The sequence below is a fragment of the Bradyrhizobium sp. Rc2d genome (assembly GCF_900099855.1).
Taxonomy (GTDB): Bacteria; Pseudomonadota; Alphaproteobacteria; order Rhizobiales; family Xanthobacteraceae; genus Bradyrhizobium.
In genome coordinates, this window is the sequence record NZ_FNCU01000027.1 from 54,156 (window position 1) to 105,874 (window position 51,719).

The 51,719-nt window shown below is 65.4% G+C and carries 49 protein-coding genes, 1 tRNA gene and 1 pseudogene (1 of these 51 only partly in view); 24 read left to right on the plus strand and 27 right to left on the minus strand.

Translation table 11 applies throughout. The annotated features are described in order from the left end of the window. The 3 genes from BLV07_RS28345 to BLV07_RS28360 all read right to left on the minus strand — a co-directional run. Window positions 1-686, minus strand: partial view of an MFS transporter gene (locus tag BLV07_RS28345; RefSeq protein ID WP_091892533.1) — the 5' portion only. 508 nt of this gene lie to the left of the window's left edge; only the first 686 of its 1,194 coding nucleotides appear in the window; its start codon is at window positions 684-686; its stop codon lies beyond the left edge, outside the window. A gap of 52 nt (window positions 687-738) precedes the next feature. Next, window positions 739-1,293, minus strand: coding sequence for a TetR/AcrR family transcriptional regulator (locus tag BLV07_RS28350; protein WP_244551235.1), 555 nt, complete (start codon window positions 1,291-1,293; stop codon window positions 739-741). 441 nt (window positions 1,294-1,734) lie between these two features. Further along, complete coding sequence (locus BLV07_RS28360; protein ID WP_091892539.1) at window positions 1,735-2,694, minus strand: N-carbamoyl-D-amino-acid hydrolase; 960 nt, start codon at window positions 2,692-2,694, stop codon at window positions 1,735-1,737. 234 nt (window positions 2,695-2,928) lie between these two features. On the opposite strand from BLV07_RS28360, the gene BLV07_RS28365 reads away from it, so the two are divergent. After that, a complete protein-coding gene (locus BLV07_RS28365; protein ID WP_091892541.1) occupies window positions 2,929-3,153 on the plus strand; it encodes a hypothetical protein in 225 nt (74 codons plus the stop codon). A 218-nt stretch (window positions 3,154-3,371) separates the two neighbouring features. Then, complete coding sequence (locus BLV07_RS28370) at window positions 3,372-3,698, plus strand: hypothetical protein (protein WP_091892543.1); 327 nt, start codon at window positions 3,372-3,374, stop codon at window positions 3,696-3,698. A gap of 112 nt (window positions 3,699-3,810) precedes the next feature. On the opposite strand, the gene BLV07_RS28375 is transcribed toward BLV07_RS28370, so the two are convergent. Next, complete coding sequence (locus BLV07_RS28375; RefSeq protein WP_091892545.1) at window positions 3,811-4,059, minus strand: hypothetical protein; 249 nt, start codon at window positions 4,057-4,059, stop codon at window positions 3,811-3,813. A 311-nt stretch (window positions 4,060-4,370) separates the two neighbouring features. Further along, a tRNA-Pro gene (locus BLV07_RS28380) sits at window positions 4,371-4,447 on the minus strand. A gap of 68 nt (window positions 4,448-4,515) precedes the next feature. Between BLV07_RS28380 and BLV07_RS28385 the strand changes: the two genes are divergently transcribed. From BLV07_RS28385 to BLV07_RS28410, 6 genes are all read left to right on the plus strand, one after another. Beyond that, on the plus strand, window positions 4,516-5,505 hold the full coding sequence (locus BLV07_RS28385) for an L-threonylcarbamoyladenylate synthase (protein WP_143035510.1): 990 nt from the start codon (window positions 4,516-4,518) through the stop codon (window positions 5,503-5,505). 23 nt (window positions 5,506-5,528) lie between these two features. Further along, window positions 5,529-6,956 carry an FAD-binding oxidoreductase gene (locus tag BLV07_RS28390; RefSeq protein WP_091892549.1) on the plus strand — a complete coding sequence of 476 codons (1,428 nt, stop codon included), beginning with the start codon at window positions 5,529-5,531 and terminating at the stop codon, window positions 6,954-6,956. Window positions 6,957-6,964: 8 nt separating this feature from the next. After that, window positions 6,965-7,414: a GNAT family acetyltransferase gene (locus tag BLV07_RS28395; RefSeq protein ID WP_091892641.1), complete on the plus strand. Its 450-nt coding sequence runs from the start codon at window positions 6,965-6,967 to the stop codon at window positions 7,412-7,414. A 9-nt stretch (window positions 7,415-7,423) separates the two neighbouring features. Next, window positions 7,424-8,005, plus strand: a complete 582-nt coding sequence (locus BLV07_RS28400; RefSeq protein WP_091892551.1) for an NUDIX hydrolase — start codon at window positions 7,424-7,426, stop codon at window positions 8,003-8,005. 290 nt (window positions 8,006-8,295) lie between these two features. Beyond that, the gene (locus tag BLV07_RS28405; RefSeq protein WP_091892554.1) at window positions 8,296-9,225 is read left to right on the plus strand and encodes a glycine reductase; all 930 of its coding nucleotides are present in this window, start codon (window positions 8,296-8,298) and stop codon (window positions 9,223-9,225) included. Window positions 9,226-9,259: 34 nt separating this feature from the next. Continuing rightward, window positions 9,260-10,453, plus strand: a complete 1,194-nt coding sequence (locus BLV07_RS28410) for a CaiB/BaiF CoA transferase family protein (RefSeq protein WP_091892556.1) — start codon at window positions 9,260-9,262, stop codon at window positions 10,451-10,453. Window positions 10,454-10,567: 114 nt separating this feature from the next. On the opposite strand, the gene BLV07_RS28415 is transcribed toward BLV07_RS28410, so the two are convergent. Further along, window positions 10,568-11,335 carry an SOS response-associated peptidase gene (locus tag BLV07_RS28415; protein WP_091892558.1) on the minus strand — a complete coding sequence of 256 codons (768 nt, stop codon included), beginning with the start codon at window positions 11,333-11,335 and terminating at the stop codon, window positions 10,568-10,570. Between the two features lie 63 nt (window positions 11,336-11,398). On the opposite strand from BLV07_RS28415, the gene BLV07_RS28420 reads away from it, so the two are divergent. The 4 genes from BLV07_RS28420 to BLV07_RS28435 all read left to right on the plus strand — a co-directional run bounded on the left by BLV07_RS28420 (window position 11,399) and on the right by BLV07_RS28435 (window position 13,422). Next, on the plus strand, window positions 11,399-11,899 hold the full coding sequence (locus BLV07_RS28420; RefSeq protein ID WP_091892560.1) for a hypothetical protein: 501 nt from the start codon (window positions 11,399-11,401) through the stop codon (window positions 11,897-11,899). 3 nt (window positions 11,900-11,902) lie between these two features. Further along, window positions 11,903-12,337 carry an NUDIX hydrolase gene (locus BLV07_RS28425; RefSeq protein ID WP_091892562.1) on the plus strand — a complete coding sequence of 145 codons (435 nt, stop codon included), beginning with the start codon at window positions 11,903-11,905 and terminating at the stop codon, window positions 12,335-12,337. Window positions 12,338-12,542: 205 nt separating this feature from the next. Then, a complete protein-coding gene (locus BLV07_RS28430; RefSeq protein WP_091892564.1) occupies window positions 12,543-12,920 on the plus strand; it encodes a TIGR02301 family protein in 378 nt (125 codons plus the stop codon). Between the two features lie 235 nt (window positions 12,921-13,155). Continuing rightward, complete coding sequence (locus tag BLV07_RS28435) at window positions 13,156-13,422, plus strand: hypothetical protein (protein WP_091892566.1); 267 nt, start codon at window positions 13,156-13,158, stop codon at window positions 13,420-13,422. 178 nt (window positions 13,423-13,600) lie between these two features. Here BLV07_RS28435 and BLV07_RS28440 read toward each other — a convergent pair whose 3' ends face one another. The 5 genes from BLV07_RS28440 to BLV07_RS28460 all read right to left on the minus strand — a co-directional run bounded on the left by BLV07_RS28440 (window position 13,601) and on the right by BLV07_RS28460 (window position 17,883). Next, entirely contained in the window at window positions 13,601-13,921 is a 321-nt protein-coding gene (locus tag BLV07_RS28440) for a cupredoxin domain-containing protein (protein WP_091892568.1), read from the minus strand. 9 nt (window positions 13,922-13,930) lie between these two features. Beyond that, window positions 13,931-14,464: a DUF4142 domain-containing protein gene (locus BLV07_RS28445; protein ID WP_091892570.1), complete on the minus strand. Its 534-nt coding sequence runs from the start codon at window positions 14,462-14,464 to the stop codon at window positions 13,931-13,933. Window positions 14,465-14,555: 91 nt separating this feature from the next. Next, complete coding sequence (locus BLV07_RS28450; RefSeq protein WP_176945812.1) at window positions 14,556-15,245, minus strand: RNA polymerase sigma factor; 690 nt, start codon at window positions 15,243-15,245, stop codon at window positions 14,556-14,558. A gap of 255 nt (window positions 15,246-15,500) precedes the next feature. Next, window positions 15,501-16,364, minus strand: coding sequence for a sulfurtransferase (locus BLV07_RS28455; protein WP_091892574.1), 864 nt, complete (start codon window positions 16,362-16,364; stop codon window positions 15,501-15,503). Window positions 16,365-16,548: 184 nt separating this feature from the next. Then, entirely contained in the window at window positions 16,549-17,883 is a 1,335-nt protein-coding gene (locus BLV07_RS28460; RefSeq protein WP_091892576.1) for a dihydroorotase, read from the minus strand. Window positions 17,884-17,979: 96 nt separating this feature from the next. Here BLV07_RS28460 and ygfZ point away from each other — a divergent pair, with 96 nt between their 5' ends. The 7 genes from ygfZ (at window position 17,980) to BLV07_RS28495 (ending at window position 24,767) form a co-directional block, all read left to right on the plus strand. Further along, a complete protein-coding gene (gene ygfZ, locus BLV07_RS28465) occupies window positions 17,980-18,861 on the plus strand; it encodes a CAF17-like 4Fe-4S cluster assembly/insertion protein YgfZ (RefSeq protein ID WP_091892578.1) in 882 nt (293 codons plus the stop codon). Beyond that, on the plus strand, window positions 18,858-19,484 hold the full coding sequence (locus BLV07_RS28470) for a DNA-3-methyladenine glycosylase I (protein WP_091892580.1): 627 nt from the start codon (window positions 18,858-18,860) through the stop codon (window positions 19,482-19,484). Before ygfZ ends, BLV07_RS28470 begins: the two co-directional genes overlap by 4 nt. Next, window positions 19,481-20,098, plus strand: a complete 618-nt coding sequence (locus tag BLV07_RS28475; RefSeq protein WP_091892582.1) for a YfbR-like 5'-deoxynucleotidase — start codon at window positions 19,481-19,483, stop codon at window positions 20,096-20,098. The genes BLV07_RS28470 and BLV07_RS28475 overlap by 4 nt, the downstream gene beginning before the upstream one ends. A 205-nt stretch (window positions 20,099-20,303) precedes the next feature. Then, window positions 20,304-20,810, plus strand: a complete 507-nt coding sequence (locus BLV07_RS28480) for a tyrosine phosphatase family protein (protein ID WP_091892584.1) — start codon at window positions 20,304-20,306, stop codon at window positions 20,808-20,810. Further along, the gene (locus BLV07_RS28485; protein ID WP_091892586.1) at window positions 20,807-20,995 is read left to right on the plus strand and encodes a hypothetical protein; all 189 of its coding nucleotides are present in this window, start codon (window positions 20,807-20,809) and stop codon (window positions 20,993-20,995) included. The genes BLV07_RS28480 and BLV07_RS28485 overlap by 4 nt, the downstream gene beginning before the upstream one ends. Further along, the gene (locus BLV07_RS28490) at window positions 20,992-21,960 is read left to right on the plus strand and encodes an NUDIX hydrolase (protein ID WP_091892588.1); all 969 of its coding nucleotides are present in this window, start codon (window positions 20,992-20,994) and stop codon (window positions 21,958-21,960) included. The genes BLV07_RS28485 and BLV07_RS28490 overlap by 4 nt, the downstream gene beginning before the upstream one ends. A 107-nt stretch (window positions 21,961-22,067) precedes the next feature. Then, on the plus strand, window positions 22,068-24,767 hold the full coding sequence (locus BLV07_RS28495; protein WP_091892590.1) for a DUF2339 domain-containing protein: 2,700 nt from the start codon (window positions 22,068-22,070) through the stop codon (window positions 24,765-24,767). 3 nt (window positions 24,768-24,770) lie between these two features. Here BLV07_RS28495 and BLV07_RS28500 read toward each other — a convergent pair whose 3' ends face one another. The 7 genes and pseudogenes from BLV07_RS28500 to BLV07_RS28530 all read right to left on the minus strand — a co-directional run bounded on the left by BLV07_RS28500 (window position 24,771) and on the right by BLV07_RS28530 (window position 34,248). Next, window positions 24,771-26,459 carry a methyl-accepting chemotaxis protein gene (locus tag BLV07_RS28500; RefSeq protein ID WP_176945813.1) on the minus strand — a complete coding sequence of 563 codons (1,689 nt, stop codon included), beginning with the start codon at window positions 26,457-26,459 and terminating at the stop codon, window positions 24,771-24,773. Window positions 26,460-26,729: 270 nt separating this feature from the next. Beyond that, window positions 26,730-28,700 (minus strand): methyl-accepting chemotaxis protein, encoded by a 1,971-nt coding sequence (locus tag BLV07_RS28505; protein WP_091892594.1) that lies wholly within the window; start codon window positions 28,698-28,700, stop codon window positions 26,730-26,732. A gap of 197 nt (window positions 28,701-28,897) precedes the next feature. Further along, window positions 28,898-30,641, minus strand: a pseudogene (locus BLV07_RS49020) (methyl-accepting chemotaxis protein). A 201-nt stretch (window positions 30,642-30,842) separates the two neighbouring features. Next, window positions 30,843-31,088: a DUF6894 family protein gene (locus BLV07_RS28515; protein ID WP_091892596.1), complete on the minus strand. Its 246-nt coding sequence runs from the start codon at window positions 31,086-31,088 to the stop codon at window positions 30,843-30,845. A gap of 164 nt (window positions 31,089-31,252) precedes the next feature. After that, window positions 31,253-31,852: a hypothetical protein gene (locus BLV07_RS28520; protein WP_091892598.1), complete on the minus strand. Its 600-nt coding sequence runs from the start codon at window positions 31,850-31,852 to the stop codon at window positions 31,253-31,255. 114 nt (window positions 31,853-31,966) lie between these two features. After that, a complete protein-coding gene (gene acuI / locus BLV07_RS28525) occupies window positions 31,967-32,953 on the minus strand; it encodes an acrylyl-CoA reductase (NADPH) (RefSeq protein ID WP_091892600.1) in 987 nt (328 codons plus the stop codon). 41 nt (window positions 32,954-32,994) lie between these two features. Then, window positions 32,995-34,248: an MFS transporter gene (locus BLV07_RS28530; protein ID WP_091892602.1), complete on the minus strand. Its 1,254-nt coding sequence runs from the start codon at window positions 34,246-34,248 to the stop codon at window positions 32,995-32,997. Window positions 34,249-34,588: 340 nt separating this feature from the next. Between BLV07_RS28530 and nadA the strand changes: the two genes are divergently transcribed. The 3 genes from nadA to nadC all read left to right on the plus strand — a co-directional run bounded on the left by nadA (window position 34,589) and on the right by nadC (window position 38,374). Further along, window positions 34,589-35,719, plus strand: a complete 1,131-nt coding sequence (nadA, locus tag BLV07_RS28535) for a quinolinate synthase NadA (protein WP_091892604.1) — start codon at window positions 34,589-34,591, stop codon at window positions 35,717-35,719. Window positions 35,720-35,877: 158 nt separating this feature from the next. Then, window positions 35,878-37,485 carry an L-aspartate oxidase gene (locus BLV07_RS28540; RefSeq protein ID WP_091892606.1) on the plus strand — a complete coding sequence of 536 codons (1,608 nt, stop codon included), beginning with the start codon at window positions 35,878-35,880 and terminating at the stop codon, window positions 37,483-37,485. A 10-nt stretch (window positions 37,486-37,495) separates the two neighbouring features. Further along, window positions 37,496-38,374, plus strand: coding sequence for a carboxylating nicotinate-nucleotide diphosphorylase (gene nadC, locus BLV07_RS28545; RefSeq protein WP_091892608.1), 879 nt, complete (start codon window positions 37,496-37,498; stop codon window positions 38,372-38,374). A gap of 41 nt (window positions 38,375-38,415) precedes the next feature. Here the strand turns inward: nadC and BLV07_RS28550 are convergent, their stop codons facing one another. The 3 genes from BLV07_RS28550 to BLV07_RS28560 all read right to left on the minus strand — a co-directional run bounded on the left by BLV07_RS28550 (window position 38,416) and on the right by BLV07_RS28560 (window position 43,644). Then, window positions 38,416-39,855 carry a cell wall hydrolase gene (locus BLV07_RS28550; protein WP_176945815.1) on the minus strand — a complete coding sequence of 480 codons (1,440 nt, stop codon included), beginning with the start codon at window positions 39,853-39,855 and terminating at the stop codon, window positions 38,416-38,418. A gap of 597 nt (window positions 39,856-40,452) precedes the next feature. After that, a complete protein-coding gene (ppdK, locus tag BLV07_RS28555; RefSeq protein ID WP_176945816.1) occupies window positions 40,453-43,392 on the minus strand; it encodes a pyruvate, phosphate dikinase in 2,940 nt (979 codons plus the stop codon). Between the two features lie 96 nt (window positions 43,393-43,488). Continuing rightward, window positions 43,489-43,644 carry a DUF3096 domain-containing protein gene (locus BLV07_RS28560; protein ID WP_018648785.1) on the minus strand — a complete coding sequence of 52 codons (156 nt, stop codon included), beginning with the start codon at window positions 43,642-43,644 and terminating at the stop codon, window positions 43,489-43,491. 223 nt (window positions 43,645-43,867) lie between these two features. Between BLV07_RS28560 and BLV07_RS28565 the strand changes: the two genes are divergently transcribed. Further along, a complete protein-coding gene (locus BLV07_RS28565) occupies window positions 43,868-44,221 on the plus strand; it encodes a DUF1236 domain-containing protein (protein ID WP_091892615.1) in 354 nt (117 codons plus the stop codon). Between the two features lie 250 nt (window positions 44,222-44,471). Here BLV07_RS28565 and glyS read toward each other — a convergent pair whose 3' ends face one another. The 6 genes from glyS to BLV07_RS28595 form a co-directional block, all read right to left on the minus strand. Beyond that, a complete protein-coding gene (gene glyS / locus BLV07_RS28570) occupies window positions 44,472-46,571 on the minus strand; it encodes a glycine--tRNA ligase subunit beta (RefSeq protein WP_091892617.1) in 2,100 nt (699 codons plus the stop codon). Continuing rightward, window positions 46,571-47,509 (minus strand): glycine--tRNA ligase subunit alpha, encoded by a 939-nt coding sequence (locus tag BLV07_RS28575; RefSeq protein WP_091892619.1) that lies wholly within the window; start codon window positions 47,507-47,509, stop codon window positions 46,571-46,573. The genes glyS and BLV07_RS28575 overlap by 1 nt, the downstream gene beginning before the upstream one ends. Before the next feature lie 226 nt (window positions 47,510-47,735). Beyond that, entirely contained in the window at window positions 47,736-47,927 is a 192-nt protein-coding gene (locus BLV07_RS28580) for a hypothetical protein (protein ID WP_091892621.1), read from the minus strand. 105 nt (window positions 47,928-48,032) lie between these two features. After that, complete coding sequence (locus BLV07_RS28585; RefSeq protein WP_091892623.1) at window positions 48,033-48,941, minus strand: S49 family peptidase; 909 nt, start codon at window positions 48,939-48,941, stop codon at window positions 48,033-48,035. A gap of 214 nt (window positions 48,942-49,155) precedes the next feature. Continuing rightward, complete coding sequence (locus BLV07_RS28590; protein WP_091892625.1) at window positions 49,156-49,923, minus strand: tRNA1(Val) (adenine(37)-N6)-methyltransferase; 768 nt, start codon at window positions 49,921-49,923, stop codon at window positions 49,156-49,158. Further along, on the minus strand, window positions 49,916-50,143 hold the full coding sequence (locus BLV07_RS28595; RefSeq protein WP_080135683.1) for a putative signal transducing protein: 228 nt from the start codon (window positions 50,141-50,143) through the stop codon (window positions 49,916-49,918). The genes BLV07_RS28590 and BLV07_RS28595 overlap by 8 nt, the downstream gene beginning before the upstream one ends. Before the next feature lie 134 nt (window positions 50,144-50,277). Between BLV07_RS28595 and BLV07_RS28600 the strand changes: the two genes are divergently transcribed. Then, a complete protein-coding gene (locus tag BLV07_RS28600; RefSeq protein ID WP_091892643.1) occupies window positions 50,278-51,285 on the plus strand; it encodes a polyprenyl synthetase family protein in 1,008 nt (335 codons plus the stop codon). Window positions 51,286-51,719: the final 434 nt, after the last annotated feature.

Consider the following 51,719-nt stretch of genomic DNA (forward strand, 5'->3'; position numbering starts at 1 on the left):
GCCTGGTAGAGCGCGCGACGGCGCAGCAGCGGCGTCGTGCGCACCAGCTGCGGCATCGACAGCAGCAACGCGCCATAATGCATCCGCGCGACCGGCTTGCGCGTCGGCAGCGTCACCCAGAGCGCGGCTGCGAGCACGATCATCAGCGCGGCCGAGCCGAAGAACACCGCATGCCACGATAGCGCCGCCGTGACGAAGCTCGACACCGGGCGCGCCAGCATGATGCCGAGCATCAGGCCGGTCGAGACGTTGCCGACGACGCGGCCGCGGATGGCCTCGGGCGCCAGATGCGCGGCATAGGGAATGATGATCTGCACCGCGACCGAGCCGAGCCCGATGAACAGCGCGGCGATCAGGAATGGCAGTGCGTGGGTCGCGAGCGCCGCGGCAAGCAGTGCCGCCGCCCCAAGCGCGATGACCGAGCAGATCAGCGAGCGGTTCTCGACGAGGTCGCCGAGCGGTACGATGAAGAGAAGCCCCACGCCATAGCCGATCTGCGTCATGGTGACGATCAGCCCGGCGGCGGCATGCGACAGGCCGAGCGCAGCGCTGATCGGCGCGATCAGCGGCTGGGCATAATAGATGTTGGCGGCGACCATGCCACAGGCCGCGGCAAGCACGAAGGTCAGGCGCTGCGACACCGCATCCGGCGCCGGCGCGGTCTCGATCGTGGCATTCATCGTCATTCGCATAGACTCCAGAAATAGGGAATGACTATTCCCTATTATGACAAAAAATTCAGGCGAGCAGTTTCATCGCGACGGCGACCAGGCGCATCCCGTCGAGCGGCAGGCGCGCCTTGCCGATGACGCGCATGCCTTGCGTGATGCAGATCATCAGCCGCGCCGTGTCGTCGGCGGCGACATGGCGGGGAATCGAGCCATCGGCCTGCCCCTTGCGAATGAGGCCGGCGATAAAGCTTTCGTTTGTCTTGAGCTGCGCATTGACGCGGGCGCCGACCACCGGATCGAGCGCGGACAATTCGATCGCGCTGCCGACGACCAGGCAGCCGCGCCGCCCCTCGGTGCCCTGGGAATGCTCGACATAGGACAGCAACACGTTGCGGATTTGCTCGCGGCCGTTTGCGCCGCGCGCCGCAGCGCTGCGCGTCTGCTCCTGGCGCAGCGTGGTGTAGCGTTCGAAGGCGGCTAGGAACACGGCATGCTTGTCGCGAAACGCCTTGTAGACGCTCCCCGTGGCCAGCCGCATCGCCGCGGTGAGGTCGCCGATCGAGGTGGCATGATAACCGCGCTCGCGAAACACGCGCACGGCCCTGTCGAGCGCGGTGTCCATGTCGAACCCCCGGGGGCGGCCGGGAGGACGGGCGGCAGGCTGAGATCGGCGGGCGGCATTTTGCATCGCGGAATGATAGGAAATGATTGTTTCCGAATAAAGACACTTGGTTGTGAATGGAGGGGCGGCGGAGGGGCGCACGGACAAGCAGACCACCACGCTCGTGTCCCGGATGGCGGCACGGAATGCTCGGAGACATGGGCCCCGGCTCTGCAGCGCATCGCTGAAGGGCGCTGCGCTGCGTCCGGGGCACGAGAGAAGAGTGAGGCATGCTCTCTCAACGTCGTCATTGCGAGCGCAGCGAAGCAATCCAGAATCCCTCCGCGGCAAGACTCTGGATTGCTTCGTCGCAAGGGCTCCTCGCAATGACGGAGTATGGAGCATCGGCTCCGCCAGGACGACATCGGAAAAGCAGCGTCGCAAGGTAAGGCACGAGGCCAATCACGCCCTCGGCGGCACCGGCGTCCCATCCGCCATGGTGGCCACGCCCTTCCGCTCCACGATCATCCCATAGGCGCGTGGCTGGCGGTGAACGTCGAAATTGAACGTCGTCCGCTTGTAGGAATTGCAGAGATCGAGATCGCAGCGGGCGATCGCGATCTCGTCGCCGTTCGTCGTGCAACTCGCAACGATCTCGCCCGAGGGCGCGATGATGCAGCTGCCGCCGATGTGCTCCACGCCCTCCTCGATGCCGGCCTTGGCGACGCCGACCACGAAGGTGCCGTTCTGATAGGCGCCGGCCTGCATCACCAGATGGTTGTGAAACAGCGAGAGATGGTCGTGCTCCGGTGCGGGCGGATTGTGCACTGGCGTGTTGTAGCCGATCAGCACCATCTCGACGCCCTGCAGGCCCATCACGCGGTAGGTCTCGCTCCAGCGGCGGTCGTTGCAGATCGCCATGCCCATCACGCCGCCGAAGGCGCTGGTCACATCAAAACCTGCGCCGGGCTCGAAATAGCGCTTCTCCAGATGCTGGAATTTGCGCCACGGCTCGTGCTCGGCATGGCCCGGCAAGTGCACCTTGCGATATTTCAAGACGATCGCGCCGCTTCTGTCGACCAGGACGGAGGTGTTGTAGCGCCTGGCGATCCCGGCCTCGACCGTCAGCTCGGCATAGCCGAGATAGAACCCGATGCCGAGCTCGCGCGCGAGGTCGAACAGGCCTCGCGTCTCCGCCCCCGGCATTTCGCGCTCGAAGAATTTGTCGATTTCGGCCTGATCCTCAAAATACCAGCGCGGAAAGAACGTGGTTAGCGCGAGCTCGGGATACACGATCAGGTCGCAGCCGTCTGCGTGCGCCCGGTGCATCACGGCCATCAACCGCGCCACGACCTCGGTCCTCGTCTCGCTTTTCGCGATCGGGCCAAGCTGACCGGCCGCAACATTCACAAATCTCGCCACGCGTCTTTCCTTTGTTCGCTTTGCGGTTCGCCGATACCGCGGAAACGCCCTCGACTTCGCGGGTAGGAATCAAATTCTGTGCCTGCAGGTCTCATCATGCGATTGTGCGCCAAAACGAGGGAACTTCGTTGCCAATCTGCAACGGTTCCCCACCGTCTGAAGCCGGACAAAAGAAACTCCCATTCCGGCCACGAACCGCTCTCACAACGCCGTGAGACCAGCAGGGGAAATACGATGCGTGCACAGCGCGTTTGGAAAGTGAATGGGGCCGCCAGCATCGGGCAGCTCCAGTCGAGACTGGACGAGCTGAACAAGCGGCTCGGCCAACTCGAAAGCCAGCATCCCGAGAGCTGGAAGATCGAAGAGCTGAGATCGAGCGCGCTCAGCCTGTCGCGCGAGATCGACGACATCCGCTGCGCGGAGGCGACGGCCGCCCTGAGTGAGCTGCTGCGCAAGTAATCAGGGCAAGTCATCAGGCCTTTCGCGATTCGCGTGTGCCGCAAGGAACCAACCTCGCGCACCACCATTTCCATGCTGAACATGGAGCAAGACCATGACCAGGCATCTGTCGCGGGCCCATCTCGCGCGCGGCGTCACCGGCGCGATTTCCACGCTGGTGCTGTGCGCGACGGCGGCATTCACCATCGCGCGCCACTTCGCGCCGTGAGGGATTTCGCATGACGTCCGACCCCGAGGAGTCGGTGAGGCTGCAAGGCTATGGCGAGATGACGTTGCGCACCGCGATCGCGACGCTGATGGCGCTCGCGCCGCGCGACCGATCCGACGCCGCCATCTTCCGCGTCCGCGACGGCTCGCGCTTGGCCACGCGCGAGATCACCGACCTCGCCTCGGAATGGGGCATGACGCCGCTGGCCGACGTCAGGTCGCCAAGTCTCGTCCCGGCCCCGCACTGGCCCGACATCGTCCGCGGCATGGTGCGCGAAGCGCCGCTGCCGTCGCTGATGCTGGCGTTTTTGGTCGGCGTGCTGGTGACGCGGCGGTGATCTCGCTGTGCCTTGCGGCCCAGGCCGTTGCCGTGGGCGACGCGGGCCAAACAGCCGAAACAGGCGGCCGGTCAACCAGCCCAACGCATGGCGGACGGCCAGAACACCGACGTCACGCCGCCGCGCGGCCCGATTTCGCGCGTTGCTCCAGCGCGTTTATCGTCGACACGAGATTCTCACGTCGCGCGCGAAGGTTCATCGCGAGCAACGGATAGGACGGGTCCTTCACGTCAAACACCCCGGCCTTGGCCTCTTCTTCGAGGATGTCGGAATTCATGAGCTGAACGCGCCACCACAGATCCGCAATCAGCGCACTGAGCCGAAGCTCTCCGGTAGAGCCGAAACGGGACACTTCTTTCATTGTTTTGCCTCAACCTGAAACAGTCCCTCCGCTAGGGGCTGCCTTTGGTCCTGACTGAGCAAACAGAGTGCCAGGGCTGCGGGCGGGTCGGATGCGCCACCGTGCACGACCTCGCGACCTGGGCAGGATCGACCGCAATCGGCGTGGACGGAAAACGCCTTGATCCGCGCGAGCCATGCCACACGCACAGACGTCCCTGCTCGGGCCAAATCGGCCGTGGACCCGCCCCGAAAATCGTTGCAAAAAGGCGCTCCCGAGGCGCCGGCGGCCGGTTCGCCAAGCCTCTGGGAATACGTCGACTTTTGGAAGAATGGTCGGAGTGGCAGGATTCGAACCTGCGACCCCTGCGTCCCGAACGCAGTGCTCTACCGGGCTGAGCCACACTCCGACAAGAAGGCGGCTTATAGCGTCGGGTTTGGCGCACCGCAAGCGGCCGAGTTGAGGAATTTTATCCCTGTGAAAACGGGTCTTGAAACGCTGATTTTACCGGCCGGAGAGGCCGCGGCCGCGGCCGCAGCCCGGGCGCTCGCGGCCGGCGGGCTGGTCGCGTTTCCGACCGAGACGGTCTATGGGCTCGGGGCGGATGCCGCCAATGCCGCCGCGATCGCCCATCTCTACGCCGCCAAGGGGCGGCCCGCGTTCAATCCGTTGATCGCCCATGTCGCGGACGTTGCCGCCGCGCGGCGGATCGGCCGGTTCGATGCACGCGCCCTGAAGCTCGCGGAGGCGTTCTGGCCGGGGCCGCTGACGCTGGTGGTGCCGAAGACGGACGACTGCCCGGTGGCCGATCTCGCCACCGCCGGCCTCGACACGGTCGCGATCCGCATTCCCGCCCATCCCGTGGCCCAGGCGATCCTGCGCGCTTTTGGCGGGGCGGTGGTGGCACCATCCGCAAACATCTCCGGCCATGTCTCGCCGACGCTGGCCGCCCATGTCGAAAGCGACCTTGCGGGGCGGATCGACCTGATCGTCGACGGCGGGCCCGTCGAGGTCGGCGTCGAATCGACGATCGTCGGCTGCTTCGAGACATTGATGCTGCTCCGCCCCGGCGGGCTGTCGCGTGAGCGAATCGAGGCGGTGCTCGGCGCGCCCTTGGCGCGGCCGCCCGCGGAGGCCGAGAGCGAGGACAGCCAGCCGCTGGCGCCGGGCATGCTGGCCTCGCATTACGCGCCGCGCGCGGCCGTGCGGCTCAATGCGCGCGAGGTCGCGCCGGGCGAAGCGCTGCTGGCCTTCGGCCCGGCACGTCCGCCTGGCCTTGATGCCGCCGCCGCTGTCATGAATTTGTCGCCCGCCGGTGATCTCGATGAAGCCGCGGCCAATCTGTTCGGCTATCTTCGCGCCCTCGATGCCAGAGGGCCACGCGCGATCGCCGTGATGACGATCCCCGAAGAAGGACTCGGCGAAGCGATCAACGACCGGCTGCGTCGGGCTGCGGTTGCGCGATAAGAAGCTTGAGAAGAGACAACACCATGAACGTCAATAAGTCCGCCACCCTGCCGCTTGCGCCCGAGTTGATCGAACAATTTCGCAAGATCGTCGGCGAGCGCCACGCGATCACCGATACCGCCGACATCGAGGCTTACGTCACCGAGGAGCGCAACCTCTTCCACGGCCGCTCGCCGCTGGTGCTGCGTCCGGGCTCGACGGCTGAAGTCTCGGAGATCTGCAAGCTCGCCTCCGCGCACAGGATCGCGTTGGTGCCGCAGGGCGGCAACACCGGGCTCGTCGGCGGGCAGACGCCGCACAATGGCGAAGTGGTGGTGTCGCTGCGCCGGCTCGATAAGATCCGCGAGGTCGACACCGCCTCCAACACCATGACTTGCGAGGCCGGCGTCGTGCTGCAAATCGCGCAGCAGAAGGCGGCGGAGGTCGACCGGCTGTTTCCGCTGTCATTGGGTGCCGAAGGCAGCTGCACCATCGGCGGCAATCTCTCGACCAACGCCGGCGGCACCGCCGCGCTCGCCTATGGCGTCGCGCGCGAGATGGCGCTGGGGTTGGAAGTGGTGCTGGCCGACGGGCGCGTGCTGAACGTGCTGTCGAAGCTGAAGAAGGACAACACCGGCTACAATCTGCACAACCTCTTCATCGGCGCCGAAGGCACGCTCGGCATCATCACGGCGGCGACTTTAAAACTATTTCCGAAGCCGCGGGCAATCGAGACCGCCTTCGTCGGGCTGAAGTCGCCGGCGGCGGCGCTCAAACTGCTCACGATCGCGCAATGCGAGGCCGCCAATGCGCTGACGAGTTTCGAGCTGTTGTCGCAGATGGCGGTCGATTTCTCGATCCGCCACGGTATCGACGTGCGCGATCCGCTCGCAGAAAAGCATCCCTGGTACGTGCTGATGGAATTGTCCTCTCCGAGCGAGGATGCGCGCACGCCGCTGGAGACGATCCTGACCCGCGCCATGGAAGAGGAGATCGTCGACAACGCCGTGATCGCGGCCAACCTCACCCAGCGCGCCGGCTTCTGGAAGCTGCGCGACGAGATGTCCGCGGCACAGAAGCCGGAAGGCGGCTCGATCAAGCACGACATTTCCGTGCCCGTGGCCGCCGTGCCCGCCTTCATCGCCGAGGCCGATGCCGCCGTGGTGAAGCTGATCCCAGGGGCGCGGCCGGTGCCGTTTGGCCATCTCGGCGACGGCAATCTGCACTACAATGTCAGCCAGCCGGTCGGCGCCAACAGTGCGGACTTCCTCGCCCGCTGGCACGAGATGAACGCGGTGGTCTTCGAGATCGTGCTGCGCATGGGTGGCTCGATCTCGGCCGAGCACGGCATCGGCGTGCTCAAGCGCGACGAGCTGCCCGAGGTGAAGGACAAGACCGCGATCGAGCTGATGCGGTCCATCAAGGCGATGCTCGATCCGCTGGGAATCATGAATCCGGGGAAGGTGCTGTGAGAGCGTCGATCCCGCCTGCTCCGCTCGCGATCGCCGCCATCACGGATTCCGACATCGAGCCCGTCGTCGCGCTGTGGCAGCGCTGCGGCCTGACCCGTCCCTGGAACGATCCGCATGCCGACATCGCGCTGGCGCGGCGGCGCGACAACTCGACGGTCCTGCTCGGCCGCGACAATGGCGCGATCGTCGCCACAATCATGGTCGGCCATGACGGCCATCGCGGCTGGGTCTATTACGTCGCGGTCGACCCCGATAGCCAGAAGCGCGGTTACGGCCGCGTCATCATGGCAGCCGCCGAGGACTGGCTGCGGGCGGCCGGAATTCTGAAGCTCCAGCTCCTGGTCCGGCGCGAAAACGCGCAGGCCAATGCGTTCTACCAATCTCTCGGCTACGAGGAATCCACCTCGGTGATGTTCCAGAAGTGGCTCGACGGCCGCGCGACGATTCCAAGCAACTGAGATCGAGCCATGACCATTTCCGACCGTGTCCGCATCAAGGACGTCCGCGTGCTCTCGGACAACTGGACCCCGCTGAAGAACACCACGTTCGAGTACCGGCGCGCCAATGGCGAGTGGCAGACGCAGCACCGGGAAACCTATGAGCGCGACAACGCCGCCGCCGTGCTGCCCTACAACCGCGCCCGGCGCACGGTGATCCTGGTGCGCCAGTTCCGTCTGCCCGCCTATATTCGCGGCTACGACGATCTGCTGATCGAAGCGGCCGCCGGCGTGCTGGACGATGCCGCCCCCGAGGTGCGCATCCGCGCCGAGGCCGAGGAGGAAACCGGTTATCGCCTGCACGACGTCCACAAGGTGTTCGAGGCCTTCATGAGCCCCGGCGCCATCACCGAGAAACTGCATTTCTTCATCGCCGAATATGAGCCGGAGATGCGGGTCAGCGACGGCGGCGGCCTCGAACACGAGGGCGAGGACATCGAGGTGCTGGAGCTTTCCATCGACGAGGCGCTGGCGATGATCGCAGACGGCCGCATCATCGATGCCAAGGCGATCATGCTGCTTCAGTATGTGGCACTGCATGTGTTCAGGTAGGTGACGCTCTTCACCCTCCCCTGGAGGGGGAGGGTCGATCGCGCGCAGCGCGAGCGGGGTGGGGTGATCTTTCCACTCGGGCACTGTTGGATGTGGAGAGACCGTCACCCCACCCCGTCTCACATTTCGCTACGCTCCATGTGAGCCGACCCTCCCCCTCCAGGGGAGGGTAAGAGTCCGCGCCGCATCATCCTCATCTGCAATTCTGACCTGCGCCACCCCACTCCCCGTTGAGCAACTCGAAAACTATCTCTAGTCTGGCCTCCAACCAAGAACCAGGAGACGCGCCCATGTCCGCTCCGCGCGACGACGAATTTGGCTTTGCGCCCGACTACGATTCGCCCGTGCCCTACATGCAGCGCACGCGCGACTATTACGCGGCGATCGGCTACACCACGCCGTATCGCTGGGCGCATTACACGGAGGCACCGTTCCAGCCGCTGAAGAAGCCATTGGCGCAGTCGCGCGTGACGATCATCACGACAGCGGCGCCGTTCGATCCGGCCAAGGGCGATCAGGGACCGGGCGCCGCATATAATGGCAGCGCGAAATTCTACCAGGTCTATGATGGCGACACGTCGAAAGAGCACGACCTTCGCATCTCGCACATCGGCTACGACCGCAAGCACACCAGCGCGACCGACAGCGGCACCTGGTTTCCGCTGCCGCAACTCCTGAAGGCCAGCGCCGCAGGACGGATCGGCGAGGTCGCGCCGCGCTTCTTCGGCGCCCCGACCAACCGCAGCCATCGGGTCACGCTGGATACCGACGCGCCGGAGATCCTGGCGCGCTGCCTTGCCGACAAGGTCGACATCGCCGTGCTGGTGCCGAACTGCCCGGTCTGCCACCAGACCACCGCGCTGGTCGCGCGGCACCTGGAGCGGAACGGCATTCCGACCGTGATCATGGGTTGCGCCAAGGACATCGTCGAGCACGCCGCCGTGCCGCGCTTCCTGTTCTCCGATTTCCCGCTCGGCAATTCCGCCGGCAAGCCACATGATGTCGGCTCGCAGGCGCAGACACTCGAGCTCGCGCTAAGACTGCTGGAGACCGCGAGCGGCCCGCAGACGACGATGCAATCGCCGCTGCGCTGGAGCGAGGATACCTCCTGGAAGCTCGACTACAACAACGTGGCGCAGCTTTCGCCGGAAGAGCTGGCGCGCCGCCGCGCCGAATTCGACAAGCAGAAGGAGATCGCGCGCGGCAACCGCGCCGCCTGACGTCCTCCGATAACGAAGAAAAAGGGAGAGAGACGTGACGCGACCGTTCGAGGGCGTGAAGATCCTGGACTTCACGCAAGTGCTGGCCGGTCCCTATGCGAGCTATCAGCTCGCGCTGCTAGGAGCCGACGTCATCAAGGTCGAGCGGCGCGAGGGCGAGGACATGCGCCGCACGCCGCTCAGCCGCGAATGGGCCGAGCGCGGGCTGGCGCCGGCATTCCAGGCCATCAACGGCAACAAGCGGAGCCTGACGATCGATCTGCAGAAGCCGGAGGCGATCGCGATCGTGAAGAAGCTCGCAGAGACCGTCGACGTGGTCATGGAGAACTTCCGCCCCGGCGTGATGGACAAGCTCGGCATCGGTTACGAGGCGCTGTCGGCGATCAATCCGAAGCTGATCTATTGCGCCGTATCAGGCTTCGGCCAGACCGGCCCGGACCGCTTGCGGCCCGGCTATGACGGCAAGATGCAGGCGCTGTCGGGCATCATGGCGATCACGGGCCATCCCGAGACCGGACCGACGCGCGCGGGCTTTGCGGTGTGCGACGTGCTGTCGGGCGCGACCGCTGCATTTGGTGTGTCGAGCGCACTGTATCAGCGCGACCGCACCGGCAAGGGCCAGCTCATCGACGTCTCCATGCTGGAGGCGACGATGGCGTTTCTGTCTGGGCAGATCGCGGATTGGTCGGTCGCGGGCCATCGCCAGCAGCTTTCGGGCAATCAGGCGGTGAGCCGCAGGACCACGGCCAACCTGTTCAAATGCGGCGACGGCCACATCCTGCTCGCGGTCAACAACGAGAAGCAGTACCGCGCGCTGATGAGCACACTCGGCTGCGAGGATACGCTGACTGATCCGCGCTTTGCCGACTGGTTCTCCCGCAACGAGAACGAGGGCGCGCTCCGCGCCATCATCGAGGAAGCGCTGGCGGCCAAGCCGGCGCGCGAATGGGAGACGATCCTGGAAGACGCCGGCGCGCCCTGCGCCAGCATCTGGAAGGTCGAGGAGGTGATCGACCACCCGCAGATCAAGGCGCGCGGCGCGATCCAGGAGCTGGACACGCCCTACGGCCGCCTGCGCTTTGCCGGCAGCGGGTTCAAGCTCGCCCATGGCGGCGGCAAGCTGGATCGCATGGCACCGGAGCTTGGGGCGGATACGGATGCGGTGCTCGGCGAACTCGGGTTCGATGCGGCGGAGATCGCAGCGCTGCGGGCAAGGGAGATTGTATGAAACACCGCTGCCGTAGGGTGGGCAAAGGCGCACCGCGCCGTGCCCACCACTTATCCGCTTGCTCGGCGCGCAATGGTGGGCACGCTTCGCTTTGCCCACCCTACGGCACCGCAGCTAGAACAACGAGCCCTGCCCGTCATCCGCCGCCGGGCTAGCAGCAACCTTCGGCACCGCCTTCCTGGGCTTCACCGCCTCGGCCGCCGCCTCCATCCCCTCCGCACTGATCGGCAGCAGCAACTGCTCGTCGTCATTGGCGACGCGGTTGACGCGGGTGGAGACGGGGTGCCAGGCGAACTCGCCAATGCGCGGGGCGGCCATCAGCGGCAGGATCGCGTCGATTTCGTCGCTGCGGCAGTCGAGCCAGCGCTCGAAATCGCGCGGGCTGATGGTGATGGGCACGCGGTCATGCAACGCGGCGAGGTCTTCGCCTGCGGCCGCCGTGACGATCGCGACGGTGTCGAGTTCCTCGCCGTTCGGCCCGACCCATGTCTCGAACAATGCGGCAAAGCCGAGCGGCGCGCCGTCGGCGCCATGGATGAAAAAGGGCTGCTTGCGGCCACCCTCCGCCTTCCACTCGTAATAGCCGTCCGCTGGGATCAGGCCGCGCCGGCGGCGAACCGCCTTTTTGAAGGCGGGCTTCTCCAGCGCCGTCTCGGAGCGGGCGTTGATCAGGAGCGTAAATCCGCGGGGGTCCTTGACCCAGCCCGGCACGAGGCCCCAACGCATCAGACGGAAATGGCGTGCGCCGTTCTCGATCAGCACGACCGGAATCGGCTGCGTCGGGGCGACGTTGTACCGGGGCGGGAAATTCGGCTGCTCGACATAGCCGAACAGTTGCCTCAAAGCCGCGGGGGCCGAAGTTATGACGAAGCGTCCACACATCCTAGGGCGTCTATATAGGGTCCGTTCAGGTCCTTTTAACCCCGAACGTTAACACTGCGGCCGATGAGCTCAACGGTCTCCCAACCCGCGCGGACGCATGTACAGACGGGCCCCGAGGCCGCCGCCTGGGCCGAGCGACTGCGCGTTGCCAACATCAACCCGCGGACCGGGCTTGCCACCGACTATCTCAACCATTTCAATGAAGCCGTGATGCTGCTGGAAATGGTCCTCGACATGCCGGAATGCGCGGAAGATTTTCTGACCTGGACGCCGCTGTCCTATGCCGAGCATTTCACGGCGTCGAATTTCAGGGCGCGCGACCTCGCCATCGAGGCCTATGAGAAGGCCGATCCCAACGTGCGCGCCCAGTTCGACCACATCACGGATACTATGACCTCGATCCTGACCGCAGTCGGCTCGGCCATGCGCGCGGTCGAGAAGGACACGACGCGCGTCCGGCTCGCCGAGCAGGCCACGGCCTGGGTCAAGCCGCTGATCGCGGCCTGCGGCGGCATCATCAATGGCGGCGCCGAAGCCGACATCGACACCATCATGGCGAACTGAGCCGTGGTTTCGGCGGTCCAGCCTGCTCACCCCCAGATTGCGGTCAGTGCCGCGATTTTTCGCGACGGCAAGGTGCTTCTGACCCGCCGCGCCCGCTCGCCCGCAAAAGGGTTCTATTCGCTGCCCGGCGGCCGGGTCGAGTTCGGCGAATCGCTGCATCAGGCCGTGGTGCGCGAGGTCGATGAGGAGACCGGGCTCGCCATCGACATCATTGGCCTCGCCGGCTGGCGCGAGGTGCTGCCGGCCGCAGCCGGAGCCGGTCATTACCTGATCATGTCCTTTGCCGCCCGCTGGGTGGCCAACGAACCCGTTCTGAACGACGAGCTCGACGATTACCGCTGGATCGCCCCGGACGCCGTCGCTGGCCTCGGCGACCTCAAGCTGACCGGGGGACTGGAGGAGGTCATCCAGTCGGCGCGGCGTCTGATTGGGGCTTAGAGCGAGCCGCGAGTTCCGCTGCACCTCTCCCGCTTGCGGGAGAGGTCGACGCGCGAGAGCGCGGCGGGTGAGGGTTTTCTCCTCTTGGGGATTCTCGCCCGCGGAAGCACCCTCTCCCCACCCCTCCCCCGCAAGCGGGGGAGGGAGCGCACCGCTCCCGTGGCTCGCCTTGCGTCCATGGAGCGAAGGGGGCATACACCCGGCGATGTCCACGCGATTTCTGGCCATTTTCGCCCTGATTCTCGCCTGCGCCTCCGCGCCCACGAGGGCCCAGGAGGGGGCAGCGCCGTTTGACGGCGATTTGCAGCGGCTGGCGGAGATTCTCGGCGGGCTGCACTATCTGCGCGGCATTTGCGGGTCCAACGAGGGCAACAAATGGCGCAACGAGATGCAGGCGCTGATCGATGCCGAAACCCCCTCCGGCGAGCGCCGCACCCGCATGATCGCCGGCTTCAACCGCGGCTATAACGGCTTCCAGCAGACCTACCGGAGCTGCACGCCGGCGGCGACGGTGGCGATCCGCCGCTACATCGAGGAAGGCTCGAAGATCTCGCGCGATCTCACGGCGCGCTACGCGAACTGAGTTCTCTTCACTGGTCATTCCGGGGCGCGCAGCGCGAACTACGATGCGCAATTGCGCATCGTAGTTCGCGACTTCGTCGCGCCCCGGAACGACGGCGCCGCTGGAACCCTGTCATCGATTTTGTTCACAGCCGTTAACCGTTCTTAAAGATGTGGCCTAGCGGTCGTTAACGCCCGTGCTACACCTCTCGCACAGCGCATCGCCGTGGATCGCGCCCCAGCCCTGATCGAGTTTCATGAGCCAGCCGATTTCCTACGCCCCCGCCCGCGCGCCACTGCCCGATCACGAGCAGAAGCAGGCCGCACTGAGCTATCTCAATGAGGCATGGGCCGAAGCGCGCCATGAAGGTGTCGACGGCGACTGCCTGGCGCAGGCGAGCTTGTTCGCGGCCTTTGCCGAACTCGTTGGTACCTACGGCGAGGACGCGGTGGCGAAATTCGTCGAGGGCTTTCCTGGCCGCATCCGCAACGGCGAATTCTCGGTCAGCCTCTCCAGGCAATAACCGTTTTCGAAAAATGACCCCGCCACGGGACGGGGCCAGTTCACGGATGAATGACTTTGCCAAGTGCTCGCGAAGTCTGCCGCGATTTATCGCATGGAAGCGATTGAACGCGGACAAGCATTAGTCTGGCGATGACCGGGAGACGTTCCCGATGCGATCGGGAATGCACGCCCAGGCATCAGGGCTCGACTTTCAGAGTCGCCTTCATATTGGGATGATAGCGACAGTAGTAATCGACCGTTCCCGCTTTCTTCACAACGAACGTCGCCGACTTCTTCGGCAGCAGAGGGACGTCAAAATCGCCGTTGGTCGCAGTGGCGGTGTGGGCGAAGATGTCCTTGTTGATCCACTCAACGGTGTCACCGACCTTGGCCGAGATTTCGGCCGGCGAGATCACGAGATTGTCCATCGTGATTTGAATGGTCGCCGCACGCGCCGGGACGATCATTGACAGGAACATGACCGCAAGCGCGATCGAAGCGAGGCGTCCCGGCTTCATCGCACCCTCCTATTTCAGCTCGGCCGCGACGTGCTCGGCGTGCTGCTGATGACCCTGGAAGATCTTCAGGCCGGTCTGCAACAGGCTCTTCAGCTCGTTATTGCTCGCGGACGGAATGAGCTGGGTCTCCAACGCGCTATTGACCGCCTTGTGGTAGGCGACTTCGTTCTGGACATAGGCCTTGTCGAAGGCGGCGCCGCTCAGCTTGTCGAGCTCAGCCATCTTGTCGCTCGCCTGCTTCGACAGCGCCCGGCTGGTGTCGTTATCTTCAGGCGTGACGTTCAGCTTCTTGACCAGCGCGAGCGCCTGCTTGTTGACGGCCTCGTGGTCGCGCAGCATGTCCTCGGCGAAGGCCTTGACGTCCTTGTTCTTGGCTTTCTTCTGCGCCTGCTTGGCCGCGTTGATGTCGATCACGCCCGCGGTGTAGGCAATATGGGCGATCTGCGGATCGGTGGGCTTGTCGGCTGCGCGAGCGCCCTGCAGCAGCGCAGGACTCGACAGCAGGACGGCTGCGGCGATCGCCGCGCTCGATCGGAAGAACATGGCTTGATACTCCTGTGGTGCCGGACGTTTGGGCCGGCGCGTTGCTTCACAGGAGTTGGATGGGTATTTCGCGCAAACGTTCCCGAAAACTTTAGCTGCCGAAGCCGAGCCGCTTCAGCACTGCTTCAGTCAAGCGCTCACATCGCCACCCGGCGAACGGGAACGCATCCATCACCACCGGGCCGATCTCCTTCTCGACGTTCTCGCGCAGCATAGTGCGGGCGCGGTGCAGCCGCGTCTTCACGGTCTCGGGCTTGACGGCGAGCAGATCGGCGGTCTCCTCGATACTCATGCCTTCCATGACCCGGGCGACGAACACCATGCGGAAGACATCCGGCAACTCGTCGATTGCGCGTTCGACGACGCGCTGGATTTCACGTTGGGCCATGGTCCTTTCCGGATCGCCTGCGGGAGAAACGGGAAACTTGATGATCTGCGCGTCGAGCGCGGCATCTGGTATCGCGCCAAGTTCGACATCGGGCTTTCGGCTGCGCACCCGGCCGAGCGCCTCGTTGATGGCGATGCGCGACAGCCAGGTCGACAACCCGGCCTCGCCCCGGAAGCCGTCGAGATGGGTGAAGGCCCGGACATAGGTTTCCTGCACCACGTCCTCGGCTTCGCTGTCGCTGCGCAGGATTCCGCGCGCGAGGCGATAGAGCCTGCGGTTGTTGGCCTGCATGATCTCGCGCAAGGCGGCTTCGTCTCGGCCCCGCGCTCGGTCGATCAGCTCGGCTTCCAATGTCCTGACGCCGGCGGACAGGCCGGCTGCGGTCCGTTGCATGGCTGTTACCTGCTTGTTTCGCCTCGTTCCGGACATTGGATGCATGCCTAAACGAAAGGTTCCCAACATTCTTACTTGCCGCTCTCTTACCCTCCCCTGGAGGGGGAGGGTCGCTTCGCATGGAGCAAAGCGCAATGCGAAGCGGGGTGGGGTGATCTCTCCAAACGGGCACCGCCAATGGCGAGAGACTGTCACCCCACCCCGCTCGCGCTGCGCGCGACCGACCCTCCCCCTCCAGGGGAGGGTAAGTAAGCCCTAATCCGTCTCGATCGGCAGCGCCGGATCCCGCGCCCACTCGCCCATGGAGGCGTCGTAGAGCGTCAGCTGATCATAGCCGAGCTGCGTCAGCATGAGCAGGTCGATCGTCGCCGAGATGCCACCGCCGCAATACAGGATCACATTCTTGTCGCGCGTAACGCCTTGGGCCGCGAATTTGGCCTCGGCATCGGCCAGTGTCGTCAGCGTTTTGTCGGCATTGGTGAGCGACGCCGCTGGGACGTTGACGCTGCCCGGCACACGGCCGGGCCGGCCGTAGCGGCTCGGCTCGAGACCCTGATGAAATTGCGGACCGAGCGCGTTGACGATAACGGTCGCCGGATCGCCGATCCGGGCCTTCACGACGTCTTTGTCGACGAAATAGCCTGGGCGCGGCGCGGCCTTGAACGTCGCGGCCGGATAGCCCCTCGGCGCACCTCTCTCGACCGGCCGCCCCTCGTCCTTCCATTTGTCGAAACCACCATCGAGCACGCGCGCAGCGACGCCGAGCGAGCGCAGCATCCACCAGAACCGCGTCGACCACATCATCGTGCCGATGCTGTAGAGCACGATGGTCTTGGATGCATCGAGGCCATGCCGGCCGAAGGCAGCCTCCAGCTGGGCCACATCGGGCATCATGAAAAACTGTTGGGCGGAGGTATCGGAAAACTCGCCCTGCAGGTCGAGGAAATCGGCACCGGGGATGTGGCCGGCCGCAAACGTCTTGTCGCCGGGCACCGCACGATACGGCACGTCGCTGCCCGGCGGCACCGGCTCGTTGTAGGTCGTGCAGTCGTAGAGGCGAAGGTCGGGATCGCCGAGCATGCCTGCGAGTTGCTCGGTGGTGATGAGGGGTTGAGTCATAGAATGCTCTCCCATGCTTCCTCAATGTCGTCCCGGCGAAGGCCGGGATCCATACCGCGTGATCTATCGGTGGACGGAGGTATTCGGACCGAGGGAAGGCCCAGCAACGACTAGTCTTCGCCAAACGTCTCCCTGTGGTTATGGGTCCCGGCCTTCGCCTGGACGACATCGAGTGTGGAGCGGCCTACGCCTTCAGCGTCTCCAGAAACCGCACCGGCTCGCCTTGCGAGGCCGTCACCAGCTCGCCCTGCCACATCACGCGGCGGCCGCGGATGAAGGTGCCTACGGGCCATCCGGTGACGCGGACGCCGTCATAGGGGGTCCAGCCGGCTTTGGATGCGACCCATTTGTTGGTGATGGTCTCGCTGCGCTTCAGGTCGACGATGGTGAAGTCGGCGTCGTAACCGGCGGCGATGCGGCCCTTGCAGGCCATGTTGTAGACGCGCGCGGGGCCGGCGCTGGTGAGATCGACGAACCGTGCCAGTGACAGCCGGCCGGCATTGACGTGATCGAGCATGATCGGCACCAGCGTCTGCACGCCGGTCATGCCGGAGGGCGAGGCCGGATAGGTCTTCTGCTTCTCGTCCAGCGCATGCGGGGCGTGGTCGGAGCCGAGCACGTCGATGATGCCCTGCTCGATGCCACGCCAGATTCCGGCGCGATGTTCGGCGCCGCGCACCGGCGGATTCATCTGCGCCAGCGTGCCGAGCCGCTCGTAGCATTCGGGCGCGGCCAGCGTGAGATGATGCGGCGTTGCTTCGCAGGAGGCGACGTCCTTGTGGTCGCGCAGGAACTCGATCTCTTCCTTGGTCGAGATGTGCAGCACATGGATGCGCTTGCCCGTCTCATGCGCGAGCTTGACTAGGCGCTGCGTCGCCATCAACGCCGCGGTCTCGTCGCGCCAGACCGGATGCGAGCGCGCATCGCCCTCGATGCGCAGCGATTTGCGGTCGTTGAGGCGGTACTCGTCCTCCGCATGGAAGGCGGCGCGGCGGCGGATGACCTGGAAGATGCGGCGGAGGCTCTCGTCGTCCTCCACCAGCAGCGCGCCGGTGGACGAGCCAATGAACACCTTGACGCCGGCGCAGCCCGGCGCGCGCTCCAGCACCGGCAGATCCTGCACATTCTCGCGGGTGCCGCCGATGAAGAAGGCGAAATCGCAATGCATGCGGTGACGAGCGCGTTTCACCTTATCGGTGAATTCGGCTTCCGTCACTGTGAGGGGCGAGGTGTTCGGCATCTCGAACACGGCGGTGACGCCGCCCATCACGGCGCTGCGCGAGCCGGTCTCGAGGTCTTCCTTGTGCGTCAGCCCGGGCTCGCGGAAATGCACCTGCGTGTCCATCACGCCGGGCAGGATGTGCAGGCCCTTGCAGTCGATCACCTCCGCGGCGCTGGCTTGCGACAGCGTGCCGATCTCGGCGATGCGGCCACCCGTGATGCCGATATCGCGCAGGCCCTCGCCGTCCTGGTTGACCACGGTGCCGCCTTTGAGGATCACGTCGAAACGCTGGGTCATGGGACCTCTCTCATCCCCAAGCGCAGGGCTCGAGGTCTTGTCGTTTTTGCCTTGCGGGCTTACGTTCCGGAGCAACATGTCGCAAGAGATTTTCGCATGAAATCAGCGTTTCTTCCCGACCGGGGCGTGATCAAGGTCGCGGGCGAGGATGCGCGCAACTTCCTCAACGGCCTCGTCACCACCGATGTCGACAGGCTCAAGCCGGGCCTGGGGCGATTCGGCGCGCTGCTGACGCCGCAGGGCAAGATCATCGTCGATTTCCTGATCACGGAGGTGCCCGCCGGCCATGGCGGCGGGTTCCTGATCGATTGTCCGAAAGCGCTGGCCGAGGGCCTCGCTACCAAGCTGAAATTCTACAAGCTGCGCGCCAAAGTCACGGTGGAAAACCTCTCGGATGCTCTGGGCGTGCTTGCGGCCTGGGACGGCCAGCCTGCCGCCCAGCCCGACCTCGGCTTCGCCGATCCGCGCCACAATGAGCTCGGCTATCGCATCCTGATCCCCGAGGATCTCAAGCAGAAGCTGTCCGATCTCATCGGCGCCGAGCTGGTCGATGCCGCCGAATACGAGGCCCACCGCATCGCGGTCGGCGTGCCGCGCGGCGGGCTGGATTTCATGTACAGCGATGCGTTCCCGCACGAGACCAACATGGACCGGCTTGCCGGCGTCGATTTCGACAAGGGCTGCTATGTCGGCCAGGAGGTCGTCTCGCGCATGCAGCATCGCGGCACCGCGCGCACCCGCAGCGTCAAGGTGCTGCTCGAGGGACCCTCGCCCGAGATTGGTGCCACCATTCTCGCCGGCGACAAGCCGGTCGGCACCATCGGCTCGACCGCCGGCGGCAAGGGCATCGCGCTGGTGCGCGTCGACCGCGTCGCCGATGCGCTCGATGCGGGCCAGCCGCTCACCGCGGGCGGCCTTGCGCTGACACTCGCCGAACCCGACATCGTCCGCATTCCATCGAAGCAACCCATCGCATGAGCCGCTCCCCTCGCCTGCATCCCGACGGCCTGACACGCTGCCCTTGGCCCGGCGAAGATCCGCTCTATGTCGCCTATCACGATACCGAATGGGGTGTGCCTGAATATGACGACCGCGCACTCTACGAAAAGCTGATCCTCGACGGCTTCCAGGCCGGCCTCTCCTGGATCACGATCCTGCGCAAGCGCGACAATTTCCGCAAAGCCTTCGACGATTTCCAGCCGGAGAAGATCGCGCGCTACAGCGACAAGAAGGTGCACGCGCTGATGAACGATGCCGGCATCGTGCGCAACAAGGCCAAGATCGACGGCACGATCCTGAGCGCAAAATCGTATCTGGAGATCATGGAGAAGGGACCGGGCTTCTCGAAGCTGTTGTGGGACTTCATGGACGGCCGCCCCAAGGTCAACAATTTCAAGACCACCGCGAGCGTACCCGCCTCGACGCCGTTGTCGGTGCAGATCTCCAAGGAGCTGTCCTCGCGCGGCTTCAAGTTCGTCGGCCCGACCATCGTCTATGCCTTCATGCAGGCGACCGGCATGGTCAACGACCATCTGGTCGACTGCCATTGTCATGCGACCTGCGGCAAGACGCAGCGCAAGCCGCGCCTCAAGGCCAAATGACAGCCGAGAAGAAGACCGCGCGCGATGCGCAGTCCCGCGCCTGGCAGCGCATGCTGTCGGGCCGGCGGCTGGATTTGCTCGATCCGTCGCCGCTCGACGTCGAGATCGCCGACATCGCGCATGGCCTCGCACGGGTCGCCCGCTGGAACGGCCAGACCATCGGCACCCACATCTTCTCGGTCGCGCAGCATACGTTGCTGGTGGAGACCGTCATGCGGCACGAGATGCCGCGCGTCGACCAGCGCGTGCGACTCGCAGCCCTGCTGCATGACGCACCCGAATATGTCATCGGCGACATGATCTCGCCGTTCAAGGCCGTGCTCGAGGGCCATTACAAGGCAGTCGAGAAACGCCTGCTTGGCGCCATCCACGTCCGCTTCGGGCTGCCGCCCGTGCTGCCGGAGGAGATCACGCAGGCCATCAAGGCCGCCGATCGCGGCGCCGCTTATCTGGAGGCGACCGAGCTTGCCGGTTTCAGCGAGAGCGAGGCGAGGCGCCTGTTCGGCAAGGATCCCGGCCTACCCGACAGCGTCCGGCGCGACTATCTCACGCCCTGGACCGCGGCGCGGGCCGAGAAGCAGTTCCTGGAGCGGTTTGGCGCGGTGATTGCGTAGGGCAGTGGTGCCTCGATCTCTGCTGTCGTCCCGGCGCAGGCCGGGACCCATACTCCGGGAAGGGGTTTTGCGAAGACTGGGAGTTGCCACCGCCTCAGTCACGCCGGCCGGTGGTTATGGGTCCCGGCCTGCGCCGGGACGACGATGTGGGATGCTTTGCCCACCCTACGGCCGCTCGCTATAATCAGCGGCAAAAAGGTCCGCCATGATCCACGTCTGTTCCCTCGCCGCGCTTCCCGAAACCGTCCGCCTCACCGGCGCCAGCCATGTGCTGACGGTGATGGCCAATGTCGAGCAGGTGGCGCGTCCCGTGTCCGTGCTGCCGGCCAACCATCTCAAGGTGTCGATGGACGACATCACCGAGGAGATGGACGGCTTCGTCGCACCGTCGGAGACGCATATCGAGCAAGTGTTGAATTTCGTGCGCGGCTGGGACCGCAGCGCGCCGCTGGTGGTGCATTGCTACGCCGGCATCAGCCGCTCCACCGCCAGCGCGTTTGCAGCGGTATGCGCGCTCAATCCGAACCGCGACGAGATCGAGATCGCCAGGAAGATCCGCGCGGCCTCGCCGATCGCCTCGCCGAACCGGCGCATCGTCGGCCTTGCCGATCGTGCATTGGGACGCAATGGCCGCATGCTGCGCGCGCTCGACGAAATGGGCCCGGGCGCGATGATGGTCGAGGGCCGCCCCTTCGTGATCGAGCTCGAATGACAGCTGCGCGCGACAATGCAGGTGTTGCCGTCATGGCCGGGCATAGCCGTCTGAAGGACGGCGTCGCTTCGCTCGCCTATGTCCCGGCCATCCACGAACTTTCCAGCTGTACAAAGAACGTGGATGCCCGGGACAAGCCCGGGCATGACGAGTTTGCGGGAACACCCGCGATCATCATCGCATGAATGACAAGCTGCTGACGCCAATCGAGATTGGCCTGACCGCCGCGATCGTCGCGATCGAGGACCACGAGCCGCAGATCCTCACCGCACGCGGCGGTGACGGGCTTGCCGGCCTGCCGTTCGGGCCGTTCGATGCGCTCGCCCATCGCACCTTCGAGATCGGCCTACGCGCCTGGGTCGAGCAACAGGCGGGCCTGCGGCTCGGCTATGTCGAGCAGCTCTACACGTTCGGCGACCGCGGCCGTCATGCCGAAGCCGGCGACACCGGCGCGCATATGGTGTCGATCGGCTATCTGGCGCTGACGCGCGCCGTCGACGGCGAGCTCGCCGCGACCGGCGCGAGCTTCGAGCCATGGTATCGCTTCTTCCCCTGGGAAGACTGGCGCGAGCGGCCGCCAGAGATCATCGCCCGCGACATCATCCCGGCGCTGATGAAATGGACCGAGGAGGAGACGCCGGAGACCACGCGCGCGCTGCCGCGGAGGGATCGCGTGCGGTTCTATTTCGGTCTCGACGGTGCGCCGTGGGACGAGGAGCGCGTGCTCGACCGCTATGAGCTCCTGTACGAGGCCGGGTTGATCGAGGAGGCCCGGCGCGACGGCAGGCCTGCGGCATTAGCGCGCAAGTCGCTTCCCGCGCTCGGGACCTCGATGCGGTTCGATCACCGGCGCATCCTCGCCACAGCCATCGCGCGGCTGCGTGCGAAACTGAAGTATCGTCCTGTGGTCTTTGAACTTTTGCCCGCCGAGTTCACACTCACGGAATTGCAGCATACGGTGGAGGCCATCTCCGGCCGGCACCTGCACAAGCAGAATTTCCGACGCCTCGTCGAAACGGAAGCCCTGGTCGAACCGACCGGCGCGATGTCGACACAGACCGGCGGACGCCCGGCGGCGCTCTATCGCTTCCGCCGCGACGTGCTCCAGGAGCGGCCCGCGCCGGGCTTGCGCGTACGCTCCCGGCGCTGAGCATGGTCCGGAAAAGTGCGTAAGCGGTTTTCCGAGCAAGGTCATGCTCGAAACCAAGACTCTAAGATTTCGCGATCGGCCGTGCCCGCCGGTCGCCTGGAGGCTTCATGTTCGACGGCCCGTTTGACGTCTTTGCGTTGATCATTGCGATCGCCGCCTTCCTCGTCGCGATCAAGGCCTCCAGTCAGGCAGCCGAACTGCGCCGCCGACTAAGCTCGCTCGAAGGGATGTTTGACGCGCAGCGGCGGGTTCAGCCGCCGCCGCTCACGCCGACATGGGAGCAGGCGCCCGCACCCACGATGGCTGCGGCGGAGCCGCCGCCGCTTGCGCCGGAAGCTGAGCCCGCGCCCCCACCCGTCACCGAAGCTGTTTCGCCGCCGCCGCTCGAAACGAGCACCGAGGCCGCTGCACCGCCTCCGCTGCCTGCACCCGCGCCCGGCTTCGAGGAGCGACTCGGCACGCGCTGGGTGGTGTGGATCGGCGGGCTCGCACTCGCGCTCGGCGGCTTCTTCATGGTGCGCTATTCGATCGAGGCCGGCCTTGTCGGCCCCGGCGTGCGCGTATTCCTCGGCGGCCTGTTCGCGCTGGCGCTGTTAGGTGCCGGCGAATGGACACGGCGCAAGGAAAGCATCTCGACTATCCAGGCGCTGCCGATCGCCAACATCCCGGCGATCCTCACCGCGGCCGGCACGGCGGTGGCGTTCGCGACCATCTATGCAGCCTATGCGCTCTACGGTTTCCTCGTGCCCGCCACCGCCTTCGTGCTGCTCGGCCTCGTCGCGCTCGGCACGCTGGCCGCCGCGCTGCTGCATGGGCCCGCGCTCGCGGGCCTTGGCGTCGTCGGCGCGTTCGTGACGCCGGTCCTCGTCTCCAGCGGCAAGCCGGACTATTGGGCGCTCTACATCTATCTCGCGATCGTGACCGCCGCGAGCTTCGGCCTCGCCCGCATCCGGCTGTGGCGCTGGCTCGCGGTGACCACCATCGTCTTTGCGGTACTCTGGATCTTCGTGGGGCTCGAGCCCGAGTTGCAGGTGGCGCCGCACACCTTCCACGTCATTGCGGGCTTCACGCTCGCTGCGCTCCTCGTCGTCTGCGGCTTCATGTTCGGTCCGACCATCGAGGACGGCGAGATCGAGCCGGTGTCGTCGAGCTCGCTCGGCGCCTATCTGTTCGCAGCCATGATCATCGTGCTGTCGAGCGCGCATGCCGATCTGGCGCTGATCGCCTTTACCCTGCTGGTCGCGGGGACGCTGTTTGTCGCCTGGCGTGCGCCGGCAGCAAGCGGTGCGCTGGGCGCGGCCGCGGCGACCGTCTTCATCGTGTTCGCCGAATGGGCGGTGCGGGCCAATCCCGACATGCTGGTGCTGCCGGGCGGCCCGCTGCCGGGTGTCGGGCCAGCAGCGATCGACAGCTCCGTGACACTGCATCTGGTGATGGCTGCGGTCTTCGCCGCCGGCTTCGGCATTGCCGGGTTCCTCGCGCAGGGCCGGTCGAATTCGGTTGTCATCCCGGTGGTGTGGTCGGCGGCGGCGGTCGCGACGCCGATCGCGATCCTGGTTGCGCTCTATGCGCGCATCGCCCATCTCGACCGCTCGATCCCGTTTGCGATCCTCGCCGTGCTGCTCGCCGCCGCCTTTGGTGCTGCGACCGAATCGCTCACGCGCCGCGAGAACCGGCCGGGCATCATGATCTCCACGGCGCTGTTCGCGACCGGCACGCTCGGCGCGCTGGCGCTGGCGCTGACCTTCGCGCTGGAGAAGGGCTGGCTCACCATCGCGCTCGCGCTGATGTCGCTCGGCACCGCCTGGATCTCGATGCAGCGGCCGATCCCGTTCCTGCGCTGGCTCGCCGCCATCTTTGCCGGCATCGTCACCGCGCGCATTGTTTATGATCCGCGCATCGTCGGCGATGCCGTCGGCACCACGCCGATTCTGAACTGGCTCTTGTGGGGCTATGGCCTGCCGGCGGCATCGTTCTGGGCGGCGAGCATGTTCCTGCGCCGCCGCGGCGACGACGCGCCGCTGCGCATGGTCGAGACCGCCGCGATCCTGTTCACCGCGCTGCTCGCCTTCATGGAGATCCGGCACTTTGCGACCGGTGGCGACATGATCTCGCCGCCGTCGCTGCTCGAATTCGCCCTGCAAGTCTGCGTCACGCTCGCGATGGCCATCGGGCTGGAGCGCCTGCGGCTGCGCAGCCACAGCATCGTGCACAATGTCGGCGCGATCGCGCTCACCGCGATCGCCGCGCTCATCAGCGTGTTCGGCCTGCTGATCCTGGAGAACCCGCTGCTGCTCTCCAGCGTCAATGTCGGCGGCCTCGTGTTCAACCTGCTGCTGCTCGGCTATGCGCTCCCCGCGGTGCTGATGCTGCTGCTGTCCTACGCGGTGGCAGGACATCGCCCGGTCGCCTATGCCAACACGATCGCGGGCGGAGCACTGGTGTTCGCGCTCACCTACGTGACGTTGGAGATCCGCCGCTGCTATCACGGCCCGGTCCTGCTCTACGGCGGCACCACGGGCGCGGAGCAATACACCTATTCGATCGGCTGGCTCGCCTTCGGCGTGGTGCTGCTGGGCGTCGGCATCCTGGTGAATTCGGAGCGCGCGCGGCTGGCCTCTGCCGCCGTCATCGCGCTGACGATCCTCAAGGCCTTCGTCATCGACATGTCGACGCTGACAGGCGTCTACCGCGCGCTGTCGTTCATGTGCCTTGGCATCGTGCTGGTCGCGATCGGCTGGCTCTACCAGCGCATCCTGTTCCGGCGACAGGTCGCACCGCCGCCGGCTCCACAGACGGGCAGTTGAGGATCAGGCGGCGCGGACCGACTCCAGGAACTGCGCGACTTCGACCTTCAGACGGGTGCTGTCGGTCGCCAGCGATTTCGCCGCCGACAGCACTTCGGTCGAGGCCGAGCCGGTCTCGGTCGCACCGCGCTGCACGTCGGTGATGTTCATCGAGACCTCCTGGGTGCCGACCGAAGCCTGCTGCACGTTGCGCGAAATTTCCTGCGTCGCCGCGCCCTGTTCTTCGACGGCGGCGGCGATCGCCGCGGAGACCTCGGACAGCCGCTCGATGGTGCCGCCGATCTCCTGGATGGCGCTGACGGATTCCTGCGTTGCGGCCTGGATGCCCGACACCTGCGCTCCGATCTCGCCGGTCGCTTTCGCGGTCTGCTCGGCGAGCGCCTTCACTTCCGAGGCAACGACGGCGAAGCCGCGGCCGGCCTCGCCGGCGCGTGCCGCCTCGATGGTCGCGTTCAGCGCCAACAGATTGGTCTGGCCTGCGATGGTGTTGATGAGCTCGACGACGTCGCCGATGCGGGATGCCGCCTGCGACAGCGCGTTGACGCGTTCGTTGGTCCGCGCCGCCTGTTCGACGGCTTCCGCGGCCATCCGCGCCGAATCCTGAACGCGGCGGCTGATCTCGGTGATGGAGGAGGACAGCTCCTCCGAGGCGGAGGCCACGGCCTGGACGTTGGTGGAGGCCTCCTCGGAGGCAGCCGCGACGACGGTCGCGAGCTTCTGGCCGCGCTGCGCCGTGTTGGTCAGCGTCGTCGCCGAGGCCTCCAGCTCGGTCGAGGCCGACGACACGGTCCCGACCACTTCACCGATCATGGCTTCGAACTTGCGGGTGATGGCGTCGACGCGGCGGCCGCGTTCGATCTTGGCCTCGGCGTCGCGCGCCGCGGCCTCGTCGGCGGCTTTCTTGGCGATCAGCGCCTCCTTGAAGATCTGCAGCGCATCGGCCATCGAGCCGATCTCGGTCTTCTCGCCGCGATGCGGCACTTCGGCCGAGAGATCGCCTTCGCCGAGCGACTGCATCGGACGGATGATCGAAGCAATGCCGCGAGAGACGTCGCGCACGAGATAATAGGCGGCGCCGATCGCGATCACGACCGAGAGCACGATGATGCCGACCAGCACGCGGAAGATCGTGGCGTAGCTGTCGGCCGCCTGCTTCGTCTCCAGCTCGGCGCCCTGATTGTTCAACTCGATGCCCTTCTGGAGCAGGGGATCGGCGGCCTGAGCCATCTTCGCGACCTTGGTCTGCAACAGCTCGTTGGCATCGGTCGGGAAGCGGCCGACGCTCTTGCGCGACAGCGCCATCACGTCCTGAACGCCATTCAGATACTCGGCCCACGCCTTGGTCCATTGTTCGTAGAGCGAGCGCTCCACGGCAGCGGTGATCAGCGGCTCGTAGACCTTGCGGGTCTTCTCGATACGTTCGCGCAAGGAGGCCAGGCGCTTCTCTGCGGCTTCCTTGCCTTCAGCTGTGTCCTGCATCAGGTGCAGACGCAGCGCGACGCGCAACTCGTTGATGTCGGCGCGCATCGAGCCGAGCGCACGCACGCTCGGTAGCCAGCTCTGCGCAATCTCGACGGTGTGGGCGTTGATGTTCTGCATCGTGCCGATCGCCGTCACGCCGACACCGGCGAGCGAGAGCACGAGGACCGACAACACGGTCAGCAGCTTGAAGACGATCGACAACTTCGACATCACACGAATCCCGATGATAGCTGGCAGCGCGCACGTCACCTGCGCCACAGCGTCACGACGGACGACCGGGCGGAGGTCAGTTCAACAATGCTGGCTGGTTCTTATTCCGTAGAATTGCGCCCTATATTCGCAAGCAGGCGTTAACATGGTCCTACGTAAAACTATTGGACGTCCCGACAATCGCTATTTTCCCCGACCATCCGCTGCAGCTGCACAGATCTCGCGCGGCGCCGTGCTTCATGCACAGCAACATCGCCAGGGCCGACGTCGTCATGCCGCCCGCACCGACTCCAGGAAACGCGCCACTTCGCTCTTCAGCCGGTTGCTCTCCTGCGAGAGCGACTGGGCGGCCGAATGCACCTGCGCAGAAGCAGCCCCGGTCTCGCCGGCGCCGCGCTGGACATGGCCTATGTTCGCCGAGACCTCCGAGGTGCCCTGCGCGGCGTTTTGGATGTTGCGGGAGATCTCCTGCGTCGCAGCCCCCTGCTCCTCGACCGCGGCGGCGATGGTCGACGAGATCTCCGACATGCGCGCTATGGTGTCACCGATCTCCTTGATCGCGCCGACGGAGTCCTCCGTCGCGGCCTGGATCGCGCCGATGTGCTGGCCGATCTCGCCCGTCGCCTTGGCGGTCTGCTCGGCAAGCGCCTTCACTTCCGTCGCCACCACGGCGAAGCCCTTGCCGGCCTCGCCCGCCCGCGCCGCCTCGATCGTCGCATTCAGCGCCAGCAGGTTGGTCTGGGCGGCGATGGTGTTGATCAGATCGACCACGTCGCCGATGCGGCCGGCCGCTTTTGTCAGCTCGGCGACGCGCGCATTGGTACGCTGCGCCTGTTCCACCGCAACGTCGGCGACCCGCGCCGATTCCTGCACCTGACGGCTGATCTCGGTGATCGAAGAGGTCATCTCTTCACTTGCAGCCGACACCGACCGAACGTTGGCGGAGGCCTCCTCCGAGGCCGCAGCCACAGCCGTGGCGAGCCCGTTGCCGCGCTCTGCGGCCTCAGTCAGCGTGTTGGATGACGCTTCGAGCTCGGTTGCCGCCGATGATACGGTCTCGACGATCTCGCCGACCGCGCCCTCGAAGGCGTCGGCAAGCCGCTGCATGTCCGCCTTGCGCTGTTCACGCCCACGTGCATCGGCCTCCGCCTGCTCGAGGCGCAGCCGCTCGGCCTCCGCCATGCCGGTCCTGAACACCTCGACCGCGCCGGCCATCTCGCCGATCTCGTCCCTGCGTCCGACACCGGGAACGGCTATCGAAAGCTCGCCGCGCGCCAGCCGCGTCATCGCGCCCACCATGGCGCCGAGCGCGTTCGAGATCGAGCGTCCGAGCAGGAAGCCGACCGCCGCAAGCACGACGACGGTGACGCCGAAGGCGACCATCATCCACAGACGTACGGCATCGCGGGTCGCGGCCTCGGCAGCATCGGCCTGCTTGTACATGGCATCGACGGCGCTCTGCACTTCCGCCATGACGGGCTCGAGCTCGCGAAACGTCTTCATCATGCTGGCGTCGAGGGCCGCACTCTGCTGCGCGGTCTCCGCCCAGGCCGCGAACTCGGACTGGTATTTCTGCAGCTTGGCGGTGATGTCGTTCATCACCGCCGTAGGGACCGCGACGACTTCTATCGCCTTGGAGAATTCGGCCGCGGCCTTCTTCATCTCGGCAATGTATTTTGGATCGCGCCGCAGCATGAAGTCCTTCTCGTGCCGGCGCATCATCAGCATCCAGCTCGTCGTCCGCGGATCGTCGATCTGCTTCAGCTTGGCCTCGATGTCGTGCACCGCGGCGCGAAGCGAGCCGGACAGGCCGAGCGTCTCGCTCAGGCCGAGCCTGGTCTCGGCCGCCACCAGGGCGCCGAAATCCAAGGCATAGCGCTTGAAGCCGTTTTGAGCCTGCTTCATCCTGTCGGACAGCGCACTCATGCCGCCAATCGTCATCAGCCGCTCCACATCGTCGAAATCACGGTTGATCGGTCCGATCAGCTCGGCATGCGCCTTGGCGAAGCTTTCGTTTCGCCGCTGCTGGAAATTCTTCTCGTTGCGGCGCGCTTCCAGCATTTCGATCGAAAGCTGCTTGTCGAGATCAGCGATCGCGCGGGCGCGGCTGGCAACATCGCGCGACGCATCCTGGGAGAGGCTGCCGATCTCGTAGATCACACCGAAGGCGGCGAGACCGATAAGGCCGAAGAGTCCGATCGCCATGACCTTATGGGTGAGGCGAATGGAAATGCCGCTCATTGAATGTGCTCCAACGACTGAGACGCAATACATGAAGGGCGACTCAGCGCCCGGAATATTGCGGAGATCATGCCTGCATCGCTTTTCCGGAAGGTTAACCCTGCGCGCATCGGCGCGGCGTCGAAATACGAACGCGCGCAACCATCGCAGTTTCGCGCGCGGCGGTTGCAGATCGGGGTCTGCTCAAGACGCCACCGTCAGCCGGCGCGCACAGAGCCGAGAAACTTGCCGACCTCGAGCTTGAGGCGGCTGCTGTCACCGGACAGCATTTGCGCGGCAGACAGGACTTGCGAGGATGCCGAGCCGGTCTCGCTCGCACCGCGCTGCACGTCGGTGATGTTGGACGACACCTGATGAGTGCCTTCTGCCGCCTGCTGCACGTTGCGGGAGATTTCCTGCGTCGCGGCGCCCTGCTCTTCCACGGCCGCCGCAATCGTCGAAGAGATCTCCGACAGCTTCTCGATGGTGTCGCTGATGTCCCTGATCGCGCCGACCGAATGCTCGGTCGCGGTCTGGATGCTGGAAATCTGCTGCCCGATCTCGCCGGTTGCCTTCGCCGTCTGCTCGGCCAGGGCCTTGACCTCGGAGGCAACCACCGCAAACCCCTTGCCCGCTTCGCCGGCGCGGCCGGCCTCGATCGTGGCATTGAGTGCGAGCAGATTTGTCTGGCCGGCGATCGAATTGATCAACTCGATCACGTCGCCGATGCGCGTCGCCGCCTTGGACAACTCGCTGACCCGCTCGGTCGTGACACGAGCCTGGCCGACCGCTTCGTTGGCCACGCGCGCGGACTGCTGAACCTGACGACTGATCTCGTTGATCGATGAGGACAGTTTCCTCGGTCGCGGATGCCACCGACTGCACGTTGGTCGAGGCCTCTTCGGAGGCGGCAGCAACCACCGTGGTCAACTCCTGCGCGCGCTCGGCGGTCGAGGTGAGCGTCGAAGCCGAGGCCTCGAGCTCGGTCGAGGCCGAAGAGACGGTCTCGACGATCTCGCCGATGGCGGATTCGAAACTGTCGGCGAGCTTGTGCATCTCGGCCTTGCGTCGCGCGGCCGCGATCTGGTCCTGCCTGATCTTGGCTTCGGCCTCCTCTTGCGCCTTCTGCTCGGACACGATCTTGAACTTCTCGACGGCAGCGGCAACGCCGCCCACCTCGTCCTTGCGACCAAGCCCGGGTAGCACCACTGAAAAATCGCCGCCGGCGAGCTTGTCCATGGCCACGGTGAGCGCGCGGATCGGCCGCGCGATGCTGAGGAAGGAGAGGAGCCAGGAGCCGATCAGAACGAGCGCCGCGAAGGCGCCGACCGCCGTTCCGATCTGCTCGCTCGATCTCATCTGAGCGGCAGCCGCGGCATTGTCCTCGTCGGATTTATGTCTCGCATAGTCGGCGATCTGGCTGATCAGCGCGTCGAGTTGGGCTGCGATCGGCAGCGTAACCTCCCGCGCGATGCGAATGCCTTCGTCATTGAGCTTCGCGGCGCGCGTCGCGCCGTCTGGGCCAGACGCGGCAAGGGCGACGGCTTCGCCGCGCACGCCGGCAATCTGCTGTGCAGCTTTGCCATAGTCCGCCGCGAGCGATCTCAGTTTCTCCATGCGGACACGATTCTCAGCCGCGTGAGAAAGCCTCAGCATCGCCTCGACCAGCATGCTCATCGAATTCTGGTGATCGCCGAGACTCTGGCTGGCCTTGTGAAGATCGGCCGCACTATTGGCGAGACGAAGGTCGCGCACTGCGAGTTGCATGCCGCGAACTGCAACTTCGGCCCTGACTGCGTCGCGCGCGATCTCCTGCTGTGCAAGTGCGCTTCGGCTGGTCTCGCGGATGCTCGCATTGCCGGGCATCTGGCTCGCAATCATGGCTCCAACCAGGAGCACGCCGAGAGCTGAAGCGATCGCCAGCTTGGTCCCGATCCGCATCTCCTGAAAAAGGCTCAACATGGTACGTTTCCCAAGCAACGAGCTGCCAAGTCATTGCTGTCCGCTTGGACGTTGATCGCCCTTACCGTGAGAACCTATCGGTCAGAGTTCCTCTTTTGGTTAACGGGCGCCCTCGCAGAAATACTGATTTTGCGCGCTAAATAATTGAAATTGAAGGAGGATAATCTCGTCATAGTTGTAAATTGCAGCTTGAAGTCGGACCTAGGACGTTTTGCATCCGACGGCCTCTCCAACCAGGCTGACGCGAAAAATCGGCTGCTTGTTCTCGTCGAGCAGCTCCATCCGCCACTCGGCATTCGGCTTCAGGCCGCGGGCGATGCCGCCGAGCAGATTGGCGCAAACCTCGGTCATCTCGGTCCAAGCCGCTGCGCGATCCTCGAACTCGTAAGGCTGGTCGGCCGCGCCGGAATAGCGGCCGGTGCTGATGCGGAAGAAGTACAGCGACATCGTTGAACCCTTGCATAGGGCCGCGTCCCCCGGCCGTACGCAAACTGGGACGCGAACAGCTACCAACGCATGAAAGCCGCCGTCCGTATGACTACGGCGCGGCGGCTTCGTGTTCGATAGGGATCTTCAACGACAAAGTGCGCGGCCTGCCCCGCGCAGCCAGCTCACTGAGTCGAGCGGCGCAGCTCCAGCGGGGCTTCGGTCTTCGCCGGTTCCGATTTGGCTTCCGACTTTACCGGCTCAAGGCGCCCGCTCTCGACACGCGGCGTCTCGACCCGCGCGGCGACCTCTGTGTTGGGCGCGCCGATCGAACCTGTGCGCTCCGATGAGCGCAGCGAGCGCGGACGCGCGACGGCGCGTGCCATCAGCATCTGATTGCCGCCCTGATGGTGGAAGTCGCAATAGGCGAAGCCCATGCCCGACACCGAGCCGCGGAAGCTGCGTTCGTCGGTCTTTTCCAGGTTGAAACAGGGCTCGAACGGAATGCCCTTGATCGAGGCGCAGACGTTCTGGCCGCGAATCTGGAGCGTGTTGCCGGGCAGGCGGAGATGTTTCACCGGGCCTGCGCCGGAGAACTGCACCGCGCCGGCGGCGCCGAGGTCGTCGAGGATGCGCCCCGCACCGCGGGTGCCGTCGAAACAGGTGAAAGCAAACACCTTGCCGGCGACGAAGCGGCGCGCCTCGTCTGCATTCATGCTTCCGGCCATGGCCGGCGCAAACGTCGCTGCCGCCGTGACAGCCCCCAACACAATACGCGCAAGCATGCTCAACTCCGAACCAACCCCGCGGCGGGCGATGCCTTATCTCTCTTTACCCGCTGCTTACCATACTAACCATGGCAAGATTGGAGCAGCTTGGTTGGTAAAGTCTGAACGCCGTCAGACTATTTTTACCACGATGCGACCGCGGACCGCGCCGGCCAGAATTTTCGCGCCCCAGTCGGACACCTCGGCAAGCGGAATTTCATGAGTGATTTCAGCTAGTTTCGTCCGGTCGAGATCGGACGCTAGGCGCTGCCAGGCGGCTTTCCGCGGCTCGATCGGGCACATCACCGAATCGATGCCGAGAAGGCACACTCCGCGCAAAATGAACGGCGCGACGGAAGATGGCAGGTCCATGCCGGCCGCCAGGCCGCACGCCGCGATCGCTCCACCGTATTTTGTCATCGACAAGAGGTTGGCGAGCGTGGTCGAGCCGACGCTATCGACGCCACCCGCCCAGCGCTCCTTGGCCAGAGGCTTCGCCGGTGCCGACAATTCGTTGCGGTCGATCACTTCGGCTGCGCCCAGGTGCTTCAGATAGTCTGCCTCCGAGGCGCGACCGGTCGAAGCGATGACGTGGTAGCCGAGCTTCGACAGCACCGCGGTCGCAACCGAGCCGACGCCGCCGGCGGCGCCCGTCACCACCACCGGGCCACTCTTCGGCGAGATGCCGTGCTTCTCCAGCGCCAGCACGGACAGCATCGCGGTGAAGCCGGCGGTGCCGATCGCCATGGCGTCGCGCGCCGACAGGCCCTGCGGCAGCGCGACCAGCCAGTCGCCCTTCACCCGCGCCTTCTCGGCATAGGCGCCGAGATGGGTTTCGCCCATGCCCCAGCCGGTGCAGACCACCTTGTCACCCGCCTTCCACTGCGGATGCGAGGACGCTTCGACCGTGCCGGCGAAATCGATGCCGGCGATCATCGGGAAGCGGCGCACCACCGGCGCCTTGCCGGTAAGTGCGAGGCCGTCCTTGTAGTTCAGCGTCGACCATTCCACACGCACGGTGACGTCGCCGTCCATCAGCTCGGCTTCGTCGAACTGCGTCAGCTGCGCGGTGGTGCCCTTGTCCGCCTTGTCGATCCGGATTGCCTTGAACGTGGCCACGACTGAACTCCCTGACTTGTTTGTCGGGAATGTTTAGCCGATCAGGCCGGCTGCGCAACCGCCCGTGCGACCGGTTTCTCCACGATCGGAAGATTGATCAATGCAGAGAGCACGCCGAACAGGATCGAGAGCCACCAGATCGGCGTGTAGGAACCGAAGCGCTCGAACACGATGCCGCCGAGCCAGACGCCGAGGAAGCCGCCGACCTGATGGCTGACGAAGGCAAAGCCATAGAGCGTTGCGAGCCAACGCGTGCCGAACATCAGCGCCACCAGCGCCGAGGTCGGCGGCACCGTCGACAACCAGGTCAGGCCGGAGATCGCACCGAATGCGATCGCCGAGAACGGCGTGATCGGGAACGAGATAAAGGCGAGCGTCGCGAGCGCGCGGGTGAAATAGATCGTCGAGAGGATGTAGCGCTTGGGCAGAGTGTTCTGGAGGTAGCCGACACTCAACGAGCCCATGATGTTGAACAGGCCGATCGCCGCGATCACCCAGCCGCCAGTTTGCGCCGAGATGCCGCGATCGACCAGGAAGGCCGGCAGATGCACCGTGATGAAGGCGAGCTGGAAGCCGCAGGTGAAGAAGCCGAGAACCAAGAGCACGTAGGACCGGTGACCGAAGGCTTCCGCCAGCGCCCCGGTGAAGGTCTGCTCATCCGCAGGCGCCGCGGTCGCCGCGCTTGCGACCGGCGGCGTCGAGAGCGCCAGCGATAGCGGGATGATCAGCAGCATCAGGAAGCCGAACACGGAGAGCGCCTGCTGCCAGCCGAAATTATCGATCAGCGCGACGCCGATCGGCGCGAACAGGAACTGCCCGAACGATCCCGCCGCGGTGCCGGCACCGAGCGCAAGGCCGCGCTTCTCGGCCGGCAGGAGCTTGCTGAACGCCGACAGCACCAGATTGAACGAGCAACCGGCGAGGCCGAAGCCGATCATGACGCCGGCGCCGAGGTCGAGCGACAGCGGCGTCGAGGAGTAGCGCATCAAGAGCAGGCCGCCGGCATAGAGCAGAGCGCCGACACACATCACCCGGAACAGGCCGAAGCGATCGGCGACCGCGCCGGCGAGGGGCTGGCCCAAGCCCCACAGCAGGTTCTGCACGGCGATCGCAAGGCCGAACACGTCGCGGCCCCAGGCGAACTCATGGCTCATCGGCTGCACGAAAAAGCCGAGCGCCGATCGCGGGCCGAAGCCGAGCATGCCGATCGCACAGCCGCAGAGAATAATGACGGCCGGGGTGCGCCAGGTCGAGGAACGTGAGACCGGACCGAGTTCGCCTATCTGTGTCGACATGGTGTTCCTCGTCTGTCGTTGGCGGATTCGCAAATAGGAAGCCACGGTCAGGCCGTTTAATGCATCTGCATGAAAATCCCAAGTCAAAAACGGTTGCATTCCACGAGGAGCTGTCGCGGGAGCATTGCGTTTCACGCGGCCTCTCTGACTCGCGTCGGGGCGACTTGACGGGAATGTGTGCGAAGCGGCCTAGCGATCTTCGGCGGGGCGTGTTATCTTTGATTTACTCATATTGAGCATATTAGAGCTTCGATGACATCCAGCTCCGGCCTTTCGGCCGGATTACTCGGGCTCAAAATATACTCATATTGAGCATAATTGGCACGCAAGGGAGGCTTCGATGCCGATCACTGGAATTTACGGTCCCGACGACTTCGCCAGCCGGCCGCACGGCCGAATCAATGGTCAAGTCAATGTCCAAGACATCAGCTCCCCTCGCGCCGCGCCCTCCCGAGCGGGAGCCGCGCTGCCAATGCCCTCGCTGGAATGGACGCCCGAGGTCGAGCGCGCCACTGCATCCCTTTACGAACGCGTGAAGCACGTGATCCCGCCGATCGAGTGGCCGCTGCTGGCGCCGACCATCAAGGCGATCAACGAGCTGAAGCGCGCCCGGAACGCCGTGATCCTCGCGCATAACTACCAGGCGCCGGAGATCTTCCACTGCGTCGCCGACATCGGCGGCGACTCGCTCCAGCTCGCGGTCGAGGCGACCAAGGTGAAGGCCGGCATCATCGTCCAATGCGGCGTGCACTTCATGGCGGAGACATCGAAGCTGCTCAACCCGGACAAGACGGTGCTGATCCCGGATTCACGGGCCGGCTGCTCGCTCGCCGCCAGCATTACCGGCGCAGACGTTCGCCTGCTCCGCGAAAAATTCCCCGGCGTGCCGGTCGTCGCCTACGTCAACACCTCGGCCGAGGTGAAGGCCGAGGTCGATATCTGCTGCACCTCGTCCAACGCGGTGCAGGTGGTCGAGAGCCTGAATGCGCCTAGCGTGATCTTCTTGCCGGACCGCTATCTCGCCACCTACGTGGCCTCCAAGACCGACGTGAAGATCATCGCCTGGAAGGGCGCCTGCGAAGTGCACGAGCGCTTCACCGGCGACGAGCTGCGCAACCTTCGCGATGGCGATCCCACTGTGCAGATCATCGCGCATCCCGAATGCCCACCGGACGTGCTGGCGGAGGCCGATTTCACCGGCTCGACCGCGCACATGATCAACTGGGTCCGCAACAAGCGGCCGCGGCGGCTGGTGATGATCACCGAATGCTCGATGGCCGACAACGTGCGGGCGGAGCTGCCCGACGTCGAGATGCTGCGCCCCTGCAATCTCTGCCCGCACATGAAGCGCATCACGCTTGCCAACATCCTGGAAAGCCTGCGGACGCTCCGCGAGGAAGTGACGATCGATCCCGCGCTCGCGATGCGCGCACGGCGCTCGGTCGAGCGGATGATCAATCTGAAGAATTAGCAACACACTCGGTGTCGTCCCGGCGAAGGCCGGGACCCATAACCACCGAACGATGTGGTTGCGAAGAACGTCATTACAGAGCTTCGCAAAACAACAACCGCCGCGGCGTATGGGTCCCGGCTTTCGCCGGGACGACGGCGGAAAGCTTGGAGAGAACTATGACGAACACGATCCACAATCTCACCCGCGCTACCGACGACGTCGTCATTGTTGGCGGCGGCCTTGCCGGACTCTTTTGCGCGCTGAAGCTCGCGCCGCGGCCGGTGACGTTGATCTCGGCGGCGCCGCTCGGACAGGGCGCATCCTCCGCATGGGCGCAAGGCGGCATCGCGGCGGCGGTGGCCGAAGGCGATACGCCGGAAGCGCATGCCGCGGATACGATTGCCGTCGGGGGCGGTCTCGTCGATGAAGCCGTCGCACTTGGCATCGCGCGGGAGGCGGCGCCGCGAGTCCATGACCTTCTCGCCTATGGCGTCCCATTCGATCGCGACCTCGAAGGAAAGCTCGCCGTGGGACGCGAAGCCGCACACTCGGCCCGGCGCATCGTGCATGTGCGCGGCGACGGCGCGGGCGCGGCGATCATCGCGGCCTTGAGCGAGGCCGTGCGCCGCACGCCGTCGATCCGCATCATCGAAGGTCTCGTCGCCGAAACGCTGCTGAGCGAGGACGGCGCCGTCACGGGCCTCCAATTACGCGAGGCCGGCAATCCCGCTGCACGGCCGATCATCCTCGCCTCGCGCGCGATTGTGCTCGCGACCGGCGGCCTCGGGCATCTCTATGCCGCCACCACCAATCCGCTCGAGGCCAGCGGCTCGGGCCTTGCGATCGCCGCACGCGCCGGCGCCGTGATCGCCGATCCCGAATTCGTGCAGTTCCATCCGACTGCCATCATGGTCGGGCGTGATCCGGCGCCGCTTGCGACCGAGGCGCTGCGCGGCGAAGGGGCGGCGCTGATCAATCGCCATGGCGAGCGCTTCATGACGGCGCGCCATCCGCTCGCCGAGCTCGCGCCGCGCGACATCGTCGCCCGCGGCGTGTTCGCCGAGATCGCGGCCGGGCGCGGCGCTTTCCTCGATGCACGGCGGGCGCTGGGGGCACGCTTCGCCGAAAAGTTTCCGACCGTGCATGCAAGCTGCATCGCCGCCGGAATCGATCCCGCGACAGAAGCCATCCCGATCGCGCCGGCCGCGCACTATCACATGGGCGGTATCGCGGTGGACGCACGCGGGCGCAGCTCGATCGACGGGCTCTGGGCCGGCGGCGAAGTGTCCTCCACCGGCGCGCATGGTGCCAACCGGCTGGCGTCGAATTCGCTGCTGGAGGCCGTGGTCTACGCCGCGCGCATCGCTGAGGACATCGCCGGTCGCACGGTGCCCTCGCCTGCCCATTTGCCTGACGCATTGGTGACGCCGCGCGGCAGCGCGCAGGATGCTGCGGCCGTGAAGCGGCTGCGGGCGATGATGACCGCACGCGTCGGCGTGATCCGCCACGGTGACGGACTTACCGAGGCCGTCCACAGCTTCGCTGCGCTCGAACGCGAGGCTACGAGCATCGCGCTACGCAACATGGCGACGTCTGCGCTGCTCGTCGCGGCCGCGGCCTGGAGCCGGCAGGAGAGCCGCGGCGCGCATTTCCGCTCTGACCATCCGGCGGATGTCCCCGCCCTGGCGCGACGAATGATGACCACGCTCGCCGCAGTGCGCGAGGTGGCCGACAGCCTCGCCGATCGCTCAATGCCGCACAGCGCGCAACCCATCATGGCCTGACGGAGTTCTCATGATCACCGCAACCTCACTGCTCTATCCCGACGCCTTTCTCTCGCCGCTCGCCATCGACGAGGCCGTGCAGCGCGCGCTCGACGAGGACCTCGGGCGCGCCGGCGACGTCACCTCGCTGGCAACGATTCCGGAAGCCACGACGGCGCAGGCGATCCTGGTCGCGCGGCAATCCGGCGTGATCGCCGGATTGCCGCTGGCGCTGGCGACGCTGCAAAAGCTCTCACCCGACATCGAGGTCCGCGCGCATGTCCGCGACGCCGCGCGGGTTGCCCGCGGACAGCAGGTGTTGACGATCTCAGGGCCCGCGCGCGCCATTCTCACGTCGGAGCGGACCGCGCTGAACTTCGTCGGCCGCCTGTCGGGCGTTGCGACACTCACGGCCGACTATGTCGCGCGCACCGAAGGCACGAAAATGCGCATCTGCTGCACGCGGAAGACCACGCCGGGATTGCGAGTGCTGGAGAAATATGCCGTGCGCTGCGGCGGCGGGTTCAATCACCGCTTCGGCCTCGACGACGCGATCCTGATCAAGGACAACCACATCGCGGTCGCCGGCGGCATCCGGCCCGTGCTGGAGCGCGCCCGCGCTCATGCCGGCCATCTCGTCAAGATCGAGATCGAAGTGGACACGCTTGCGCAACTGCGCGAGGTACTGGCCACTGGAATGGCCGACGCGGTGCTGCTCGACAACATGGATACCGCGACGTTGCGCGAGGCGGTGAGGCTCACCGAGGGCCGCCTCAAGCTGGAGGCGTCCGGCGGCGTCACGCTGGACTCGATCGCGGCGATCGCGGCCACCGGCGTCGACTACGCTTCTGCCGGTGCGCTGACGCATTCGGCGCCGAATTTCGACTGCGCACTGGACATCGAGGCGTGATCGTCCTTGCCTCTCCCCGTTTGCGGGGCGAGGCAAGAAAACTACCTCCGCTCGCCCATCTCCGCGGAACTCTTGGCTTCCTGGGCGAGCTCGGCGGAAAGCGCCGCGGTCTGCGCGGGCGTGCCCCAGCTCGGCTCCTCGCTGCCGTCGCCCCAGTTGCGCGGCCGATAGAAGGTGTGTACGCCGGTCTTGTACATCTTCTTCATCTCGGCGACCCAGGAGGGGCGCACCCAATAGGCGTGGTAGTGCGTCGACTTGCCAACCTCGGGCAGCCAGATCTGGCCATCCAGCATCGCCTTCGAAATCTTCTTCGCGCGCTCCCACATCTCGGGCTCGCGGATCACGTCCGGATTGTTGTCGCAGGCAAAGGTGAACTGGCAGGCGAAATGCCGGTACTTGTTCTGGTAGACGACGCCGCATACGGTGTCGGGATATTTGCCGGAGAAGACGCGGTTCATCACCACCTGCGCCACCGCGATCTGGCCGCGCACGGCCTCGCCGCGCGATTCGAAATAGACCGCTTCGGCGAGACACTTCTCGGACTTGGCGCGCGACTTTTCGTCGAGCGCGAGCCGCTCCGCCGGCGATCTGGCGCGCTGATTGTCGGCGTTGACCTCGCCCTTCGGCGCGACGCTCTCACCGCTTTCGATGTCCTTGGCAATCTCCGCTGTCGGCGGCGACAGCGAGGCCGTCACCTTCATGTCGGGATCAGGCATCACGATCAGCGGCTCGGCCCCGGGCTGCCAGCTCTCGATGCTTTCGAGATTGCCGCCGAGCGAGGAGCTGCCGAAGAACAGGTTCGACGTCTTGACGGTGAAGGGATCGCGCGCCGGCGCGGTGGCCTGCTTCAGCGCTTCCGGCGGCTGCACCGCGAACGCGCGCGCGCTATCGCTCGCCTGCGGCGCATTGGTATATTGCGGCAGCGGCGGCGCACGCAGCGCTTCCTGGAGCTCGGGATCGAGCGCGGCCGCGGACTCCGGCGACATCGGCTGCGGTAGCGTGGCGGTCTTGGCGCCGAACACGGAGCTGTTCGACGTCGCAGGATCTTCCTTCGCGGGCGCTGCCGGCGGCGTAGCCGCATCGGGAGACGTCGTCGGCGCAACGATCGCGAGACGATCACCCTTCATGGATCGATCGACCTTGGGAAAATCGGCGGCCTGGTAGCGCGGCGGCGCCTGCAGCGCCGGATTGCGGCTGATCGCGCCGGTGACGTCGCGGCCATCGATGCTGGCGAGGCGAACCATCGCGCTCTGCGGAACCGAGGTGCCGATCGGCAGGGAAAAACTGTAGGTGGCGAGCTGGATCGAGGACGCCGCGGAATACACCTGCTTCTGCCACCGCTCGGCGACGCCGGGTTGGCGCGCCAGCAGCGAGGCAATGTCCTGATAGCCGGTCTCTCGCGGCATCAATGCGAAGATGCAGAGACCGATGCCGAAGGACGCGAACCGCGCGCCCTTCGGATGGTTACGCAACACTGACATCGATACGCTCACGCTACGCTTACGCCAGAAAAATCGGACCGCAGTACGTCCGTGCAATTCGATCTTTATCGTAAGTATCTAATTTAGGTTGCCGGGGCGTTAATCGACGTTGCGCGCACGGCACACTCAAGCGAACACAGGTGTTCTCACGGGTTGATCGCGCGTGTTGGTAAATGCCGAGCGAGGTGAAGCGGTAAACAATGGGTCAACGCAAATGGTGAAGGAACTCTTGCACGCACGTATCATTACGGGACGTGTGATGAGTTCCGTTGTTGGCGTTTGCGCAAAGCGTTTCCTCATAACCGGTGTCATGCCCCGCGAAAGCGGGGCATCCAGTACGCCGCGGCTTCTCGATTCAGACACTGCCGTCTCGGCGTACTGGATCGCCCGGTCAAGCCGGGCGATGACAGTGAGCAAGTGGCGAGCGCGTCCCACAATCTCGTCATTGCGAGCGCAGCGAAGCAATCCAGAATCGCTCCGCGGAAAGATTCTGGATTGCTTCGCTGCGCTCGCAATGACGGTCTGGATACAGCACGGCGCAAAATGAAAGAGGCGGGGTTGGGCCCCGCCTCTTCGCATTCAACATTTCAAATCGCCTTACGCCTGGCTCGCGATCTCCTTGCCGAGCGCGGCTTGCGCGGCGGCGAGGCGGGCGATCGGTACGCGGTAGGGCGAGCAGGAGACGTAGTCGAGGCCGATCGTGTGGCAGAAGGCGACGGAAGCGGGATCGCCGCCGTGCTCGCCGCAGATGCCGACCTTGAGAGAGGCCCGCGTCTTGCGGCCGCGCGCGACGCCGATCTTGACGAGCTCACCGACGCCTTCCTGGTCGAGCGCGATGAAGGGATCGACCGAGAGGATACCCTTCGCGACGTACGGACCGAGGAAGCTCGCCGCGTCGTCGCGGCTGATGCCGTAGGTGGTCTGCGTGAGATCGTTGGTGCCGAACGAGAAGAACTCGGCGGACTGCGCGATCTCGGCCGCGAGCAGGCAGGCGCGCGGCAGCTCGATCATGGTGCCGACCTGATAGGCGAGCTTCGTATTGGTCTCGCGCATCACCGCCTGTGCGGTGGCATCGATCCGCGCCTTGACGAGGTCGAGCTCGGCCTTGGTCGCGATCAGCGGCACCATCACCTCGAGACCGACGGCCTTGCCGGTGCGCTTCTGCGCCTCGACCGCCGCCTCGAAGATCGCACGCGCCTGCATCTCGGCGATTTCAGGATAGGCGATCGCGATACGGCAGCCGCGGAAGCCGAGCATCGGATTGAACTCCGAGAGCTCGCGGGCGCGGTCGGCGAGGCGCCTGGGGTCGGTGTTCATGGCGCGCGCCACTTCCTCGACCTCGGCATGGGTGTGCGGCAGGAACTCGTGCAGCGGCGGATCGAGCAGGCGGATCGTGACGGGCAGGCCCTTCATGATCTCGAACAGCTCGACGAAGTCGGCGCGCTGCATCGGCAGCAGCTTTGCGAGCGCGGCACGGCGCGACTGCTCGTCCTCGGAGAGGATCATCTCGCGCACCGTGCGTATGCGCGTCTCCTCGAAGAACATGTGCTCGGTGCGGCACAGGCCGATGCCTTCCGCGCCGAACTTGATCGCGGTGTGCGCGTCCTCCGGCGTGTCGGCGTTGACCCGCACGCCGATCTTGCGGACCTGGTCGGCCCAATTCATCAGCGTGCCGAACTCGCCGGACAGCTCCGGCTCGATCATCGGCATGCGCCCCGCGAGCACCTGGCCGAGCGATCCGTCGATGGTGATGACGTCGCCGGTCTTGAAGGTGCGCGAACCGATGCTCATGGTGCCGCGGCCGTAATCGACGCGGATGGTGCCGCAGCCGGAGACGCAGGGCTTGCCCATGCCGCGCGCGACCACCGCCGCGTGCGAGGTCATGCCGCCGCGCGTGGTCAAGATGCCTTCGGCGGCATGCATGCCGTGAATGTCTTCCGGGCTGGTCTCAATGCGGACCAGGATCACCTTGCGTCCGTCGGCCTGGAGCTTGGCCGCTTCATCCGAGGAGAACACGATCTCGCCGGAGGCAGCGCCGGGCGAGGCCGGCAGGCCGGTTGCGATCACGTCGCGCTTGGCGTTGGGATCGATGGTCGGATGCAAGAGCTGGTCGAGCGAAGCCGGATCGATGCGCGTCACCGCTTCCTTCTTCGAGATCAGACCTTCATTGGCGAGCTCGACCGCGATGCGCAGCGCTGCTTTCGCAGTTCGCTTGCCGCCGCGGGTCTGGAGCATCCAGAGCTTGCCCTGCTCTACCGTGAACTCCATGTCCTGCATGTCGCGGTAGTGCTTCTCGAGCAGCGTGTAGATCCGCGTCAGCTCCTTGAAGGCCTCCGGCATCGCCGATTCCATCGACGCCTTGTCGGAGCCCGATTCCTTGCGCGCCTCCTCGGTGATGTCGTGCGGCGTGCGGATGCCCGCCACCACGTCCTCGCCTTGCGCGTTGATCAGGAACTCGCCGTAGAGCTTGCTCTCGCCGGTCGAAGGGTTGCGTGTGAAGGCAACGCCCGTTGCGGAGGTCTCACCCATGTTGCCGAACACCATGGCCTGCACGTTGACCGCGGTGCCCCAGGATTCCGGAATGTCGTGCAGCTTGCGGTAGGTCACCGCGCGCGTGTTCATCCAGGAGGAAAACACAGCACCGATCGCGCCCCAGAGCTGGTCGTGCGGATCCTGCGGGAAGTCCTTGCCGGTCTCGCGCGCGACCGCGTCCTTGTACTTGCCGACCAGCTCGACCCAATCGTCGGCGGACAGATCGGTGTCGAGCGTGTAGCCCTGGCCGTCCTTGAAGGTGTCGAGGATTTCCTCGAAATGATGATGCTCGAAGCCGAGCACCACGTCCGAATACATGGTGATGAAGCGGCGATAGCTGTCATAGGCAAAGCGGCGGTCACCCGACAGCTCGGCCAGCGCTTCCACGGTCTGGTCGTTGAGGCCGAGATTGAGCACGGTGTCCATCATGCCCGGCATCGAGGCGCGCGCGCCGGAGCGCACGGAGACGAGCAGCGGGTTCTTGGTGTCGCCGAACACCTTGCCGGTCAACTTGCCGACATGATCCAGCGCCTTCTCAACCTGAGACTGCAGTTCCTTCGGATAGGTTTTGTCGTGTGCGTAGAAATAGGTGCAGACCGAGGTCGGGATGGTGAAGCCCGGAGGGACCGGCAGGCCCAGATTGGCCATCTCGGCGAGGTTGGCGCCCTTGCCGCCGAGCAGGTCACGCATTTCCGAGCGGCCCTCGGCCTTGCCGTCACCGAATGTGAACACCCATTTGCCGGCCTTGGCCGCTGCTGGCGCCGCTTTCGCGGGCGTAGCCTTCTTCGGTGCCGGCTTCGCAGCGACCTTCGGCAGAGCCGCCTTGGTCACAGCCTTTGCCGCCGGCTTGGCGGCGGACTTGGCAGCGGGCTTGGCGACCGGCTTCGGCGCTCTCTTGGCCAGCGCCTTGCGGGCCGGCGGCGCGGCCTTCGCCGCGGCGGAGGACTTTGATTTCGCTGGGATTTTCGCTGGCATCTTCTTCGGCTTCGAAGCGGCTTTGGCCATAGCTTGCACACAACCTGCGAGAGGAATGGGAAATCGCAGGCCTTACACCATTTTGGGCGGGCCCGCGCAAGACGGACAGTTCCGAAAAGTGAACGCCTAGAGGTGGAGCCACTTCAGGAGCCCAAGCCCGATCGCGCCATTCACGATGAGGAAGATCGCGACGATCAGATTGAGGAGTCGCGGCATGATCAGGATGAGCACGCCCGCAATCAACGACAGGATCGGCGAAATGTGGGCGACGGTGATGTGCATGAATTATCTTTCTGTGGAGGTGGACGAATCGCGGGCGGATCATAGCGGTCCCGGTTCCGCGAGTAGAGACGCGTAAGACCGATGCGAGTTCCCGGCTTCGCGAAAACTGCCCGAAATTGCCGCGGATACGGCAGGCCCTTTCCCGGAACATTGCGAAGTCGCATGCATTGGCAACCGACTGCGCCACTGGCGCTTGCCGAACATCACTTCGAAGGAGTTGCCCATGCGAAACAGGATTCTTGCCCTCGCGGCGCTGTGCGTTGCGATCGGCTCGCCCCTCGCGGCACAGGCGCAAAGCGATGTCACGGTGGGACGCGCGCCCGCCGTGGTCGACAGCAGCCCGACCATTGCGGCCGACCAGCGGCTGGCCTTCCGCGACTATGTCGTCGAACAACGTGTGCCGCCGTTCCGTATCCCGGATCGCGTGGTGGTCGGCGCCATCTTACCCGAGAGCGGCATCACCTATTATGACGTGCCGCAACGTTTCGGCGCCACCACCTATCGCTACACCGTCGTGAACGGCGAGACCGTGCTGGTCGAGCCGCGCTCGCGCCGCATCGTCGAGGTGCTGAACTGAGATCGACGACCTGAGATCGACTAGATGTCCGGCGCGCCACATCAGGCTGGCGCGAGCAGTGTTAATCGGACATCAGGCCCCGCCCGGTCCTCCCCCCGCCGGGTGGGGCTTTTTTGTGCCACAGCAATAGCTGTCATTCCGGGACACGCCGAAGGCGTGGACCCGGAATCCATCGGGCCGCAGCGCATGAGGATGAATGGATTCCGGGGCTCGCGCTCCGCGCGCCCCGGAATGACAGGCTCCTGCGCGATCAATCCTGGATCTTCGAGAAATCCGCCACCGCACGCGTGGCGCTGCGGATCTCGTTCAGCAGCTTCAGGCGGTTCTCGCGCACCTTCGCATCGTCGTCATTGACGCGAACCTTGTCGAAGAACGCGTCGACCGGCGAACGCAGTTTCGCCATCGCGCTCATCGCGGCGGCAAAGTCTTCCTTGGCGACGGCAGAGTTCGCCTCCGCCTTGACCTCGCCGATCGCCTTCGCCAGCGCCTTTTCCTCGTTGAGGCTGTAAAGCGCCGCATCCGGCGCGCCGTCGAACGTGCGCTTGTCCTTCTTCTCCTCGATCGAGAGGATGTTGCTGGCGCGCTTGGTGCCGGCGAGCAGGTTCTTGCCGTCGTCACTGTCGAGAAACTTGCCGAGCGCCTCGACGCGGCGCACGATCATCAGGAGATCATCCTGACCGCCGAGTGCGAACACGGCGTCGACGAGATCGTGACGCGCGCCCTGCTCGCGGAGCTGGACCTTGAGGCGATCGGCAAAGAAGGCGAGGAGATCGCTCGGAAGCTTTTGCGCATCGGCCGGCTTGACCGACAAACCGGCGAGTGCGGACGCCGCCACCTTCATGAGCGACAAACGCAGCGCGTTCTCGGCAATCAACCTGATCACCCCGAAAGCAGCTCTCCGCAGCGCATACGGATCCTTGCTGCCCGTCGGCTTCTCATCGATGGCCCAGAAGCCAACCAGCGTATCGATCTTGTCGGCGAGCGCCACAGCGACGCTGACCGGATCTGTCGGCACGCGATCGGCAGGTCCTTGCGGCTTGTAGTGCTCCTCGCAGGCGGCAGCGATGGAAGCGTCCTCGCCCTGCGCCAACGCATAGTACTTGCCCATCAGGCCCTGCACCTCGGGGAATTCGCCGACGACTTCGGTGAGCAAGTCGGCCTTTGCCAGATGCGCAGCGCGCGTGGCCTTGCCACCATCGGCGTCGACCAGCGGCGCGATCTCCGCGGCAAGGCGCTCGATGCGCTTGATGCGCGCGGCCTGCGTGCCGAGCTTCTCATGGAACACGATCTGCTCGAACTTCGGCAGCCGGTCCTCGAGCTTGGTCTTCAGATCGGTCTCGTAGAAGAATTTTGCATCGCTGAGCCGCGCGCGGATCACGCGCTCGTTGCCGCCGATGATGGTCTTGCCGCCATCGGTGGCCTCGATGTTGGCGATCAGGATGAACTTGTTGGCGAGCTTGCCCGTCTTGGGGTCGCGCACCACGAAGCACTTCTGGTTGTTGCGGATGGTGGCGCGGATGACTTCCGCGGGCGTCGTCAAGAATTCCGGCTCGAACGAGCCCATCAGCACGACCGGCCATTCGACGAGGCCTGCGACCTCATCGAGCAGGTTCTGGTCCTCGACCAGCTCGAAGCCTTGCGCGAAGGCAAGCTGCTTGGCGTCGATCAGGATCGCGTCCTTGCGCCTGTCAGGGTCGAGCACGACCTTCGCATTCAGGAGCTTGGCTTCGTAGTCCTCGAAACGGCGGACAGAAATAGCTGATGGCGCGAGGAAGCGATGGCCGTAGGTGGTCTGGCCGGCCTCGATGCCATCGACCGAGAATTTTACGACATCGGGCTCTTCGGTCTCGAGGCCGAAGGTCGCGGTGATCGCGTGCAGGGGACGCACCCAGTTAAGCGAACCTGATTTGCCCGAGCGCGCGCCCCAGCGCATCGATTTCGGCCAGGGGAAGGTGCGGATGATCACCGGCAGAATCTCGGCGAGCACGTCGATCGCGTCGCGGCCCGGCTTCTCGATCAGCGCGATGTAGAAGTCGCCTTTGGGGTCGCGCTGGATCTTGGCTTCCTCCAGCGAAGTCAAACCCGTCGCCTTCAGAAAACCCTGCACGGCCGCATCGGGCGCGCCGATCTTCGGTCCGCGGCGTTCGGTCTTGAGGTCAGGCTGACGCGCAGGGATGCCGTGCACGGTCAGCGCGAGGCGGCGCGGCGTCGCGAACGCCTTGGCGCCCTCGTAGACGAGACCTTCGGCGACCAGCTTGTCGGTGACCATGCGGCGCAGATCGTCGGCCGCCTTGGCCTGCATGCGCGCGGGGATTTCTTCCGAGAACAGTTCAAGCAAAAGATCGGGCATCAGGCCGCTCCGCCCGCTTCAGTGTGGATCCAGGCTTCGCCACAGGCCTTGGCCAGCTCGCGCACCCGCAAAATGTAGCTCTGCCGCTCGGTCACCGAGATCACGCCGCGCGCATCGAGCAGGTTGAAGACATGGCTCGCCTTGATGCACTGGTCATAAGCCGGCAGCGCCATCAGATGCTGCTTGCTGTTGCTGCCTTCGCGCCAGCCTGCGTCGAGATATTTCCTGCAGGCCGCTTCCGCCATCTTGAACTGCTCGAACAGCATCGAGGTGTCGGCGTATTCAAAGTTGTGCCGCGAATATTCCTGCTCGGCTTGCAGGAACACATCACCATAAGTGACCTTGGCGTCGCCGTCGCGGCCGTTGAAGTTGAGGTCATAGACGCGATCGACGCCCTGCACGTACATCGCGAGGCGCTCGAGCCCGTAGGTGAGCTCGCCCGCCACCGGCGCGCATTCGAAGCCCGCGACCTGCTGGAAATAGGTGAACTGGCTGACTTCCATCCCGTCGCACCAGCATTCCCACCCGAGGCCCCAGGCGCCCAGCGTCGGGCTCTCCCAATCGTCCTCGACGAAGCGGATGTCGTGCACGGCGGAATCGATGCCGATCGCGGCGAGCGACTTCAGGTACAGCTCCTGAAGGTTCGGCGGCGACGGCTTCATGATCACCTGGAACTGGTAGTAGTGCTGCATCCGGTTCGGGTTCTCGCCGTAGCGGCCGTCCTTGGGCCGGCGCGAGGGCTGCACATAGGCCGCGTTCCATGGCTTGGGCCCGAGCGCGCGCAGGGTGGTCGCCGGATGGAAAGTACCCGCGCCCATCTCCATGTCGTAGGGCTGCAGGATCACGCAGCCCTGCTCGGCCCAGAACCGCTGGAGCGCGAGGATGAAGCCCTGGAACGAGCGTTCCGGGCGCATATGGGCGGGCAATGAGGCGTCCATCGTCAGATCAGGCTCTCGCGGGGGTTTGAATCGCGCGGGACCGTATCGACGGCGGGGATGGGAATCAAGGCGAAGGGGGCTTTCTTACCTCTCCCGCCTGCGGGAGAGGTCGGCGCGAAGCGCCGGGTGAGGGCTTTCTCCTCTTGGGGGTTCTCGTTTGTGGAGAGCCCCCTCCCCACCCTCCCCCGCAAGCGGAAGAGGGGGCGCACCTTGCGCGCGGGAAGAGCTACCCCGGCCGGTAAGCTCCGGTCACGGGGTCACGTTTCAGCGTCTGGATGTCCCCCATAGGGGCGGCCTCGGTGACGCGCGACAGGCGCATCTCTTCCAGCTCCTGGTTGATCCGGACAGCGGTCTTGTAGGCCCAGCGGACCACGGCAAGCCCGCCCAGGACGCCCGCGAAAGCGACGAACGGCGGCATCGGTCGATCCTTGTCTAGTGCTCAGCCCCCACGCGCATTGTTGCGCAGATGGACCTGCACCGCAATCGGAGCGTCGAGGGGCCAAATGGCGCGGGAGCGCGAGCCCTAGAACCCGAATTTCGCCCAAATCGCCCGCGTCTCGACTGCCGAGATCAGCTCGTCCGGCAGGCCGGCCATTGATTCCAGGGCCGAAAGCTGCCCCGCGCCGGGCGCTTTCCGGCCCAGAAGGCCGGAGAGGAGCCCGGTCGGCTGCGCGATCACAGGGGTGAGAACCTTCTCGCCGTAGCGGGCACGAAGAGTTGAGCGGAGATCGCCGATGCTGTCGGCGAGCCCCAGCGCGATCGCGCTCTCGCCGGCCCAGTATTCTCCCGTGAACAGGGTGTCGTCCGCGCCATTCAGCCGCGCGCCACGGCTCTCCTTCACCAGGGCAATGAAGATCTGATGGATCTCGCGCTGGATCGCCTTCAGCTTGGCGACGTCATCCGGGTTTTCCGGGAGGAACGGGTCGAGCATCGCCTTGTGGGCGCCGGCGGTATAGAGGCGCCGCTCGACGCCGAGCCGCCTGATCGCCTCCTGGAAACCAAAACTGCCACCGACCACGCCGATCGAGCCGAGGATCGAAGAGGGATCGCAGATGATCTCATCGCCGGCACAGGCGATCATGTAGCCGCCCGAGGCCGCGACGTCCTCGACGAAGACCAGCACGGGCAGCTTCTTCTCCGCCGCGAGCTGCTTGATGCGCAGGTAGATCTGGCGCGACTGCACCGGCGAGCCGCCGGGGGAATTGATCACCAGCGCCACCGCCTTGGCGTTCCGATACGAAAACGCCCGCTCCAGCACCCGCGCCACGGTCGCGAGCGTCATGCCCGGACGCAGCGGCGTCACTGCGCCGATCACGCCGGATAGCCGGACCACCGGCACGATTGCCGCGCCGGGCCGGAAACGCGCCGGCAGATATTGCATGAGCTTGTCGGCCAGGCCGGAACTCTCACGATCGTTCAACTGTTCGGCCATGCCGTTACCTCTGCTTAACCATTTCTTATCACGCGACTGTCATTGGAAGTGCCTGGAACGTGTTTTGCAGATTTTCCGTTGGGAGGCTGCAATGAGGCAGCGGAGAACACCATGAAAATCTATTTGCTGATGCTGCTGATCGGTGCGCTATTCATGGCGATCCGTCTGACGACGCCGCAGGAACAGCAGTCGGAATCGCTTCCGCAGTAGGCCGTCACGGCTCCGCCAGCGGCAACACCGCCCTCCCCTCCAGAATCTCCTTCACCCCTTTTTTAGGCACGCCTGACTCGTCGTTGAGCATGAGACCCGGCAGCAGTCGCGCCGGCGCACGGCCGCCTTTGACCGCGCGCACCAGCACCCGGATCGCGGGCCGTCCGGCTTCCCCATGAACCGGAAGAATCGACAGGCTGCCGAAGCCGCGTGACAGCGCTGCCAGGACGTTCGCGATCCCATCTGCACGCCAGATCAATGTCAGCTCGCCATTCGATCGCAGGATGCGCCGCGCCGCATGCACCCATGCATTCAGCGTCTCGTCGCTCGCGACATGGGCGGTGTGGCGCGCCTGGTCCGGCGACCCGCGATGCCGAGCCGGATCGTTGAAAGGCGGGTTCATCAGCACCACGTCGACGCTGTCGGGCACGAGCCCATGTGCCGCAAACGCCTGGGCATCGGCCGTGACGTCGAGCACGATCGCCTCGGCGGCAATTCCATTCGCCGCGGCGTTGGCCCGCGCAAGCTCCGCCAGCTTCGGATCGATCTCGACCAAGCTGAGGTTGATCCCCGCCACGCGCCGGGCGAGCGCGAGGCCCGCCGCGCCGATGCCGGCGCCGAGATCGACCACGCGATCGCCTGCCCTGGCCTCGGTCGCCGCGGCGAGCAAGATGGCGTCGTGCCCGGCGCGATGGCCGGACCGCTTCTGCTTCAGGCGCAACTGCCCGCCGAGAAAGGCGTCCTCGGTGATGTCTGCTGAGGCCTCAATCATCGCCGCGCAGTTCGTGGCTGAGGCCGGCCTCGGTGAGGAGCTGGCGGGCCTCGAGGGCGTCGTCCTCATGGACCAGGATCCGCCGCGGCAAAATGCCGAGCGAGCCCTCGATGATGCTCATGTTCTGGTCCAGCACCAGATGATGGATGTTGGCACCGTCGAGCAGCGCGCCAATCGCCGACACCAGCACCATGTCGTTGGTCCGAACCAGTTCACGCAAAACGCAGGTCTCCTGCCTGGAAAAGGGGGTAAGCAACGAATGTCAATGGTTCCGCAGCACTTGCCGCATCCGCCGCCAGTTTCTATTGTCTTTCCATCAGAATAGCCCTTCCGGGGCAAATATTGGAGACCGGCGTGGCCGTCATCGTACCTTTCGAAACTCCCGGCGCGTCGATCGAAGAGCTGGTTGCCCTTGTCGCCGGTGACATGGAGCGCGTCAACGCCACGATCCTGTCACGGACCGGTTCGGATGTGACCATGATCCCGGAGGTCGCCAATCATTTGATCTCCTCGGGGGGAAAACGCCTGCGGCCGATGCTGACGCTCGCCATGGCCAACCTCGCCGGCTACACCGGCGACGGCCACATCAAGCTCGCCGCCTCCGTGGAGTTCATGCACACCGCGACCCTGCTCCACGACGACGTCGTCGACGAGAGCGAGATGCGCCGCGGCAAGCTGTCGGCGCGCATGCTCTGGGGCAACGAGGCGAGCGTGCTGGTCGGCGACTTCCTGCTCGGCCAGGCTTTTCGCATGATGGTGGAGGTCGGCTCGCTGCGCGCGCTCGACATCCTCTCCGCGGCCGCCGCCACCATCGCCGAGGGCGAGGTGATGCAGCTCGCGGCCGCCAAGAACACCGCGACCACTGAGGATGAATATCTCGCCGTGATCCGCGGCAAGACCGCCGAGCTGTTCGCGGCCGCCTGCGAGGTCGGCCCCGTCATCGCCAACCGCCCGAAGGCGGAGCAGACCGCCTGCCGCTCGGTCGGCATGAATCTCGGCATCGCCTTCCAGCTCGTCGATGACGTGCTCGACTATGGTGGCAAGAGCGCCAAGCTCGGCAAGAACACCGGCGACGATTTCCGCGAGGGTAAGATCACCCTGCCGGTCGTGCTCGCCTTCCGCCGCGGCAACGACACCGAGCGCGCCTTCTGGATCCGGGCACTGGAGCGCGGTGAGATCGGCGATTCCGATCTCGACCACGCCATCGGCCTGATGAACAAGCACCGCACCCTCGAGGACACGCTGAGCCGCGCCCAGCACTACGGCGCCATGGCGGTCGACGCACTGGCACTGTTCCCGTCCTCGCCGATGAAGAGCGCGCTGGAGCAGGTCGTGGCGTTCTGCCTAGCGCGGTCGCATTAGGCGCGCCTCTACGGCACACACCGGCGACACCGGTGAGATCGCCCACCGCTGCCTCCACCATCGTCATGTATGGACGGCCCCCTCTCGGCAAGGGGTTTTTTGGTGCTTCAGCAAATGAATCGGGGAGCGGTCATGTATACGGCCTCGAGAAGCGGCCATTGACCGCGGGCCCTGATGAAGATCGCTGATCGAATTCCAATCATTGCGGCGCGCTGTGACGCGCGATGACGATGCGGAGTGTTTCGATCCCGGTTTCCAGACCATTTGCCATCACACCTTTAGTGCCCTTCCGATAGGCATGGAGCGCGAGCGCGGCGGCTGTTGCCCCTCAACTAGGCCGCAGCCGGCGCGCTCGCGCGGTCTCGGTAGGTTTCTCCTTTGACCAGCATGGCCCAGATGATCCGGGCGGTCTTGGCGGCGAAGGCCACCATGGC

Excerpts from the sequence above, each read along its gene's own strand:
- BLV07_RS28350 (WP_244551235.1), bottom strand. The coding sequence starts at position 1,293 with ATGGACACCGCGCTCGACAGGGCCGTGCGCGTGTTTCGCGAGCGCGGT.
- BLV07_RS28365 (WP_091892541.1), top strand. The coding sequence starts at position 2,929 with ATGCGTGCACAGCGCGTTTGGAAAGTGAATGGGGCCGCCAGCATCGGG.
- BLV07_RS28370 (WP_091892543.1), top strand. The coding sequence starts at position 3,372 with ATGACGTCCGACCCCGAGGAGTCGGTGAGGCTGCAAGGCTATGGCGAG.
- BLV07_RS28375 (WP_091892545.1), bottom strand. The coding sequence starts at position 4,059 with ATGAAAGAAGTGTCCCGTTTCGGCTCTACCGGAGAGCTTCGGCTCAGT.
- BLV07_RS28390 (WP_091892549.1), top strand. The coding sequence starts at position 5,529 with ATGAACGTCAATAAGTCCGCCACCCTGCCGCTTGCGCCCGAGTTGATC.
- BLV07_RS28400 (WP_091892551.1), top strand. The coding sequence starts at position 7,424 with ATGACCATTTCCGACCGTGTCCGCATCAAGGACGTCCGCGTGCTCTCG.
- BLV07_RS28405 (WP_091892554.1), top strand. The coding sequence starts at position 8,296 with ATGTCCGCTCCGCGCGACGACGAATTTGGCTTTGCGCCCGACTACGAT.
- BLV07_RS28415 (WP_091892558.1), bottom strand. The coding sequence starts at position 11,335 with ATGTGTGGACGCTTCGTCATAACTTCGGCCCCCGCGGCTTTGAGGCAA.
- BLV07_RS28420 (WP_091892560.1), top strand. The coding sequence starts at position 11,399 with ATGAGCTCAACGGTCTCCCAACCCGCGCGGACGCATGTACAGACGGGC.
- BLV07_RS28430 (WP_091892564.1), top strand. The coding sequence starts at position 12,543 with ATGTCCACGCGATTTCTGGCCATTTTCGCCCTGATTCTCGCCTGCGCC.
- BLV07_RS28435 (WP_091892566.1), top strand. The coding sequence starts at position 13,156 with ATGAGCCAGCCGATTTCCTACGCCCCCGCCCGCGCGCCACTGCCCGAT.
- BLV07_RS28440 (WP_091892568.1), bottom strand. The coding sequence starts at position 13,921 with ATGAAGCCGGGACGCCTCGCTTCGATCGCGCTTGCGGTCATGTTCCTG.
- BLV07_RS28445 (WP_091892570.1), bottom strand. The coding sequence starts at position 14,464 with ATGTTCTTCCGATCGAGCGCGGCGATCGCCGCAGCCGTCCTGCTGTCG.
- BLV07_RS28450 (WP_176945812.1), bottom strand. The coding sequence starts at position 15,245 with ATGCAACGGACCGCAGCCGGCCTGTCCGCCGGCGTCAGGACATTGGAA.
- BLV07_RS28455 (WP_091892574.1), bottom strand. The coding sequence starts at position 16,364 with ATGACTCAACCCCTCATCACCACCGAGCAACTCGCAGGCATGCTCGGC.
- BLV07_RS28460 (WP_091892576.1), bottom strand. The coding sequence starts at position 17,883 with ATGACCCAGCGTTTCGACGTGATCCTCAAAGGCGGCACCGTGGTCAAC.
- ygfZ (WP_091892578.1), top strand. The coding sequence starts at position 17,980 with ATGAAATCAGCGTTTCTTCCCGACCGGGGCGTGATCAAGGTCGCGGGC.
- BLV07_RS28470 (WP_091892580.1), top strand. The coding sequence starts at position 18,858 with ATGAGCCGCTCCCCTCGCCTGCATCCCGACGGCCTGACACGCTGCCCT.
- BLV07_RS28475 (WP_091892582.1), top strand. The coding sequence starts at position 19,481 with ATGACAGCCGAGAAGAAGACCGCGCGCGATGCGCAGTCCCGCGCCTGG.
- BLV07_RS28480 (WP_091892584.1), top strand. The coding sequence starts at position 20,304 with ATGATCCACGTCTGTTCCCTCGCCGCGCTTCCCGAAACCGTCCGCCTC.
- BLV07_RS28485 (WP_091892586.1), top strand. The coding sequence starts at position 20,807 with ATGACAGCTGCGCGCGACAATGCAGGTGTTGCCGTCATGGCCGGGCAT.
- BLV07_RS28490 (WP_091892588.1), top strand. The coding sequence starts at position 20,992 with ATGAATGACAAGCTGCTGACGCCAATCGAGATTGGCCTGACCGCCGCG.
- BLV07_RS28495 (WP_091892590.1), top strand. The coding sequence starts at position 22,068 with ATGTTCGACGGCCCGTTTGACGTCTTTGCGTTGATCATTGCGATCGCC.
- BLV07_RS28500 (WP_176945813.1), bottom strand. The coding sequence starts at position 26,459 with ATGTCGAAGTTGTCGATCGTCTTCAAGCTGCTGACCGTGTTGTCGGTC.
- BLV07_RS28505 (WP_091892594.1), bottom strand. The coding sequence starts at position 28,700 with ATGAGCGGCATTTCCATTCGCCTCACCCATAAGGTCATGGCGATCGGA.
- BLV07_RS28515 (WP_091892596.1), bottom strand. The coding sequence starts at position 31,088 with ATGTCGCTGTACTTCTTCCGCATCAGCACCGGCCGCTATTCCGGCGCG.
- BLV07_RS28520 (WP_091892598.1), bottom strand. The coding sequence starts at position 31,852 with ATGCTTGCGCGTATTGTGTTGGGGGCTGTCACGGCGGCAGCGACGTTT.
- BLV07_RS28530 (WP_091892602.1), bottom strand. The coding sequence starts at position 34,248 with ATGTCGACACAGATAGGCGAACTCGGTCCGGTCTCACGTTCCTCGACC.
- nadA (WP_091892604.1), top strand. The coding sequence starts at position 34,589 with ATGCCGATCACTGGAATTTACGGTCCCGACGACTTCGCCAGCCGGCCG.
- BLV07_RS28540 (WP_091892606.1), top strand. The coding sequence starts at position 35,878 with ATGACGAACACGATCCACAATCTCACCCGCGCTACCGACGACGTCGTC.
- nadC (WP_091892608.1), top strand. The coding sequence starts at position 37,496 with ATGATCACCGCAACCTCACTGCTCTATCCCGACGCCTTTCTCTCGCCG.
- BLV07_RS28550 (WP_176945815.1), bottom strand. The coding sequence starts at position 39,855 with ATGTCAGTGTTGCGTAACCATCCGAAGGGCGCGCGGTTCGCGTCCTTC.
- ppdK (WP_176945816.1), bottom strand. The coding sequence starts at position 43,392 with ATGGCCAAAGCCGCTTCGAAGCCGAAGAAGATGCCAGCGAAAATCCCA.
- BLV07_RS28560 (WP_018648785.1), bottom strand. The coding sequence starts at position 43,644 with ATGCACATCACCGTCGCCCACATTTCGCCGATCCTGTCGTTGATTGCG.
- BLV07_RS28565 (WP_091892615.1), top strand. The coding sequence starts at position 43,868 with ATGCGAAACAGGATTCTTGCCCTCGCGGCGCTGTGCGTTGCGATCGGC.
- glyS (WP_091892617.1), bottom strand. The coding sequence starts at position 46,571 with ATGCCCGATCTTTTGCTTGAACTGTTCTCGGAAGAAATCCCCGCGCGC.
- BLV07_RS28575 (WP_091892619.1), bottom strand. The coding sequence starts at position 47,509 with ATGGACGCCTCATTGCCCGCCCATATGCGCCCGGAACGCTCGTTCCAG.
- BLV07_RS28580 (WP_091892621.1), bottom strand. The coding sequence starts at position 47,927 with ATGCCGCCGTTCGTCGCTTTCGCGGGCGTCCTGGGCGGGCTTGCCGTG.
- BLV07_RS28585 (WP_091892623.1), bottom strand. The coding sequence starts at position 48,941 with ATGGCCGAACAGTTGAACGATCGTGAGAGTTCCGGCCTGGCCGACAAG.
- BLV07_RS28590 (WP_091892625.1), bottom strand. The coding sequence starts at position 49,923 with ATGATTGAGGCCTCAGCAGACATCACCGAGGACGCCTTTCTCGGCGGG.